The organism is Shinella sp. JR1-6 (assembly GCF_004284735.1).
GTDB lineage: Bacteria > Pseudomonadota > Alphaproteobacteria > Rhizobiales > Rhizobiaceae > Shinella.
The window spans coordinates 1-57,552 of record NZ_SHMI01000004.1; the positions used below are offsets into that span (position 1 = coordinate 1).

47 protein-coding genes (1 of these 47 only partly in view) are annotated in these 57,552 nt (G+C 64.8%); 28 read left to right on the forward strand and 19 right to left on the reverse strand.

What is annotated here, in order from left to right:
• The first annotated feature begins 201 nt into the window (after positions 1 to 201).
• Positions 202 to 1,236, forward strand: coding sequence for an L-threonine 3-dehydrogenase (gene tdh / locus EXZ48_RS07755; protein WP_024270495.1), 1,035 nt, complete (start codon positions 202 to 204; stop codon positions 1,234 to 1,236).
• A gap of 161 nt (positions 1,237 to 1,397) precedes the next feature.
• Complete coding sequence (locus tag EXZ48_RS07760) at positions 1,398 to 2,672, forward strand: MATE family efflux transporter (RefSeq protein WP_207900374.1); 1,275 nt, start codon at positions 1,398 to 1,400, stop codon at positions 2,670 to 2,672.
• Positions 2,673 to 2,791: 119 nt separating this feature from the next.
• On the opposite strand, the gene EXZ48_RS07765 is transcribed toward EXZ48_RS07760, so the two are convergent.
• From EXZ48_RS07765 to EXZ48_RS07790, 6 genes are all read right to left on the reverse strand, one after another.
• The gene (locus tag EXZ48_RS07765; RefSeq protein ID WP_130515175.1) at positions 2,792 to 4,066 is read right to left on the reverse strand and encodes an FAD-binding oxidoreductase; all 1,275 of its coding nucleotides are present in this window, start codon (positions 4,064 to 4,066) and stop codon (positions 2,792 to 2,794) included.
• Between the two features lie 34 nt (positions 4,067 to 4,100).
• Positions 4,101 to 4,829 (reverse strand): amino acid ABC transporter ATP-binding protein, encoded by a 729-nt coding sequence (locus EXZ48_RS07770; protein ID WP_130515177.1) that lies wholly within the window; start codon positions 4,827 to 4,829, stop codon positions 4,101 to 4,103.
• A 48-nt stretch (positions 4,830 to 4,877) separates the two neighbouring features.
• Positions 4,878 to 5,540 (reverse strand): amino acid ABC transporter permease, encoded by a 663-nt coding sequence (locus EXZ48_RS07775; protein WP_130515179.1) that lies wholly within the window; start codon positions 5,538 to 5,540, stop codon positions 4,878 to 4,880.
• Positions 5,541 to 5,553: 13 nt separating this feature from the next.
• Positions 5,554 to 6,270, reverse strand: coding sequence for an amino acid ABC transporter permease (locus EXZ48_RS07780; protein WP_245461971.1), 717 nt, complete (start codon positions 6,268 to 6,270; stop codon positions 5,554 to 5,556).
• 125 nt (positions 6,271 to 6,395) lie between these two features.
• Positions 6,396 to 7,199 (reverse strand): ABC transporter substrate-binding protein, encoded by an 804-nt coding sequence (locus EXZ48_RS07785; protein WP_050744444.1) that lies wholly within the window; start codon positions 7,197 to 7,199, stop codon positions 6,396 to 6,398.
• Between the two features lie 62 nt (positions 7,200 to 7,261).
• Positions 7,262 to 7,786 (reverse strand): Lrp/AsnC family transcriptional regulator, encoded by a 525-nt coding sequence (locus EXZ48_RS07790; RefSeq protein ID WP_023516600.1) that lies wholly within the window; start codon positions 7,784 to 7,786, stop codon positions 7,262 to 7,264.
• Between the two features lie 735 nt (positions 7,787 to 8,521).
• On the opposite strand from EXZ48_RS07790, the gene EXZ48_RS35880 reads away from it, so the two are divergent.
• Entirely contained in the window at positions 8,522 to 11,755 is a 3,234-nt protein-coding gene (locus tag EXZ48_RS35880; RefSeq protein WP_130515181.1) for a putative Ig domain-containing protein, read from the forward strand.
• Positions 11,756 to 12,004: 249 nt separating this feature from the next.
• Here EXZ48_RS35880 and EXZ48_RS07800 read toward each other — a convergent pair whose 3' ends face one another.
• The 4 genes from EXZ48_RS07800 to EXZ48_RS07815 form a co-directional block, all read right to left on the reverse strand.
• Complete coding sequence (locus EXZ48_RS07800; protein ID WP_130515183.1) at positions 12,005 to 14,191, reverse strand: caspase family protein; 2,187 nt, start codon at positions 14,189 to 14,191, stop codon at positions 12,005 to 12,007.
• Between the two features lie 246 nt (positions 14,192 to 14,437).
• Positions 14,438 to 14,764: a cupredoxin domain-containing protein gene (locus EXZ48_RS07805; RefSeq protein ID WP_130515185.1), complete on the reverse strand. Its 327-nt coding sequence runs from the start codon at positions 14,762 to 14,764 to the stop codon at positions 14,438 to 14,440.
• 2 nt (positions 14,765 to 14,766) lie between these two features.
• Positions 14,767 to 15,288 (reverse strand): DUF4142 domain-containing protein, encoded by a 522-nt coding sequence (locus tag EXZ48_RS07810; RefSeq protein WP_023513153.1) that lies wholly within the window; start codon positions 15,286 to 15,288, stop codon positions 14,767 to 14,769.
• A 79-nt stretch (positions 15,289 to 15,367) separates the two neighbouring features.
• A complete protein-coding gene (locus EXZ48_RS07815; RefSeq protein ID WP_130515187.1) occupies positions 15,368 to 16,057 on the reverse strand; it encodes an RNA polymerase sigma factor in 690 nt (229 codons plus the stop codon).
• 183 nt (positions 16,058 to 16,240) lie between these two features.
• Between EXZ48_RS07815 and EXZ48_RS07820 the strand changes: the two genes are divergently transcribed.
• Positions 16,241 to 17,101: a DUF1989 domain-containing protein gene (locus EXZ48_RS07820; protein WP_050744450.1), complete on the forward strand. Its 861-nt coding sequence runs from the start codon at positions 16,241 to 16,243 to the stop codon at positions 17,099 to 17,101.
• A gap of 80 nt (positions 17,102 to 17,181) precedes the next feature.
• Here EXZ48_RS07820 and EXZ48_RS07825 read toward each other — a convergent pair whose 3' ends face one another.
• The 3 genes from EXZ48_RS07825 to EXZ48_RS07835 form a co-directional block, all read right to left on the reverse strand.
• Positions 17,182 to 19,524, reverse strand: coding sequence for a calcium-binding protein (locus EXZ48_RS07825; protein WP_130515189.1), 2,343 nt, complete (start codon positions 19,522 to 19,524; stop codon positions 17,182 to 17,184).
• 208 nt (positions 19,525 to 19,732) lie between these two features.
• The gene (locus EXZ48_RS07830) at positions 19,733 to 20,365 is read right to left on the reverse strand and encodes a PQQ-binding-like beta-propeller repeat protein (RefSeq protein ID WP_130515191.1); all 633 of its coding nucleotides are present in this window, start codon (positions 20,363 to 20,365) and stop codon (positions 19,733 to 19,735) included.
• A 139-nt stretch (positions 20,366 to 20,504) separates the two neighbouring features.
• Entirely contained in the window at positions 20,505 to 21,725 is a 1,221-nt protein-coding gene (locus EXZ48_RS07835) for a helix-turn-helix domain-containing protein (RefSeq protein ID WP_130515193.1), read from the reverse strand.
• 86 nt (positions 21,726 to 21,811) lie between these two features.
• Here EXZ48_RS07835 and EXZ48_RS07840 point away from each other — a divergent pair, with 86 nt between their 5' ends.
• Positions 21,812 to 22,510 carry a DUF899 domain-containing protein gene (locus EXZ48_RS07840; protein ID WP_130515195.1) on the forward strand — a complete coding sequence of 233 codons (699 nt, stop codon included), beginning with the start codon at positions 21,812 to 21,814 and terminating at the stop codon, positions 22,508 to 22,510.
• 48 nt (positions 22,511 to 22,558) lie between these two features.
• Positions 22,559 to 23,773: an MFS transporter gene (locus tag EXZ48_RS07845; RefSeq protein ID WP_130515197.1), complete on the forward strand. Its 1,215-nt coding sequence runs from the start codon at positions 22,559 to 22,561 to the stop codon at positions 23,771 to 23,773.
• Between the two features lie 63 nt (positions 23,774 to 23,836).
• On the opposite strand, the gene EXZ48_RS07850 is transcribed toward EXZ48_RS07845, so the two are convergent.
• Together EXZ48_RS07850 and EXZ48_RS07855 are read right to left on the reverse strand one after the other, a co-directional pair.
• A complete protein-coding gene (locus EXZ48_RS07850; protein WP_130515199.1) occupies positions 23,837 to 24,019 on the reverse strand; it encodes a hypothetical protein in 183 nt (60 codons plus the stop codon).
• Positions 24,020 to 24,029: 10 nt separating this feature from the next.
• Complete coding sequence (locus tag EXZ48_RS07855) at positions 24,030 to 24,227, reverse strand: hypothetical protein (protein ID WP_023516174.1); 198 nt, start codon at positions 24,225 to 24,227, stop codon at positions 24,030 to 24,032.
• A gap of 611 nt (positions 24,228 to 24,838) precedes the next feature.
• On the opposite strand from EXZ48_RS07855, the gene EXZ48_RS07860 reads away from it, so the two are divergent.
• The 12 genes from EXZ48_RS07860 to EXZ48_RS07915 all read left to right on the forward strand — a co-directional run bounded on the left by EXZ48_RS07860 (position 24,839) and on the right by EXZ48_RS07915 (position 41,041).
• Entirely contained in the window at positions 24,839 to 25,858 is a 1,020-nt protein-coding gene (locus EXZ48_RS07860; protein WP_130515201.1) for an amino acid ABC transporter substrate-binding protein, read from the forward strand.
• Positions 25,859 to 25,937: 79 nt separating this feature from the next.
• Positions 25,938 to 27,086 carry an amino acid ABC transporter permease gene (locus EXZ48_RS07865; protein WP_130515203.1) on the forward strand — a complete coding sequence of 383 codons (1,149 nt, stop codon included), beginning with the start codon at positions 25,938 to 25,940 and terminating at the stop codon, positions 27,084 to 27,086.
• A 1-nt stretch (position 27,087) separates the two neighbouring features.
• Entirely contained in the window at positions 27,088 to 28,182 is a 1,095-nt protein-coding gene (locus EXZ48_RS07870; protein ID WP_130515205.1) for an amino acid ABC transporter permease, read from the forward strand.
• A complete protein-coding gene (locus EXZ48_RS07875; RefSeq protein WP_130515206.1) occupies positions 28,175 to 29,617 on the forward strand; it encodes an amidohydrolase family protein in 1,443 nt (480 codons plus the stop codon). The genes EXZ48_RS07870 and EXZ48_RS07875 overlap by 8 nt, the downstream gene beginning before the upstream one ends.
• A 120-nt stretch (positions 29,618 to 29,737) precedes the next feature.
• Positions 29,738 to 31,327: a sensor histidine kinase gene (locus EXZ48_RS07880; RefSeq protein ID WP_130515208.1), complete on the forward strand. Its 1,590-nt coding sequence runs from the start codon at positions 29,738 to 29,740 to the stop codon at positions 31,325 to 31,327.
• Positions 31,324 to 31,920, forward strand: a complete 597-nt coding sequence (locus EXZ48_RS07885) for a response regulator transcription factor (RefSeq protein WP_050744460.1) — start codon at positions 31,324 to 31,326, stop codon at positions 31,918 to 31,920. The genes EXZ48_RS07880 and EXZ48_RS07885 overlap by 4 nt, the downstream gene beginning before the upstream one ends.
• Before the next feature lie 107 nt (positions 31,921 to 32,027).
• Positions 32,028 to 32,513: a heme-binding protein gene (locus EXZ48_RS07890; protein ID WP_023514348.1), complete on the forward strand. Its 486-nt coding sequence runs from the start codon at positions 32,028 to 32,030 to the stop codon at positions 32,511 to 32,513.
• A 155-nt stretch (positions 32,514 to 32,668) separates the two neighbouring features.
• Positions 32,669 to 33,640, forward strand: coding sequence for a cellulose biosynthesis protein BcsN (gene bcsN / locus EXZ48_RS07895; protein WP_165909309.1), 972 nt, complete (start codon positions 32,669 to 32,671; stop codon positions 33,638 to 33,640).
• Between the two features lie 89 nt (positions 33,641 to 33,729).
• Positions 33,730 to 35,901: a UDP-forming cellulose synthase catalytic subunit gene (gene bcsA / locus EXZ48_RS07900; protein ID WP_024270485.1), complete on the forward strand. Its 2,172-nt coding sequence runs from the start codon at positions 33,730 to 33,732 to the stop codon at positions 35,899 to 35,901.
• A complete protein-coding gene (locus EXZ48_RS07905; RefSeq protein ID WP_130515213.1) occupies positions 35,898 to 38,249 on the forward strand; it encodes a cellulose biosynthesis cyclic di-GMP-binding regulatory protein BcsB in 2,352 nt (783 codons plus the stop codon). The genes bcsA and EXZ48_RS07905 overlap by 4 nt, the downstream gene beginning before the upstream one ends.
• 207 nt (positions 38,250 to 38,456) lie before the next feature.
• The gene (locus EXZ48_RS07910; RefSeq protein WP_130515215.1) at positions 38,457 to 40,628 is read left to right on the forward strand and encodes a cellulose synthase; all 2,172 of its coding nucleotides are present in this window, start codon (positions 38,457 to 38,459) and stop codon (positions 40,626 to 40,628) included.
• A 35-nt stretch (positions 40,629 to 40,663) separates the two neighbouring features.
• Positions 40,664 to 41,041, forward strand: coding sequence for a hypothetical protein (locus tag EXZ48_RS07915; RefSeq protein ID WP_130515217.1), 378 nt, complete (start codon positions 40,664 to 40,666; stop codon positions 41,039 to 41,041).
• Between the two features lie 28 nt (positions 41,042 to 41,069).
• Here EXZ48_RS07915 and EXZ48_RS07920 read toward each other — a convergent pair whose 3' ends face one another.
• Both EXZ48_RS07920 and EXZ48_RS34815 read right to left on the reverse strand, forming a co-directional pair.
• Positions 41,070 to 41,729 (reverse strand): glutathione S-transferase family protein, encoded by a 660-nt coding sequence (locus EXZ48_RS07920; protein ID WP_130515219.1) that lies wholly within the window; start codon positions 41,727 to 41,729, stop codon positions 41,070 to 41,072.
• Positions 41,730 to 41,792: 63 nt separating this feature from the next.
• Complete coding sequence (locus tag EXZ48_RS34815; RefSeq protein WP_023513321.1) at positions 41,793 to 41,936, reverse strand: hypothetical protein; 144 nt, start codon at positions 41,934 to 41,936, stop codon at positions 41,793 to 41,795.
• A 161-nt stretch (positions 41,937 to 42,097) separates the two neighbouring features.
• On the opposite strand from EXZ48_RS34815, the gene EXZ48_RS07925 reads away from it, so the two are divergent.
• The 8 genes from EXZ48_RS07925 to EXZ48_RS07960 all read left to right on the forward strand — a co-directional run bounded on the left by EXZ48_RS07925 (position 42,098) and on the right by EXZ48_RS07960 (position 52,608).
• Positions 42,098 to 43,744 (forward strand): phosphoethanolamine transferase, encoded by a 1,647-nt coding sequence (locus EXZ48_RS07925; protein WP_130515221.1) that lies wholly within the window; start codon positions 42,098 to 42,100, stop codon positions 43,742 to 43,744.
• Between the two features lie 108 nt (positions 43,745 to 43,852).
• Positions 43,853 to 44,509 carry a response regulator transcription factor gene (locus tag EXZ48_RS07930; protein WP_050744466.1) on the forward strand — a complete coding sequence of 219 codons (657 nt, stop codon included), beginning with the start codon at positions 43,853 to 43,855 and terminating at the stop codon, positions 44,507 to 44,509.
• Entirely contained in the window at positions 44,506 to 45,879 is a 1,374-nt protein-coding gene (locus EXZ48_RS07935; RefSeq protein ID WP_130515222.1) for a histidine kinase dimerization/phospho-acceptor domain-containing protein, read from the forward strand. Before EXZ48_RS07930 ends, EXZ48_RS07935 begins: the two co-directional genes overlap by 4 nt.
• A 173-nt stretch (positions 45,880 to 46,052) precedes the next feature.
• A complete protein-coding gene (locus EXZ48_RS07940; protein WP_024270484.1) occupies positions 46,053 to 46,274 on the forward strand; it encodes a hypothetical protein in 222 nt (73 codons plus the stop codon).
• 149 nt (positions 46,275 to 46,423) lie between these two features.
• The gene (locus EXZ48_RS07945) at positions 46,424 to 47,818 is read left to right on the forward strand and encodes a sigma-54 dependent transcriptional regulator (RefSeq protein WP_130515223.1); all 1,395 of its coding nucleotides are present in this window, start codon (positions 46,424 to 46,426) and stop codon (positions 47,816 to 47,818) included.
• A complete protein-coding gene (locus EXZ48_RS07950) occupies positions 47,811 to 49,823 on the forward strand; it encodes a cache domain-containing protein (protein WP_130515224.1) in 2,013 nt (670 codons plus the stop codon). The genes EXZ48_RS07945 and EXZ48_RS07950 overlap by 8 nt, the downstream gene beginning before the upstream one ends.
• A gap of 239 nt (positions 49,824 to 50,062) precedes the next feature.
• Positions 50,063 to 51,712 (forward strand): OFA family MFS transporter, encoded by a 1,650-nt coding sequence (locus EXZ48_RS07955; protein ID WP_130515226.1) that lies wholly within the window; start codon positions 50,063 to 50,065, stop codon positions 51,710 to 51,712.
• A 119-nt stretch (positions 51,713 to 51,831) separates the two neighbouring features.
• Entirely contained in the window at positions 51,832 to 52,608 is a 777-nt protein-coding gene (locus tag EXZ48_RS07960; protein WP_130515228.1) for an SDR family oxidoreductase, read from the forward strand.
• A 35-nt stretch (positions 52,609 to 52,643) separates the two neighbouring features.
• On the opposite strand, the gene EXZ48_RS07965 is transcribed toward EXZ48_RS07960, so the two are convergent.
• Both EXZ48_RS07965 and EXZ48_RS07970 read right to left on the reverse strand, forming a co-directional pair.
• On the reverse strand, positions 52,644 to 52,898 hold the full coding sequence (locus tag EXZ48_RS07965; RefSeq protein WP_023512348.1) for a hypothetical protein: 255 nt from the start codon (positions 52,896 to 52,898) through the stop codon (positions 52,644 to 52,646).
• Between the two features lie 15 nt (positions 52,899 to 52,913).
• Positions 52,914 to 53,798 (reverse strand): LysR family transcriptional regulator, encoded by an 885-nt coding sequence (locus EXZ48_RS07970; protein WP_023512349.1) that lies wholly within the window; start codon positions 53,796 to 53,798, stop codon positions 52,914 to 52,916.
• Between the two features lie 128 nt (positions 53,799 to 53,926).
• Here EXZ48_RS07970 and EXZ48_RS07975 point away from each other — a divergent pair, with 128 nt between their 5' ends.
• Complete coding sequence (locus EXZ48_RS07975) at positions 53,927 to 56,377, forward strand: FAD-dependent oxidoreductase (RefSeq protein WP_130515230.1); 2,451 nt, start codon at positions 53,927 to 53,929, stop codon at positions 56,375 to 56,377.
• Positions 56,374 to 57,552 carry the start of an FAD-dependent oxidoreductase gene (locus EXZ48_RS07980; RefSeq protein ID WP_130515232.1) on the forward strand. Its footprint extends 1,269 nt past the window's final position, so the window shows 1,179 of its 2,448 coding nt (coding positions 1–1,179); it begins with the start codon at positions 56,374 to 56,376; its stop codon lies beyond the right edge, outside the window. Before EXZ48_RS07975 ends, EXZ48_RS07980 begins: the two co-directional genes overlap by 4 nt.

Consider the following 57,552-nt stretch of genomic DNA (forward strand, 5'->3'; position numbering starts at 1 on the left):
ATGTCGGCGGCGCACGGCGAGGCGGATGTCCGCAAGGCCATCGACGTCTTCGCAGAGGTCGGGCGTGAGCTCGGCGTGATCGGATAAACGGCAGGTTGCCGGCAGCCGCCTTCCGGAAGCGGCGGTGCTGCCGGCCCATTCTGAAACAGATACGGCCCCGTTTGCGGGGCGGCGTGAGCCACGAAGGGCTGAGACGAACACATGTCGAACACAATGCGAGCGCTGGTGAAGGCGAAGTCCGAGCCGGGAATCTGGATGGAGGAGGTTCCCGTTCCGGACATCGGCCCGAACGACGTCCTGATCAAGATCCGGAAGACCGCGATCTGCGGGACCGATGTCCACATCTACAACTGGGACCAGTGGGCGCAGAAGACCGTTCCGGTCCAGATGGTGACGGGCCACGAATTCGTCGGCACGATCGCGGATTTCGGGTCGGCTGTCACGCAGTACAAGGTCGGGCAACGGGTTTCGGGCGAGGGGCACATCGTCTGCGGCCATTGCCGCAACTGCCGTGCGGGCCGCGGGCACCTGTGCCGCAACACGCTGGGCGTCGGCGTCAACCGGCCGGGCGCCTTTGCCGAATATCTTGCGATACCGCAGGAGAATGTCGTGCCGATCCCGGATGACGTTCCGGATGAGATCGCCGCGATCTTCGATCCGCTCGGCAATGCCGTGCACACCGCGCTGTCCTTCGATCTCGTCGGCGAGGATGTGCTCGTCACCGGTGCCGGGCCGATCGGCATCATGGGGGCGTTGGTCGCCCAATGTGCCGGTGCGCGGAAGGTCGTCATCACCGATATCAATCCGGTCCGCCTGGAACTCGCCCGCAAGATGGGCGTGCGCTACGTCGTCGATGCGTCGCGGGAAAAGCTCAAGGACGTGATGCCGACCATCGGCATGACGGAAGGTTTCGACGTCGGCCTCGAGATGTCGGGCGCGGCACCGGCCTTCCGCGACATGATCGACACGATGAACAATGGCGGCAAGATCGCCATTCTCGGCATCGCCCCGACCGGATTCGAGATCGACTGGAACAAGGTCATCTTCAAGATGCTGCACCTCAAGGGCATCTACGGCCGCGAGATGTACGAGACCTGGTACAAGATGATCGCCCTGGTTCAGGGTCCCCTGGATGTTTCCGGCCTGATCACCCACCGGATTGCCATCGATGACTATCAGGCAGGGTTCGAGGCGATGCGCACGGGCAGTTCGGGCAAGGTCGTCATGGATTGGTAAGCGCGGAAAACCGTGCCGGCGGGCCGGATCGGAAACGCCGGCACACGAAATTGCGATGACATCAGGTCAGGCGGACGCGGCCGCTGTTTGGTTTCCGCCGGGGCCTTCGAACAATGAACATTCCGTTACCTGTCGACCAACACGAAAACTGGGACCGCCGGATGCTCACCCTGGCGCTTCCCATCATTCTGGCCAATCTGGCGCAGCCGGTATTGTCGCTGGTCGATACGATGGTGGCGGGGCATCTTCCCGGGCCGTGGTTCCTGGGCGGCGTGGCGCTGGGCGGGGTGCTGTTCAATTTCCTCTTCTGGAGCTTCAGCTTCCTGCGGATGGCGACGACCGGTCTGGTCGCCCAGGCCTGGGGCGCGGATGATAGCGCCCTCGTGCGCAAGCACCTGCTGCGGGCCCTTCTCGTCGCCGCGGCCGGTGGCGGGGCCATCGTCCTGTTGCAGAAGCCGATCATCGAGACCGGGCTTGCCCTTCTTGGTGGAAGCGAGGCGGTCTACGAGAGTGCCGCCGCATATGCCTTTGCCCGAATCTGGTCGGCGCCTGCATCTCTTGGGAACTTCGTCCTGCTCGGTTATCTCCTCGGTCGCCAGCGCGTGATGATTTCGCTTGCCCTTCAGATCGCCCTCAACGTGATCAACCTGGCCGCGACGCTGGCGCTCGTCCTCGTCTTCGACTGGGGCGTTGCCGGTATCGGCGCCGGCACCGCTCTTGCAGAGTGGGCAGCCTTCATCATCGGTCTGGCCATCGTTCGGCCATTCAGGGCAAATCCTGCGCTGGCGTGGCGGGACCTGCTGGATGGAGCCGCCTTTCGCCGGCTGGTCGCGGTCAACCGCGACATATTCCTGCGCAGCCTGCTTCTCCTGATCTGCTTCGGCTGGTTCGCCCGCAGCGGCGCTGCGGAAGGCGATGCCATCCTGGCCGCCAACGCGGTTCTCCTGAACCTCCACGGCATCACGTCCTACGGTCTCGACGGTTTCGCGCATGCCACGGAAACGCTCGTCGGCTCGGCGATCGGCGCTCGCCGCCGGGAAGCGCTGCGCCGGGTGATCAGGGCCGCATTCCTTTGGTCGGGGCTGGTCGCCCTCCTGTTTTCGCTTTGTTATGCCGTGGCGGGCTCGCAGATCATCGCGCTTCTGACCAATCAGGAGGACGTGCGCGCCACAGCTACCCAGTTCCTGCCCTACGTCATCGCCCTGCCTCTCATCTCGGTTTTCGGCTACATGCTCGACGGCGTGTTCATCGGCGCGATCCGCACGCGGGACCTGCGCAACAGCATGTTCATTTCGACAGCCATCTTCCTCGTGTCGGCCTATGGTCTCCAGCAGATCTGGGGCAACCACGGTCTTTGGATGGGGATGATCGTGCTGATGGTCGCGCGGACCGTGACGCTGGGGCGGAACCTGAAGCACATTTTTTCCGAAATGTAGACGAAGGCAGTCGGCCTCCACCGGCGGCACCCTGCGAAATCCGTTTCCTGCTGCCGGCCGCGAGCGCAAACCCATGGAGGGAACTGGCCTGCGAACCGGCTCCGGGCACAAATCGGCACTCAGCCAAAGCGGTCGATCAGATAGGGCGCCAGTTGCGGCTTCGAACGATGGTCCGTCATGCCGTCGCGCACCAGTTCCGCCGTGCGTGCGGCCATCGTCAATCCGAGATGGCCATGGCCGAATGCATAGAAAACATCGGGGTTGCGAGGTGACGGGCCGATCACGGGCAGCGAGTCCGGTGTGGATGGCCGGAAGCCCATCCACTCGGTTACGGGCATTCTGTCTTTCAAGGCGGGAAGAGCGCTTCTGGCCGACGGGATGAGTGCCCGTATCCGGGAATAGTTCGGCGGCGCCTTCAGCCCGGCGAGTTCATCGCCGCTTACCAGGCGAACCCCGTCGTGCATCGGCGAAAGCACCAGCGACAAGCGTGGGATGACCACCGGACCGCGCAGCAGCCGGCCCGTCTCTTCTCCGAATGCGATGTGGTATCCGCGCTCGGTATCCAGGCTTACGCGGTCGCCGACCTGCCGCACCAAATTGGCCGACCAGGCCCCTGCCGCAATGACCAAACGATCGAAACTGCGCACCCCGTCCTCGGCATGGACTGTGGCGCCCGCTTGAGGCCCGCGTGCAACGCCTTTGACATGCCGGCGCAAATGCACGGCACCCAATCGCGACGCGCCTTCAAGATAGGCGTTGGCCAAGGCCCCGGGGTTGCGCACGAAGCCGCTCTCGAATTGATGAAGCCCGAAAAGGCAAAGGGAAGGGTCGAGGTTTGGCTCCAGATCGGTCAGGGCCTTGCGGTCGAGGATCGTGTAGCGAACCCCAAAACGATCCATCAGACGGCGATCCAGCGCGGTGGCCTCGAACTCCTGTTGCGAGCCATAGACCTTCAACCAACCCTCCTGGCCAATCAACGACTGGGCACCGCATCGCGACGCGAGGGTTTGATGCGCGGCAAGGGACTGCGAGACGAGCGGATGGAGTGCCGCCGAGATCCGATCGACCTCGGCCGGCCTGGCGGCGCGGATGAAGCGCACAAGCCAAGGCAGCACGCGAATTGAATGGCGCATGCGAAGGACCGCGGGGGAAGACCGATCCAGCAGATAGGACGGAAGGGCACGCAGGACATCCGGCGTCGCAGTCGGCGTCACGGAGCCGGTAACAATGCCGCCTGCATTGCCGGAGGAGGTGCCGGCTCCCGGCAGGTCAGGATCGAACACTGTCACCCTGTGGCCGTCGAGGGCCAGGGCGAAAGCGGTCGCGCATCCCACGATGCCCGCGCCAACGATGGCAATCGCCAAAGGCGCAGTTTCATTCACACGCGTTTGCATGGAACATCCCACCCGAATTGACAGGGTTTCGACCCTAGTGCTGCAGGATCTTGCCGAGGAAATCCCGCGTCCGGTCGTTTTGCGGCGCGGTGAAGAATATCTCTGGTTTTGCAGCTTCGACGATGGCGCCGCGATCCATGAAGATGACCCGATCGGCCACCCGCCGGGCGAAACCCATTTCGTGAGTCACGACCATCATCGTCATGCCTTCCCGCGCGAGCGACACCATCACATCCAGCACTTCATTGATCATCTCGGGGTCCAGCGCAGAGGTCGGCTCATCGAACAGCATGATTTTGGGTTGCATCGCCAGCGACCTGACGATAGCGACCCGTTGCTGCTGGCCGCCGGAGAGCTGATGGGGATAGTTGCCCATCTTATCGCCGAGGCCGACCTTTTCCAGCAGGGCCCGGCCGCGCGCCTCAGCCTCGGCTCTGGGAAGCTTGCGCACGTGGACCGGCGCGAGGACCACATTCTCCAGGGCAGTTTTGTGCGGATACAGGTTGAACTGCTGGAACACGAAACCAACCTCCATCCGCAGATTGCGCAACCGCGTTTCAGGGGTGCCGAGCCTTGCGCCATCGACGGTCAGGCCGCCTTTTTGAAACGTCTCCAGGCCATTGACACATCTGATCAGCGTGCTTTTACCCGACCCGGACGGGCCACAGACCACGACGACCTCCCCCTTGCCAACGCTGAGATTGACATCGTTCAGGACGTGCAGGGGGCCATACCATTTGTTGAGAGATTGAAACTCGATCATGGGGTGATATCCAGTGGGAACAAGGTCGTGACAGTCATGGCATTCCCGTCACAGGGCCGTGGGCTGGCCCTGGCCTTCCATACGGCGCGCCAGATAGATCAGCGGGTAGCAGATCACGAAGTACGACAGGCCCACGATCGCGAAGACGAGAAGGCCGTTGGGGATCGACTGCACCATCACCCAGCCCGCCCGCGTCAGATCCAGCAGGCCGATGGCGGAGACGACGGACGAATCCTTGATCAACAGCACGAACTGCCCGACGAGGGACGGGGTCACGATCCGGGTGGCCTGCGGCAGGATGACGTGGCGCATCTGCTGGGTGCGGGTCAGACCCGAGGCCGCCGCCGCTTCCGATTGCCCCGGCGGTACGGCTTTGATGCCTGATGCGACGATCTCTCCGATGAAGCAGGCGGCGGCATTCGACAGGGCGACCACGCCCGCCCAGAAGGCGCTCAATTCTATTCCCGTTTCGGGCAAAATGAAAAAGACGAGGAACACCTGGACGAGGAACGGCGTGCCTCTAAAGAAATCCACATAGAGACCCACCAGCTGCGAAAGCCAGCGTTGCGATCCCGCGCGAACGATGCCGAATGCGAAGCCGACGGCAACGCCTATGACAAGGCTCAGCGCGGATAGCGACACCGTCATGCCGATGCCCTTCAGCAAAACGGGCCAGTAGCCGATTGCCTGGTCAATCTGGAACCATACCATCTCCGCCCCTCCCTCAGGCCTTGCCGGGATGCTGGCTCTGGTGTGCCCAAAGGCCCGCCAGTGCTTTCAGGGTGTAGTACAAAACGAGATAGGCAAGTGCCGTTGCAACGAGGCCTTCGACCGGCATGAAACGATCGATGGCGATCATCTGCCCGGCGCGCGTCAGCTCCACCACCGAGATGAGCGACAGCAGGGACGAGTCCTTGACCAGCACGATGGCCTGGCCGATCAGTGGCGACACCGTGGGCCGCACGGCTTGCGGAAGGACAATCAACCGCATGCGCTGCAGATAGGTCAGCCCGGTGCTCATCGCCGCCTCGATCTGCCCGCGCTGGATCGAGAGAATCCCCGAGCGGACAATTTCGGCGACGTAGGCACCGGAGTTCAAGGACAGCGCGATGACCCCGATCACGATTTCCGGCACCAGAATGCCGAGGCGGGGCAATCCGAAATACAGAAAGTAGAGTTGCGCCAACAACGGTGTCGCGCGAATTGCATCGACATAGGCCACGGCAGGCCATTTGAGCCAGCGCAGCGGCTGGATGCTGAGAGCGCAGGCAATGATGCCGAGAACAATGGCCCCGGCAAAACCGGCAGCCGACAACAGGAGCGTCGCGAGAAAACCCTGCCAGATGTCCGGCAGGTATTCCAGCATCACACGCGTATTCAGGTTTCCAAACATGGCACCGATTTTCAAGGCAGGATGCGGCGCGCGATCACGGGCAGTCATCCGCCCGTGATGTCGGCGCTCGGAACGAGAGTTTGTCAGGGAAAAGTGGAATCCGGCTTGCCCGAGAAGACAAACGAAAACAAAGAACGCTGAAGCTGTCAGATTCAGTACGACGCTGACGGACTCTAGTGCTCGGCTTTCCACTTGTCCGAGTTTACCCAATAGTTGAGGTTTTCCTGAAGCCGCCCGTCGAGCGTGGTGTTGTCGATGAACAGGTTTGCCCAGGTAAGGAGATCCATCGAGTCATACCGCACAGCATAGGCCAGCGGTTCCTTGGAAAGGAGGTCCGGAAAAACCGTGAACGTGCCGGCACCGTATGTGGCCGTTTGCGCCGCGACGGCCGAGCTGTCGTTCAGTCCGCAATCAGCCTGGCCTGAAGCGACCGCGTCCAGGAGCAGGGTACCCGAGCCCTTGAACGATTTGACCTGACCTTGCGGGAATGCCACCGGAGCGAGTTTCTCGCCGGTCGAACCGAGGAGCACCGCGATCGTCGTGCCGGGCGCCCTGCAATCCTCGACGGTCTTGAACGCACCGTCGCCCTTGCTGAAGGCGACAGCGCCAACATACATGAAAGGCTTGGTAAAACCGACTTTGGTTGCACGCGCCAGCGTCGGCGTCATGTCTGCAGCGAGAATGTCTGCCTTGCCGGACATCAGCGCCGGCAGCAGGCCGTCCCAGTCGAAGTCGAGATAGACGACCTTGACGCCCATCTCCTTTGCCATCAGCGTTGTCAGATCGATGGCGCTGCCGGTCCTGTTGCCGCTCTTGTCCATGAACGAGAAGGGAGGCCCCTGGGTTTGCACTGCGACGCGCAATTCGCCGCGTGCAATGATGTCGTCCAGCGTGCCGGCATTGACCGAAGTTGCACCTGCGGCCTGTGTCATGACGGCAAGCGTCGCCGTCAGAACAAACGCATTGAGTTTGCTCATTCATCCTCTCCCATTTATTGAAATACCGGACCTCCCGGCCTTTGCTTCCTACAGGCCGCCCATCACTCCCGGCCCGGATCTGCAGCGAGGTCGTCTCTGCCGATTTCGTCGTCCCAGACGCCTTTCGGCAAGCTGAGCCATTTGTTGTGTGATTTCATCACCACGAAGGTTTCGCTGCTGCGGATCACGCCTGGTTCCTCCAGGCCGGGCAGCAGCTCGCTGGTAACCCGGTAGAGTTCGTCCATGTCCCCTTCGAACAGCACTTCGGCAATGATGTCGTAGCGGCCGGTCACGAGGCTGACGGAGGCCACATAGGGCAATTCGGAAATCTTTTTGGCAATCTCGTTCAGCCGGCCATGGCCATTTGCGCGGATGCCAACCATCGCGCACACGAGTTCGGGCCGCTCCGATATGTTCAGCACGCCGACGATCTTCAGCAGGTTCCGCTCGATCAAGGATTTCAGGCGCGCCCGCACGGTCGGGGGGCTGAGGCCCAGACGCTCCGCCAAATCATTGACCCCGTCACGACCGTCGTCCGACAGCAGTTTCGTGAGGTGCCTGTCTATCCGGTCCAATACAGCGCGCATTCTGTCCTTCTTGTATGGCTGGCTCGATGAGGGGAGAATAGGAATTAAGAAAAAAATAGCAACACATTTTTTCCTTTTAGAAAAATTAAGCGATGCTTTCTTTCTATTTATGCTGTCTTCGTGTGTGAAGAGGCCTGCGAGCACACCCAGTCCGATTATAACACTCCGCAAGCGAGTGCTCCCAGGGCCTCATCAAGACGCACCATGGCATTTGGATTGCGCACGGGGGTAGCCTTGCGCGCGCAACCGACGCATCGCCATCGCCGGGCTTACCGGCGCGGTGTTTGTCAGGAATGGCGCGGGCCGTGGCGAAATCCTGCCGGCCCGTTTGCTTGACGGAGGCAGCGGTCCGCCGCGCTGTAGCGCAAACAAAGAGAACCCGCCGTGGCCGCAAACCACCGAAGCGTGGCTCCGGAGGAGGGCACTTGCGGGACCAGTTCAGCGCTTCGCCTGTCGTTTCAGAAAAAATCAGAAAATTTCAGAAAGCTGGGGCGGCCGTATCAGGACCTTCGCTGGCGGCGGGATTATCTATGTCGCGCACGGGAATGGGGAACGGCATTCGTGCCTTGGCCGAGGGCGGCGGCCGACGAATGTCGATAGCGACAGCGTGGTTTCGAGCGCCCGCCCACGGGACGCTTTGGTTGCCAACACGACGCCACGGCAGCAGGGACACGATTTCCGGCATCGGGACTGGCGCCGCCCGTTGTGCAGGGGAATGACATTTTGGGGAACGTTATGTTTGGAAGTACGACGGAAAGCCGGATCAACACCACGACCGGCGGGAACCAGACCGCGCAGAGCGTCACGGCACTCTCCAATGGCGGCTGGGTGGTGACCTGGCAGCAGGGCCATGACATCTACCAGCAGGCCTATGACGCCCATGGTGAGCCGGCCGGGTCCGAGACGCGGGTCAGTCCGGATCTCGGGTCGGCCGTAAATTTCGAGGCGCCGCAGGTCGTTGCGCTCACCGACGGCGGCTGGGTGACGATGTGGGGTATCTCCCATCAAAGCCTCCAGGCGCAAATCTTTCAGGCTGATGGAACGGCAGGCGCCAGTCTGGTGATTGCCGTTCAATTCGGCAGGCCGCAGGATGCGCAGATCGTCGCCCTGCCGGATGGCGGCTGGGCGGCTATCTGGTCGACCGATTATTTTATCTCGGAAGGCGTTCACGTCGCGACATTCGACGCCGACGGCAACCCGGTCATGCCAGCAATGCGCGTCGATACCCAGACGTCGAGCCTTTTCTGGGAGAACGCCAAGGTCACACCATTCGCAAACGGCGGCTTCGTCGCGACATGGGTGGCAAGCGACTACAATCTCTACCAGCAGGTCTTTGACGAGCATGGTGCACTGGTCGGTTCCAACGAGGGCGTGAACACGGGCGGGTCGACACTCAACGGTCCGTACTATGAAGTCATCGTCCGCCCCGGCGGAGGCTGGATTGTCGCCTGGAGCGCGGGAAGCGGGCTCAACAGCGAGGTCTTTCAGCGGGTCTATGACGAAAATGGCAACGCTGGCACCGTCACGCAGATCAATCGCGGCAGTGACGGTCCGCAGAACTTCGTGCAGATAGCGCTTCTGGAAGGCGGCGGTTGGGTCGTGTCGTGGGTCGGCGACGACGACACCAGCGCGGGGATGAGCAACAGCCTTTTCCAGAGGGTCTACGACGCCAACGGCGATGCGCTTGGCCCGGAAACGATGGTCAACACGACCATCGAGGGCTGGCAATATGTTCACTCCGTCGTCGCGCTGACGGGCGGCGGCTGGGTCGTGACCTGGGAGTCGACCAATCAGGATGGCAGCGGCTTGGGTGTCTACCAGCAGGTCTATGGTGCCAACGGACAGCCGGTCGGCGGCGAGACGCGGGTCAACGGCGAAACGGAGGGCGACCAGAAGGTCATCAAGGTCACTGCCCTGCCGGACGGCGGCTGGGTCGTGACCTGGCAATCCGCCGGGCAGGACGGCGACGGGCTCGGCCTCTACCAGCGCACCTTCTGGGTCGGCAACGACGCGCCGACCGTCGGCAACACGATCGCGGCGCAGCAGGCGACGGAGGACAGCGCCTTCAGCTTCACCTTCGCCGCAAACACCTTCTCCGATGCCGACGCGCTCGATCGGCTGACCTTTACGGCAACACTCGCCAATGGCGACGACCTGCCGGCCTGGCTGGAATTCGATCCCGAGACCCGAACCTTCTCCGGCACGCCCGAGAACGGCGATGTCGGGGAGATCAGCATCCGCGTGATCGCGACCGATGGGGGCGGCGAAAGCGTTTCCGTCGATTTCACGCTGACGGTCGACAATGTCAACGATCCGCCGGAGCCGAACGGGACGATCGCTGCTCAGGTGGCGAGTGAGGATACGGCGTTCAGCCTCACCCTTCCCGCCAATACGTTCATCGATGTCGATGCCGGCGACACGATGACCTATGCCGCGTCTCTGACGAACCATGACCCGCTTCCGGCCTGGCTCACCTTCGATCCCGCGACACGGACCTTTTCCGGCACGCCCGACAATGACGATGTCGGGGAGGTCACCATTCGCCTGTTTGCGATCGACGAAGACCGGACGGTCGGTTTCATCGATTTCACCCTGACGGTGCAGAACGTCAACGATGCGCCGACGGCGGTGGGCACGATCGCGGCGCAGCAGGCGACGGAGGACCGGGCCTTCAGCTACACCGTGCCGGCCAACACCTTTGCGGATGCCGATGCCGGCGACACGCTCAGCTATTCGGCAAAGCTCTCCAACGGCAATGCCCTGCCGAGCTGGCTGGTGTTCAATCCGGCGACGCGGACCTTTTCCGGAACGCCGCCGACGGGCGATGCGAGCGGCATCACCGTGCGCGTGACCGCGACGGACGGGAGCGCCAGAACCGCCTTCGTCGATTTCACGCTTACCGTCACTGCCGTCAACGACGATCCGGAGCTGCCCTCCAACGGCACGGCCGCGACGGCCGAAGACAAGAAACTGACCGTCGATGTGCTGGCCGCCGCACGGGAGGAGGAGGGCGACGCGCTGAGCCTTGTTTCCGCCTCCGTGCGCTCGGGCTTCGGTTCCGTCTCGATCGAGAACGGCCGCCTGGTCTACGACCCGACGAGCGCGCCGAACCAGAACCTTGCCGAAGGGGAGAGCCGTACGGTCGTCATCCGCTACACCGTGTCTGACGGCCACGGCGGCACGGCCACGGCCGACCTCAAGGTCACCGTCCGTGGCGTCTCGCCCGATGTGGTCAAGGGCACGGACGGCAACGACAGGCTGGACGGCAGCAAGGGCGCCGATGTTCTCTATGGCTATGCCGGCAAGGACGTGCTTGACGGCAAGGGCGGTGCGGACCGCCTGGTCGGCGGCGAGGGCAACGACACCTATATCGTCGGAAAGGGCGATGTCGTCGTCGAGAAGGCGGATGAGGGTATCGACCTCGTCAAGTCCGTTGTCAGCCACGCGCTGTCCAGCCATATCGAGAACCTGACGCTGGAGGGCAGGGACAACATCAACGGAACCGGCAACAGCCTTGCCAACACGCTGACCGGCAATGCCGGCCGGAACACGCTCGATGGCGGGGCGGGCAACGACAACCTGAACGGCGGCGCTGGAAACGACAGGCTCTATGGCGGGCAGGGCGCGGACAAACTATCGGGGGGCTCCGGTGCGGATACGTTCATCTTCAAGTCCATCAAGGAAACAACGGTTGCCTCCTCGGGCCGCGACACGATCCTCGATTTCAGCCGTAGCCAGGGCGACAAGATCGACCTGAAGGCTATCGATGCCAGCACGAAGAGTTCTGCGAACCAGTCCTTCGATTTCATCGGCGATGAAAAATTCCAAAAGAAGGCCGGGGAACTGCGCTACGAGACGAAGGCGGGCAACACGTATATCCATGGTGACGTCAACGGAGACGGCAAGGCCGATTTCACCATCGTTCTCGATAGGGTGATCGACCTCAAAGCCAGCGATTTCATCCTCTAGACGTTGCGGTATCAGCTTTGACGGCATCGGCCGGGAAGCGACCACGGCGTGGAAGAGATGGTTGCCATGCCATGTGGTCGTCCAGTGGCTGCCCGGGCGGGGCGTGCTTACGGTCGTGGTATCCCCCCGTCGGCCGATGGGGATGTTGCCCGCCGGCAGGAACAAGCGATCCGAAAACGGTTCAGCCGCGGTCCCGATCGCCTGTTTTCGAAGAGGCGTTTTTGCCTCGGAATGTATGCGTGCGTGGCCTCATGGAATTTCGGTGTAGGCGAGGGCACCGGCTTTGGCCTCGTTCTTTTGTTCGGCCGTCAGCCGCGCGCGTGCGGCGTCCGCGACGGTAAGGCCATCCGGCGGCTGCCACCACACGTCATGCGTCAGCGTCGACATGTCGTTGTCGAGGAGGATGTAGTCGGCAAACTTCTCCCCATGTTCGCGAAACGCCGCCGGTACGGTGTAGGCATAGTCGGCCATCTCCTGGACGCGCCTGCCATCCTTTGCCGAAAAGATGGCGGCGCCTGTCTGGCCAACGACGGAATAGAGATCGCCCGCCGGCGAGAAGGAGGCGTAGAGACCCTTCTCCACCTTTCCGATCTGTTGTCCGGTCTGTGTATCGAACAGGAGGATTTCATAGGATCCGCCGTTGTCGAGTTGCGTGGCGACCATCCGCGTTCCGTCCGCACTGAAGCCGAAGGCTATCGGATAGAGTTCCTTTGAAACCGGAACGACCCCAGAACCGACCAGGCTGTTCTGCACGAGCGACCAGTGCCCGAAGACGAGCAGCTTGGGCACATTGGTAGAGGTGTTCGTGCAGACGAACGAAAGGGAGGCGCCGTCGGCACTCAGGACCGCAAAGCCCCGGGTCAATGCCCAACCCGCCGTATTGGCCAGTCCGTTGCATTTCGTTCCAAGGTCGAACTCAAACCGCTTGGCGCCGCTGTTCACGTCCCAGCCCTGCACCAGGGCGAGACCCTGTTTGTGGAGCGTTCCGACAAGAATGGCGCCATCCGGGCTGAACACCAGGACGGGAGGATTGAGGCCGCCATAGGCCGGGCCCAGATGGTCTGCGGAAAGCTTGATGGTGGAGATGGTCTTGCCCGTCGCCGCATCGGCGACCTTGGTGATCCCCTTGCCGAGATAGGCGGCAACGCGGGATCCGTCCGCCGAGAATTTTACGCTGGGGACCGCGGTTCCCACCTCGCCCAGAATGCCGATCACCGTCTTCGTGCCGGTGTCCCAGATCTCCAGCGTGCCTTTTCCGACGCCACGATATTCGCGGTCGACGGAGGCGACGACGGCCCGGTCGCCACCCACATTGGCGACCACGACGTGGATGTTGTTCGCGGGAACGGGAAGGACGATGCTGCTCGAGCGCGTGGCCGCCGTCAGCGCCTGATAGGCAAAGGGAAACTGTTCCGCGGTCCTGTCGTCGATGCTCTGCGGAAGGCCCCGGAAAGCCTCCACGATCGCGCCCTCGACATCGCCCCTCCCGAGAAGCCTTTTCGATGCTCCCGCGTGGTTTTCGGAGGCCGACTGCGCGTCCTCGAATGTCATCGTGCCGTTCAGCAGGATTTCGGCGGTGAGCGACGATTTTATCCATGGTGTCTGGGACCAGTCCGTCGCTTCGCCGACGCTTCGGGAGACCTCGCTGAGGGCGCGTTGGACGGAAAAACCGGGCGTCTTGACGGCCGTGACAAAGGCTGTTGTGAACGGGCTCAGGTCTCCCTCGCCATCCGAGGCCGTCGCGTTGGGCGACGTGGAGTAGGCGACGAAAATCCCGCGCGCCTCCTGTCTCGCGCCCGGCGTGTTGACATCCACCTTTGCCAGCCCCCGCGCGAGGCTGCGGCCGGTTGATGCCGACAGGCCCTGGGCGTCCTCGCGCGCGAACGGATTGTTGCGACAGGCGTCAAGGAAAACGAGGATGGAGGCGGACTTCGCCTTCACGCCATCGATGATCTCGTCGATATAGACGAAGGCATCGGAAAGGGCGCCGCCGGCCTCGGCATCCGTCGCGACGATGTAGTTGCGGTCATCGATCTGTATGCCGTGTCCGGAATAGTAGACCAGGGCGATATCGTCGGGCGACAGGGCGGATTGCATGCGCAACACACAGTCGCGGATGGTCGCGCCGCGGGCGTCCAGCGCCACGAAGACGGTGAAGTTCAGTTTTTGCAGCACATCCGTCACCGCGGCGGCATCCCGGGCCGGATTGCGCAGCGGTGCGATGCCGCCGCCATAAGCCGCGTTACCGATCACCAGCGCCAGCCTGCCGGCCTTGCCTTCCGGTGCGCTGTCGAGAGGTTGGGAGCCGCCGGCCGCCATCTCCTGACAGGTATCGGCGGGGATCGCCTGCGTCGTGGTGGATGCGCTGGCGGAGGCGCATGAAAGGCACAGGCCGAGCGCCAGCGTTGCGTACGCGAGCAAAGTTTTCACGAGCATGACCAGTTCCTCGAGGGAAAGACCAACGGTGAATGTGCTGCAGTGCCTGAAATGAAGGCGTCACAGTAGCAGCTTCATTAGGAGGCGTAAATATTATTGCCGTCTGAACACTGCATCGCGCGGACGGCTGAGGTTTGCAGGAGGCAGGCCGGATGATGGGGGGAAGCAACGCCTTCCGGGGAAAGCGTTGCCCTGCTGCAAATGTCGGCCGGGTATGCCTTGTGTTCGCACCCGGCGCGCAGGGTGTCAGGCAATGATGGTGATCGTTCCCTTCATGTTGGGGTGGAAGCGGCAGTAGTAGGCGACGCTGTCGTCAGCGGTGGCAACGTGCGTGATCGTCTTGCCGGGCGGGATCAGGATGTCCCAGCCGCCCTTGACGGTGGCGGTGTGGGAAAAGGGATCCCGGTTGGTCCATTCGATGGTCTCGCCGGCCTTGACCTTTATGTCGGCGGGCAGGAAGGCGAGTTTTTCGATGGCGACGTGCACGGTGCCGTTATGGGCGCGGGCAAGCGCATGGCTGGCGAGGACGGCTGCGCCTGTCGCAAGGAGCTGCCGCCGGCTGAGGGAGGGCATGGTCATTTCAGGGCGGCCGCGACATGTTCGGCGTGCTGCTGGTGGCCCTGGAAGAGTTTCAGGCCGGTTTCGAGCAGGCTCTTCAGCTCGGCATTTTCCGCGGAGGGGATGAGCAGGGCTTCCAGCGCCTTGTTGACCTCGCCGTGATAGGTGACCTCGTTGTTGATATAGGCCTTGTCGAAGGCCGCGCCGTCGAGCTTGGCGAGTTCGGCGCGCTTGTCCTCGGCGGCCCTGGCAAGGGCCTGGCTGGTGGCGTTGTCCTGCGGCGTCACGTTCAGCTTCTTGACGAGGGCAAGGGCCATGTCGTTGACGGCCTCGTGGTCCTTCTGCATCGACTGGGCGAAGGCGAGCACATCGGCATTCTTCGTCTTCGACAAAGCGAGCTTGGCGGCCTCCACGTCGATGAGCCCGGCGCTATAGGCGATATGGGCGATCTCGGGATCGGTCGGCTTGTCGGCGGCGCCGGCGAAGGAGGCGGCAAGGGCAAGGCAGGCGGCGCCGAGCGTGGTCATGAGGGTCTTCATCGGGTTTCTCCTTGGCCGGCGGTGCCGGCCCTGTTTCGGTAACGCAGCATTGGATGCCGCATCGCCGCCAGGGTTCCCGTCAGCCTGCAAGGCCGAGTTTTGCAATGACGGCCTCCGTCAACCGGTCGCAGCGCGCGCCGGCAAAGGGGAAGGCGTCGATCAGCACCGGGCCGATCTGCGCCTCGAGCCGTGCCCGGATCAGCTTGCGGGCGCGGTGAAGCCGTGTCTTGACGGTGGCCGGCGGCAGGTCGAGCAGCGCGGCAGCCTCTTCGACGCTGAGGCCCTCGATGACACGGGCGACGAAGACGAGGCGGAAAGCTTCGGGAAGCGCGTCGGTCGCCTCCTCGACGAGGTGCAGGAGTTGTCGCTGGGCCATGAGGCGCTCCGGGTCCTCGATGGAGGAGGCAAGCGGGAAGGGGATGATCTCGGCCTGTGTCGGGCCGGCCGGGGGCGCGGCGCGCTTCAGCCGTTTCTCGGCGCGAAGGCGCATCAGGGCGGTGTTGAGGGCGATGCGCGACAGCCAGGTCGACAGCGAGGCCTCGCCGTTGAAGCCCTGAAGATGGGCGAAGGCCCTCAGATAGGCCTCCTGCAGCACATCCTCCGCATCTGCATTGTTGCGGATGACGGCCCGCACGAGACGGTAGAGGCGCTGGTTGTGGTGCTTGATGATGCGGCGGACCGCATCGGCGTCGCCAGCGGCCGCGCGCGCGACGAGGCGAGCTTCGTCCTCGATGGCGGCGGCGGGGGTGGCATTGGACAAGACGGGCATGCTTGTTCTCCTTCCGGGACCATATTGGATGCCGGCGGTGCCGCAAGGTTCCCGGAAAAATCCGCCTGTATCGCGACGCGCGGGGTCGGCGAAGGACGGCTGACAGATGGCGGGAACCGGCTATAGTCGCCGGCGGCTCGCAATGCCTGTGGTGGCGGCGCGACACGACATGGAGACTGAAAGATGAAGCCCACCCCCATCACGGCGGCGCCCGGCGACGCCGCCGCCCGCAAGGCGATCAAGCCGGTGATCTGCTATCCGGTCGAGACCCTGCCGCGTCCCGACCTTGCGGCCTATCGCGCGCTCCGGGACGACCTGACGCTTGTCGAAACGGTTGTCATACCGCCGCGCGAGGCCGCCACCTGGTCGGTGCCGGCCGGACATTTCTGCCGTCTTGTCTGCAGCGAGGGGCCGCAGGTGGGCGACCTCAACCTCTTCAATGCGCAGGATCTGAAGGAACGGCTCTACACGGGCAAAACGCGCGCGCTCGCCGGCACCCATGTCGGCCTCGGCGACCAGCTCTTTTCCAATTTTCCCTATCTGCGCCCCATAGCGACGATCACGCACGACACGCTCGACTGGTACGGCTTCGACGCGTTCGGCGGCGCAGTGCATGACGTGATCGGCACGCGCTGCGACCCCTATACACACAACCTGCTCAGCCACGGCGGGCAGTACCACCATTGCTGCCACTCGAACCTCACCCGCGCCTTTGCGGCGAAGACCGGCATGGCGCTGCGCGAGGCGGAAACCTATGTGCACGACGTGCTGAACGTCTTCATGTGCACCGGCTTCACGCGCGATACCGGCCAGTATTTCATGAAGGCGAGCCCGGTGCGGCCGGACGACTATCTGGAGTTTTTCGCCGAGATCGATCTTCTCGGCTGCATGTCGGCCTGCCCGGGTGGGGATTGCTCTGCGCAGCACTCGTCCGACACGGCGGCGTGTTACCCCATGGTCGTCGAAATCTACAAGCCGAAAACCCTGCCGGCCGGCTGGGCGCCGCCGCCGGTCAACGGCTACGATGGTAGCCATGGTCTCTAGGGGATTTCCGAGCCGAAGCGGTGACGCTTCGGCTCGGGCGCTATCGTAGAACAATAGCTGCGCCGGCTGCCCGCTCGACCCTAGAGAATGAAGTCATCTCTGTTGAGGCTTTTCTGGCCTTCCAGCGTGACCTGGATTCCATTGATCGAGACGACCACGCCTGCCGTGGTCGTCTGGATATTGATGTCGTTGAAATCCAGCGGATTCGTGCGGGTCGAGAAGGCCGAGAGGTCGATCTTGTCCTGACCGCGGGTGAAGTCCATGATGCGGTCCTTGCCGGTCTTCTCCCGGAAGATGAAGATGTCGTTGCCGGCTCCACCCCAGAGCTCGTCGTTGCCGGGACCGCCATGAATCCGGTCATCGCCGGTGCCGCCATAAATCTGGTCGCTCCCCGCGCCGCCATAGAGGATGTCGTTGCCGCTGCCGCCGCCGAGAAGGTCGTCGCCGGCGCCACCGCCCAGGGTGTCGTCGTCGTCGCCCCCATACAGCTTGTCGTTGCCGCCGCCGCCCCAGAGCTTGTCCTTGCCGTCGCCGCCGTAGAGCCTGTCGGCGCCGCTATCCTTTCCGCCATAGAGCTTGTCGTCGCCACCACCGCCGAAAAGCGTGTCGGCGCCCGGGCCGCCGCCGAGAATGTCGTTGCCGCTGCCGCCCTTCAGCAGGTCGTCGTCTTCCCCGCCCCACAATGTATCGTTGCCAGCGCCACCGTCGAGATGGTCGTCTCCGCCCTTGCCGGAGAGCAGGTCCGCCCAGTTCGTTCCGGTGAACCGGTCGTCGCCATCGCCTCCGATGAGGATCTTGCCCTTGTCCGTGTCGGGTGTCGTCGGCGTCGGTGTCACGTTGAAGGTGATAACGCGCTCGGTCTGGTCGATATCCTTGCCGTTGTGATCGGTGCCCCCGTCGTCGATGACCTTGAAGCCGATCGTCGTCAGGGCGGTGCCGTCCTCACCCGCCGGGGGCTCCCAGGTCAATTTCCCGGCGGTGATATCCGCAACCGCGATCGTCTGCCCCGCCGTGATGGCAATGCCGTTCAGAAGGACAGTGCCCTTCGTCGGGAGCGTCGTTATTTTTACACCGGACAGGCTGTTGCCGTTGGTATCGGAAAAACCGAAATCGGCGACCTTGAAACTATAGGCCGTGTTTTCCTTCGCCGTGAGGGTTGCATTGGTCCCGGTGGGGGCTTCGTTGACGCCGAAGTAGATTTTCTGGACGATATTCGGGGATTCCGAAGGTACACCCATTATGAAACTCTGCCAGGTGACCACCCAGCCGCCATTCGGCAGCGCCGTTACGGACGGGAATTCCTGATCGCTGGCCGTTGTGTCGTTTACGAGGTCGTCGTTTCCGACCGCCGTGCCGCTCGAATTATAGTGGCGCTGGTAGATGTCGTTGGCGCTTTGCCAGGTGACGACCCATCCTCCGTCGGTCAGGGCCGTGATGGACGCATTTTTCTGATCGCCTGTCGAGGTCGTGTTGACCTGCGTTTCCCCTGACCCCCGGGGGTTGCCGTCCTTGTCGTATCTTTGCTGGTAGATGCCGGTTCCATTTGTATCGGGTGACTGCCAGGCGACGATCCAGCCGCCGTCCTTCAACCCTGTGACGATGGCATTGGCCTGTGCGCCCGCCGTAAGGCTGTTAACAGGCGTTTCCACGCCTTGCTGGGTGCCGTCGGCCTTAAAACGCTGCTGATAGATGCCGGTTCCGTCAGCATCGGGCGACTGCCAGGTGACGATCCATCCACCGTCCTTCAACACGGCGACGGAAGGCTTGGTTTGGTCTCCGGCGCGTGTGGTGTGGACACGAACCTCTCCGAGAGGGGTCGCATTGCCATTTGCATCATACTGCTGCTGGAAGATGCCACGGCCATTGCCGTTGCCATCGTTCCGAGATGCCCACACGACGACCCAGCCGCCATCGGGCAACGCAGTCACGGTAGGCATTTCCTGTACGTTGTCCGTCTCCGTATTGACGACTACTCCCAGGGGGTCCATCGGATAGCCGTCTGCATCGTAGCGCCGCTGGTAGATGTCCGCGCCTAATGATTCTTCACCGATCCACGTCACAACCCAGCCGCCGTCCTTGAGGGCGGTTACTGCGGGCTGATGCTGAGAATTTGTGGTCGTCGTGTTTACAAGCTTCTCGATGCCGTCGCGCGTTCCATCCGCCTTGTACTGTTGCTGGTAGATGCCTTCGGCTTCACCGTCCTGTCCCGTGGATTGCCATGTGACCACCCAGCCGCCATCCGTGAGCATCGCAACGGATGGATCCTCCTGCCGGCCCATATAGTGTGTGTTGACCTGGGTTTCTGGGCGTTCCAGGATAGTCATGGCGGTTCTTCCCTGTTTGTGGCGCATCTTGGACGATGGCCATTTTTGGTTGAATTCCCTTAAAAGTAGAGGGGTATGAGGTTGAGCTCGCGATGGCAAGTGTCGGATGGGTTGTAGCGAAAAGAATTCTCCGGTTTCACGGGGGCGGGAAATGCCGGCCGTGTTTTTTGGCCTCGTGAGGCGGCTGTCCGCTCGATCAACGGGCGTATCCTGTGCTTCACGCCGCGCCGGGCTATCGGTGCCGCCACGCCTTCAGAAGGATGGCGGCACCCGTGTTCGTTGCATTGCCAGCCGCGTCCGGCATCCGTCAGCGCGGGCGGCGGATGGCGCGGATCTTTCCGCTGTTGCCGCCGCCGCAGAAGAAGCGGTCGGCGCCGTCGGATTCGAGGCCGGAGACGCCGATGCCGGCGGGCATGGTGATGGTGTCGAGCACGGCGCCGGTTTTTGGGTCGAGGCGGCGCAGGTCGCTTTCCTCGCCCTCCCAGGTGCCGTGCCAGAGCTCGCCGTCCACCCAGGTGACGCCCGTCACCATGCGGTTGCTCTCGATGGTGCGTCGCACGGTGCCGGTTTCCGGGTCGATTTCGTGGATCTGCCGGCTGCGGTACTCGCCGACCCAGAGCGAGCCTTCCGCCCAGGTGAGGCCGGAATCGCCGCCGTTGCCGGGGGCGGGGATGGTGGAGACGATGGCGCCGGAGGCCGGGTCGATCTTGTGGATGCGGTCCTCGGCGATCTGGAAAAGGTGGCGGCCGTCATAGGCGGTGCCGGCATGGGCGGAAAGGTCGATCGTGCGCAGCACGCGGCCGTCGTCCGGATCGAGCGCGTTGACCTTGTCGCCCGAGGCGAACCAGACGGCCTTGCCGTCGAAGGTGACGCCGTGGACCTGGTCCACGCCGGGGAAGGGGCCGTATTCGCGCAGAATGTCTGCTTTGGACGTGGTCATGCTTGTCTCCTTTGAACCGTTGATGCGGTGGTCCCGTCGTGTCGGGGCGATTGCCGGGATCGGCGCCGTGTGCTTCAGCCCCCTGGTCTTGCGCATGTCGCCGCGGTAAGGCCGCCGCGGACTGGCGCGCGTTCCGTTTTTAGCTGCCGGGCAGCGGACCCGGGAGTAACAAGAGTGTCGAGAAAGCGCCGGGCACCGGCGTCAGCCAGCGCCGGCTTCGGCCGCGGCCGACAGCCTGCACCTTGCCGGCGGCGAAAAGCTCTTCGAGTGCGCGCTGCACGGTGCGGGCGCTCGTGCCGAGCGCGATGGCGAGTGCGGAACTCGACCAGGCCTCGCCATCGGCAAAGAGGGCCAGCACATCGGCATGCGGTTCGTCATGCGGCGGCGCCAGCACGGCAACGGCCCGCCCGCCACGGGGCAGCAGCCGGAAACCGTCCTTCGTGGCGGTGGCCCCGGCAAGCGGCTCGAGCTCGGCCCGCAGCCGGCCCATTTCGACGCGCAGGCGTACCCGGTGGGATTCGTCGGCATGCCGGGCCCGGAAGGCGCGGAGCAACAGGTGTTCCCGGCTGGCATCGGCGGGAAAGGCCTCGGCGAGCGTGCGCAGCAGCGCAAACAGGATCGGCCGCGTGGCCAGCGAGATGCGGGTCTCGCCGCAGCGCACGACATGGCGGCAGGCATCGACCACCAGTCTGTCGGTTGCCAGCAGCGCTTCGACCTCGGCGGGCAGCAGAAGGCGTTCCTCGCCATCCGCGATCACGCGGGCGGTCGGTCTTTGCAGGATCGCGGCCGCGTCCTCCACCTCCTGAACAAGCGCGGGAATGCCGGCGTGCCGGGCGGCCTCCGCGGCGCGTGCAAAGGCCTCGCGGGCCGCTGCCGTGCGCAGGCGGCGGGTCGCGATGCCGGCAGCGGCGAGGGCATGCGCGGCCCGAAGCGGCGGGGTCAATGCTGCGGGATCGAGCGTGGCGAGCTGCGCTGCGGCGTCGTCGAGCCGGCCGATCAGGAGCAGGCGGCGGATGGCGAGTGTCCGGGCATGGGCGGCGTTGGGCCGGTCGCCATGGGCCGCAAGCGTCGCCTCGGCAGCGGCGAGCGCCTTCACCGGCCAGGCAAGGTCGCGCGAGACGAGGGCGATCTCGGCTTGCGCGACGACACAGCGCGCCCGCGCTACCGGCTCGCGCGGACCGAAGGCGCGAGCGGCGTTCTTCAGCAGCGCCTTCGCGCGCTCGAGATCGCCGAGCTGCGCCATGGCGATGCCGCGCAGGGCCAGGGCCGGTGCGTCGTCACGCAGCGCGACGCGGCTCAACGCGCCGAGCGGATCGCCGGTTGCGAGCGCCCGGGCGGCGGCGATGATCATCGAGTCCATGCAATTCCCGTCACACTTGTAACTCCCGCTTCGCGGCGACCACCCCTTACGTTTGGTGCATCGCTAGAGAAGAAAGGCGTTTCACGATGCGCAATCAAGTCGTTTCACATGAGGACTGGCTGAAGGCCCGGCTGGCGCTGCTCGCCGCGGAAAAGGAATTTACCCGCCAGCGCGAGGCGCTGACCCGCCAACGGATGGCGATGCCCTGGGAGCGGGTGGGGAAGGCCTACCGCTTCGACGGGCCGGAGGGCGTCCTGACGCTGGAGGACCTTTTCGCCGCGCGCTCGCAGCTCCTCGTCTATCACTTCATGCTGGGGCCGGACTGGCAGGAGGGCTGCAAGTCCTGTTCCTTCTGGGCCGACAATTTCAACGGCATTCCGGTTCATCTCGCCCAGCGCGACGTGACCTTCACGGCGATCTCGCGCGCGCCGCTGGAAAAGATCGATGCCTACCGGCGGCGCATGGGCTGGAGCTTTCCGTGGGTCTCCTCGGGCGGCAGCGACTTCAACTTCGACTATCAGGCGTCCGCGACACCGCAGGAGCAGGCGGCGGGGCGCACCTATTACAATTTCGAGATTTGTTCGAACACCATGTCGGAAATGGTCGGCGTCAGCGTCTTTTACAGGAGCGGGCCGGGCGAGGTGTACCACACCTACTCCTGCTACGCGCGCGGCGTCGAGATGGTGAACGGTGCCTATCACTTCCTCGACCTCGTGCCGAAAGGCCGCGACGAGGACGGCCTTCGCTATCCGATGGAATGGGTAAGGCGGCACGATCAATACTGATTTGGGCGCGGCCCCGGCCAGAAGCTGGCGGCCGCAGAGGAGATGACAATGATCCATACGCATTATCGCTGGGTGATCGTCGCCGCAGGCGGCCTTCTCGGCTGTATCGCCATCGGCGCGATGTTCTCGCTGCCGGTCTTCCTGCTGCCGATCGCCAAGGACACCGGCTGGTCGGTGACCGGCATTTCCACCGCCATGACCATCGGCTTTCTCGCCATGGCCTTTGCGAGCATGTTTTGGGGCAGCCTTTCGGATCGCTGGGGGCCGCGGCCTGTCGTGCTGGCGGGCTCGGTGCTTCTGGCGGCAAGCCTGATGGCTGCGAGCGTCACCACCTCGCTTCTCGCCTTCCAGTTCGTCTTCGGGCTGGTCGTCGGTGTGGCTGTTGCCGCCGTCTTCGCGCCGATGATGGCCTGCGTCACCGGCTGGTTCGACACGCACAGGAGCCTTGCCGTCTCGCTCGTCTCGGCCGGCATGGGCATGGCGCCGATGACCATGTCGCCCTTTGCCGCCTGGCTGGTCACCTTCAACGACTGGCGCGCCTCGATGCATATTATCGCGCTTCTCGTCGCCGTCGTGATGATCCCGGCCGCCCTCCTGGTGCGGCGCGCGCCGGCGCTGGAGGCGGGCGGCGATGAGCTTGCGGCGGCCGACGAGCCGCAGGCCGGCATGACAACGCGCGATGTCCTGAAGACACCGCAGTTCATCATCCTGTGCCTGACGAACTTCTTCTGCTGCGCCACCCATTCCGGGCCGATCTTCCACACGGTGAGCTATGCCATCACCTGCGGCATTCCGATGATCGCCGCCGTCTCGATCTACAGCATCGAGGGCCTTGCCGGCATGGGCGGCCGGGTCGCCTTCGGCCTGCTCGGCGACCGGTTCGGCGCCAAGCATATCCTGGTGCTCGGCCTTTTTGCGCAGGCCTTCGGGGCGCTCGCCTATGTCTTTACCGGCGGGCTGGCCTCCTTCTATGTCGTGGCGGGCCTGTTCGGCTTCATCTATGCCGGCGTCATGCCGCTCTATGCGGTGATCGCCCGGGAAAACTTCCCGCTGCGCATGATGGGCACCGTCATCGGCGGAACGGCCATGGCCGGCAGCCTCGGCATGGCGCTGGGGCCGGTGGCGGGCGGGCTGATCTACGACACCTTCGCCAGCTATACCTGGCTCTATGTCGGCTCGTGGGGCATCGGCCTCGGCGCCTTCCTGATCGCCATGACCTTCCGACCGGTGCCGAAGGCGCGCGAGGCGCTGGCGGCGGCATAACCGCGAACAATCGACCCGCCGTCCATTCGGGCGGCGGGGTTTCTGGAGAGAAGGCAGCGGTCTTCAGGCCGCGCCTGCGGGATCGCCGATCGGCATCAGCGCCGGTTTCGTCGCCTGTTCGCGCCTGGTCTTCTCGGCTTCGGTCTCGGGCTCGGCGGTGGTATCGCCGGGCTCGAGATCGTTCCGGGGCTTGTGTTCGCCGGGGGAGGGGCGCTTCGGGGCGCCTTGTGCTTTCGGGCTCGTCATGTCCGTCTCCTTAGAAATTCAGGAACTGCGCCGGGTTCTGGCGGGCGCGCATCAACAGGTCCAGCTCCCGTTTGGACGGGCCGAACTTGTCGTAGAGGCGCTTGGCCTCTTGCGCCGGCAGATCGTAGGCCGTGCGAAAGGTTTCTATCGTGTAGCGTTCTCCCGACAGCCTTCGGTGGTCGGGAAAGAGCTTGGACTGGTCCGGCATCGAGCATCACGCCTCATTGTCAAGGGCATGACCTCAACCGGTAACCGTGCCGATTGTTCCCGCAGGCATACGGGAAAAATTCGGGTGCTTTGCAGCCAGCGGACAGGCCTGTGCCATGCCGGTGAAAACCCGCCGCGTGCGGTTGCCGATAGTCGTGGCAGATGTCCCGCCACGCCTGCGCGACGGAGGGCCGCGCATTTGCGATGCCAAGGGCGGGACAGCGACGAGGCCGGAGCATTCGCGTTCCAGCCTCGTCGCCTGGGAGAAATTCTGGCCGGAAACCTCACCTCGGCTGTCCGACGACAATTGTATAATCAAATATCCGGGAAACTGTATGGCCTGATAAATTTATCAATATGCATAAACCTTCCAGCGCATCAGTTGCGCCTTCGAAGGTGTGCGGAATAACAGTTAATGTCTAATATACATGGCTTCATGCCCATTGTACATGGCTGATTTTGTGGGATTGTCGACATTCCATATCTGGAACTGTTGATGATGCGCTTTTTGCATTGTACACAATAATTGCGATCTAAGAGATCGCGATGGAGCGGTGTCGCTGGAGGGCGGCGCGTCGGCTCTATCCAACAACACCCAATGGGAGGGGAAGCATGAAGCAGGCACTTCTTTCGATCTGCGCGGCCGCGCTCGGGCTCGCGATGGCCGGTCAGGCCTCGGCAGCCGGCACGCTCGAAACCGTCAAGGCGCGCGGCAAGCTGGTCTGCGGCGTCTCGCTGGCAACGCCGGGTTTTGCTGCGCCCGACGACAAGGGCCGCATGCAGGGCTTCGATGCCGACATCTGCCGGTCGATCGCCGCTGCGGTCTTCGGCGACGGCGACAAGGTCGATTTCGTTCCGACCAACATCAACACGCGCTTCCAGGCGCTGCAGTCCGGCGAGATCGACGTCCTGTCGCGCCAGACGACCCACACCTTCTCGCGGGATGCCTCGCTCGGCCTCGATTTCGGCCCGACGGTCTTTTACGACGGCCAGGGTCTCATGGTGGCGAAGTCGCTCGGCGTTTCCAGCGCCAAGGAGCTGACGGAAGCCGCGATCTGCACCCTGCCGGGCACCACGACGGCGCAGAACATCTCCGACTTCTTCCGCGCGATCAACGGCAAGTTCGAGCTCGTCGTCTTCGAAAGCCCGGACGAGAACCGCGCGGCCTTCTATTCCGGCCGCTGCGAGGCGATCACCTCCGACCGGTCCGACCTTGCCTCGATCCGCGCCGTCGCCAACAATCCGGACGACTATATCGTTCTGCCGGAGACCATCTCCAAGGAGCCGCTGGCGCCGGCCTTCCGCCAGAACGATTCCAACTGGGGTGACATCGTTTCCTGGTCGGTCTGGCTGCTGATGGCCGCCGAGGAGAAGGGCATCACCCAGGCGAATGTCGACGAGAAGCTGAAGAGCGAGGATCCGGACGTGCAGCGCATGCTCGGCGCCACGGAAGAGCTCGGCAAGATGCTCGGCCTCGACAACAAGTGGGGCTACAACATCATCAAGAGCGTCGGCAACTATGGCGAAGTGTTCGAGCGCAATCTCGGTGAGGGCACCAAGCTCGGCCTGACGCGCGGCCCCAACGCGCTGTGGAACGCCGGCGGCATGATCTACTCGCCGCCGATCCGCTGATCGCTTCCGAGCGATCGTCCGGGCGCGCGCATGGCGGTGCGCGCGCCCATCCCCTTTTGGTCTTTTGCGGTGGGGATACATGGCTTTCCTGCATGACATGCGCTTTCGCGCCTACTTTTACCAGGTCGTCGCGATCGGCGCCGTGATCCTCGTCGGCTGGACGATGTTTTCCACCGCGAGCGGCAATCTCGCCAAACAGAACATCGCGACCGGCTTCGATTTCCTGAACCGGCCCGCCGGCTTCGTCATCACCGAATCCGCCATCGCCTTCGAGGCGACCGATACGGTCGGCCGGGCCATCCTCGTCGGCATCGCCAACACCGTGAAGGTGTCGCTGCTGGCCGCCATTTTCGGCACGCTCATCGGCCTTGCCGTGGGCATTGCGCGCATGTCGCGCAATCCGCTGCTGGCGCGCCTTGCGCTCGTCTATGTCGAGCTTCTGCGCAATGTGCCGCTGCTGCTCTATCTCTTCCTTTGGTATTCGCTGATCATCCTCATCCTGCCGCCGGTCAAGCAGGCGCTGAACCTCCTGCCGGGCGTCTATCTCTCCAACAGCGGCCTCGTCGTGCCGGCGGCCCTCATCGAAAGCGGCGGTGCGGCGCTTCTCGCCTGTCTCCTCGGCGGCGCAGCGGCTGCATTCGTCATTCGCCGGGTCTCCACGCTGAAGCGCGTTGCGACCGGCCAGTCGAACCACGGTGGGCTCATCGCCACAGCTGCCTTCGTGCTGCCGGCCCTGCTGCTCTGGCTTTCCGGCGGCTTCAGCATCGACTGGGATTTCCCGACGGCCGGAAAGTTCCGCCTGACGGGCGGGTTGCATGTCCGGCCGGAATTCGTGGCGCTGCTCTTCGGCCTTGCGCTCAGCGTCTCGGCGACTGTCGCGGAGATCGTGCGTGCCGGCATCCAGGCGGTCGACAAGGGGCAGTGGGAGGCGGCCGCCGCGCTCGGCCTTGCGCGTGGCAAGACCATGCGGCTCGTCGTGCTGCCGCAGGCGCTACGCATCATCATCCCGCCGCTCACCAACACCTACCTTACCGTCTTCAAGAACAGCTCGCTCGCCATCGCCATCGGCTATCCGGACCTTGTCATGGTCTCCAACACGGTGATGAACCAGACGGGCCAGGCGATCGAGACGATAGCGATCTTCATGGGCGTCTACCTTGCCCTCTCGATCACCATTTCGCTCGTGATGAACTGGTACAATGCGCATGTCGCGCTGAAGGAGCGTTGATATGGCTGACGTCCAGACCCTTGTCCTCGCGCCGCCGCAGCCGGCGCCGAGCGCCCCGCGCCTCGGCAGGTTCTCCGCCTATTTCGGCACGCCCGGCAACACGCTCGTCAGCGTCTTGTCCATCGCCGCCATCCTCTTCGTCGCCAAGCTCGCCTTCGGCTGGCTGGTGGCCGATGCGGTGTTTTCCGGCGGTGGCGAGACCTGCAAGGCGGCAAGCGGCGCCTGCTGGCCATTCGTCGCGCAGAAACTGCGCTACATGCTGTTCGGCTTCTATCCCTATGACGAACAGTGGCGGCCGATGCTGGCGCTAGCGCTGCTCTTCGGCGCCTTCCTCTTTTCCGTGATGCCACGCTTCTGGAGCCGGGGTCTGCTTCTTGCCTGGATCCTCGTCGTCCTGCCGGTGCTCTACATCCTGATGGCAGGCGGCATTTTCGGTCTGACGCCCGTCGCGACGACGAGCTGGGGCGGCCTGCCGCTCTCCTTCATGCTCTCCTTCGTCGGGCTGACGCTCGCCATGCCGCTCGGCATCGTGCTGGCGCTGGCGCGTGCCTCCAACCTGCCGGCGATCCGCATTCTCGCCGTGGGCTTCATCGAGATCGTGCGCGGCGTGCCGCTGATCAGCATCCTCTTCATGGCGACGGTCATGCTGCCGCTGTTCATGCCCGAGGGCGTCACCATCGACAAACTGCTGCGCGCGCAGGTGGCGATCATCCTCTTCGCCTCCGCCTATATCGCCGAGATCGTGCGCGGCGGCCTGCAGGATGTGCCCGCGGGGCAATACGAGGCCGGATCCTCGCTCGGGCTGCACTACTGGCAGGTCATGCGCAAGATCGTGCTGCCGCAGGCGCTCAAGAAGGTCATTCCGCCGATGGTGAGCCTGTTCATCGGCTTCTTCCAGGATACGACGCTCGTCACCATCGTCGGCCTCGTCGACTTTCTCGATACGGTGCGTTCGGCCATCCGCGATCCGGAATGGCAGGGCATTGCCGTGCTCGAAGGCTATCTCGTCGCTGCCGCCGTCTATTTCACCTTCAGTGCCCTGATGGGCGCCTATAGCCGTTTCCTCGAAAAGCATTTCCGGACGACCCATGCCTGATACCGTCACCGTCATCCGCAACGCCCATACCGTTATCGCCTACGATGCGGCGAGCGGCGGCCATGCCTATCTCCACGATGCCGACGTCGCCTTCGACGCGGCCGGCTTCGTTCATGTCGGCGGGCGCTACGAAGGCCCGTTTGCGGAGGAGATTTCCGGCCGCGACCGCATGGTCATGCCGGGCCTCGTCAACGTGCACTGCCATTCCGGCGAGGAACCGGTCTCGAAAAGCCTGTTCGAGGACGCCGGCACGGCGGCCCTCTGGGGGCAGGCGATGTACGAATATTCGACGCTGATCGAGATTGGCGACGACGCGGTCGAGGCGGCGCTCACCGTCATGCTCGGCGATCTCCTGCGCAGCGGCGTCACCACTTTCGTCGACATTGCCGGCCCGCATGCCTGCTGGTTGCCGACGTTGGCCAAGAGCGGTGCGCGCGCCTATGTCGCCCCGGGCTTCCGCGAGGCGGCCTGGCATGTCGAGGACAGCCACAGGCTGGATTTCCGCTGGGATGGCGCGCGGGGCAGGGAGGCCTTCGCCCGGGCGCTGGAGACGGTCGATGCCGCCCGCGCGCATCCCTCGGGCCGGCTCGGCGGTATCGTCGCCCCGGCACAGGTCGAGACCTGCTCTGCGGCATTGCTGCAGGAGGCTGCGGAGGCAGCGCGCAGCCGCGGCGTGCCGATCACCATCCATGCCGCGCAGACCATGGCCGAGCACGAGGAACTGATGCGCCGCCACGGCCTCACCGCCGTCGCCTATCTCGAAAGCCTCGGCCTTCTCGGGCCGGACCTCATCCTCGGGCATTGCATCTTCGTCGACAGCCATGACTGGACGCGCCAGCGCACGGCGGCGGATCTTGAGCGGCTCGCTGCCAGCAGGACGAGCGTCGCCCATTGCCCAGTCACCTTCTCGCGCAGCGGCATGGTGCTGCAGTCGCTCGGCCGCTACCGGCAGGCGGGCGTCAACGTGGCGATCGGCACGGACAGCTATCCGTTCAACATGCTGGAAGAGATGCGCATGGCGATGATCTGCGCCCGCATCGCCGGCGGCTCGGTGTTCGACGTCGATACGGCCGCGGTCTTCGAGGCGGCCACGCTGTCGGGCGCCAAGGCCCTGGGACGCAGCGATATCGGCCGCATCACCCGCGGCGCGAAGGCGGATTTTTCGCTTGTGGACCTCAAGCATCCCGGCATGCAGCCGCTCTACGACCCCCTGCGCAACCTCCTGCACTGCGCCGCCGAGCGCGCCGTCGCCGGCGTCTATGTCGATGGCACCTGCGTCATGCGGGACGACCGCCCGACACTGGTGGATTACGATGGTGCGCTGGCGGAACTGCAGGCGGTGCAGGATTTTGCGGTGCGTCGCCTCCAGGCGAACGATCCGCGTGGCCGGCCCGCCGCGGTGCTTGCGCCGCTGTCGCTGCCGGTCCTGTCCTGACGCAAGCCGGGCCCGGATCGCCGGCAGGTTCCAGGCCGATATCCGTGGTGCTGCGGATCGCCAAGGCGTGGGGGAGGCCCTATGATGGTCTTCCCGATCCCTGACGCGGCTTCATTCCGGATGCGTGCACGCCTGACCTTTCTTCGTTCCTCGGCCGCCCTTGCCGGCGGCTGGTTGCTGTTGCTTGCCGCCTTCGGCCTCTATTCGGCCTGGAGCCACCGGCAGGCGCTGGAACTTGAAGTCTCCGAGAGCGGCCGCGCGCTGCAAAGGGTGATCTCGCAGCGCGTCGCGCAGCACGACGCACACCTGACGAGCCTCAGTGCCCTCGGGCTTGCGCAGGCGCAGCCGTCGGAAGATTTCGATCTCGTCGCAAAATCCATCCTGCGCTTTTATCCGCGCATCGTCGCGATCGACCTCGTCGATCTGAGGGCGGGTGAGGGGGCGGGCATCGTGAGTTCGGCGACATCCGCCGATGGCGCGACGGCAAGTCCGGAAGCGGTTTCGCAGGCCGTGGAGGCGCTTACCCCCGGGAAGGCTGCCTTTGGCGCGGATGCGCGGCCCGGCCACTATCGCCTGATGAAGCGCATGAACGACACCATGGCCGTCAGCCTCGATATCGACGGGGCAAAACTCGTCGAGGGCGAGGAGCTGCCGCGCTGGGCCACGCTCCGGCTGGCGATGGGCGAGGGCACGGTGCTGGAGACGGGGGTGGCGCAGCCCGCGGATTCGAGTTTCCTGGCTCGCACCATCCGTTTCGAGGCGCCGATCGCCAGTGCCACGCAGCCTCTCAGGCTTTCGCTGCAGCGGCATGTCACGCTGGCGGCGCTGCTTCCGCCGCTGCCGCTCGCGCTCTTCGCTGTCCTCTCGCTTGCCGGGCTCGTGCTCGTGCGCTCGCTTTTACGCCACCGGCAGGAGGCGGCGCTGGCACGGGAGGCGGCGGAGGCGGCTGCGCGGCGCGAAGCGCTGCGCCAGCACGAGACGAAGCTCGCCCATGCCCTGCGCATCAACAGCATGGGCGAAATGGCCTCGGGCATTGCCCATGAATTGACCCAGCCGCTGACGGCGCTGCTCAGCCAGAGCCAGGCAGGCCGGCGCATTGCCGCCGCCGCCGGTCTCGCGGATACACCAATCGACAGCGTGCTTGCCGCCAATGTGCTACAGGCCAAGCGTGCGGCCGATATTCTGGTGCGTCTGCGCGCCTATGTCGGCAAGAGTGCATTGGAGGCCGGCCTGCACGACCTTTCCCGACACGTCGCCGATATCGTTGCCCTGTCGCGCATCGACCTCGACCGGCGCGGCATCGCGCTCGATGTCGATCTGCCGGAAGCCCCGGCGCTGGCGCGGGTCGATCCGGTGGAGATCGAGCAGGTCATCCACAACCTCATCCGCAACGCGGCCGATGCGGTGGGCGAGGCAGGGCGGTCGGACGGACGGGTGCGTGTGGCGCTTATGCCGGAGGCGGCGGGTTACGCGATCCGCGTCTTCGACAACGGCACCGGCATCGCGCCGGATATCCAGCCCCGGCTGTTCGAACCGTTCTTCTCGAGCAAGCCTGACGGCATGGGGCTGGGGCTCAGCCTGTGCGAAAGCATCGTCGAGCGTTTCGACGGCAGCATTTCGGCGGAAAACGGGGCGGCTGGCGGCGCTGTCTTCACCGTAAGGCTCCCGGCGGCAGAGGACGTGCAGAAACGGGAAGAGGCAGCGGAATGACGATGGCGCCGGTCTATCTGGTCGATGACGACGAGGGCGTGCGCAGCGCACTCTCGCTTTTGCTCGGCACCTACGGCATCCGCATCGAGACCTTCGGAGATCCTACCGCCTTTCTCGCCCGCGCGCCGAAACTCAGGCCCGGCGTTCTGCTGCTCGACCTGCGCATGCCAGCGATCACGGGCCTGCAACTGCACGAGAAGCTTGCGGCCATCGGCTGCGACTGGCCGACGATCATCTGCACCGGCCATGGCGATGTGCATGCCTGCCGGCGCGCCTTCAAGGCCGGGGTCGTCGATTTCCTCACCAAGCCCATCGACGAGCAGGTGCTGGTCGAGGCGCTGCAACAGGCCTCCGGCGCGCTGGATGTGCATGCCGAGCGGGCCGAGGCGGCAAAACTGGTGGCGCAGCTCACCGACCGGGAGCGCGAGGTGCTGGACATGGTCGGGCGCGGCTGGTCGACAAAGGAGATCGCCGAAGCCCTGCAGCTGTCGCCCCGCACGGTCGATACGCATCGGGCCAACATCGCCCAGAAGCTCGGCACGACCTCGGTCGCGGAGTTCGCGCGCCTTTCCCTGATCGGGCAGGCTCCGTAGTCCTACGGACCCCGCTCCGTCCGTTCACCGATACCGTCTGGGCCGGAAATCTCCGACAAGAGGGTCGTCGCCGCCAGCAAGACCGAGCGGCCCAGATGGAGATAGACATGAAGACCTTCGTTGCTGCCGCTTTTGCCGCTCTCACGCTTGCCGGCGCTGCCCAGGCGGAAATCCTCACCGAGCGCAACATGCCGCTCGACATCGCCGTTGAGGCCGCCGATGCCGCTGTGAAGGCCTGCGCTGCCAAGAAATTCAACGTATCGGTTGCCGTCGTCGATCGCGCCGGCGTCACCCGCGCCGTCCTGCGTGCCGACCGTGCCGGCCCGCACACCCTCGACAGCGCCGTCCGCAAGGCTTTCACCGCCGCCTCGATGCGCACGCCGACCCAGAAGATCGCCGAAAATGTCGGCAAGAACCCGGCTGCTGCCCAGCTCGTTTCGATCGAGGGCCTGCTGGTGCTGGCCGGCGGCGTGCCGGTCAAGGCTGGTGAAGAGACGATCGGCGGCATCGGCGTCGGCGGCGCTCCGAGCGGCGACATCGACGACGAATGTGCCCGCGCCGGCATCGAGGCTGTCAGCGCCAAGCTGAAGTAAGATATTAAGTGACAGGAAAGCCCCGGCATCGTGCGGATGCCGGGGCTTTTTACCGTCTGGATGCCTCCAGGTTCCGCCTGCTTGAAGCGGATGCCGGGGGCATGTGGCGGGAAATGGGGATTCCTATTCGCGTCCGGGCGAAATATGAGTGCTGCATGGATGATTCGGCGGCGATTCGTTTTTCCGGTCGTGGCGGCGGGGTGTTCCAGGGGAGCGTCCTGCTTGCGACCTGCGCGGCAGCAGTGCTGGCCGCCGGCTGCGCAGCGCGGCCGGGTCCCGGTGTTGCGACCCTTTCCACGACCGTTCCGGCGTCGAGCGCTCTGGTGCTGCCGGCTCCCGGCACGCTTTCGATCGTCAGCGTGATCCAGCGGCAATATACCAATGCGATCGAACAGCAGATCGCGCTTTCCACCTCTGCGGCGACATCCGGCCAGAACTTCATCAGCATCCAGGCCTTCGGTCCGGCCGAGACGGTGGCGATGCCTGGTGGCACGCTCGCCTTCAAGCCGGTGCAGCATTCGGCGATCCGCGGCGAGATGCGCGCGGCACTGCCCGGCCGTGCTCTCGCGATCTCGTCGAATTTCGTGCGCAACGGCTATGGCCCGTTCGGCTACGCCTACGGGCGGGGTGCCGGCGACGATGGCTGCCTCTATGGCTGGCAGCAGATCCGAGCGGACGAGACGGATCGCAGCAAGCTCAACAGCAACGGTTCGATCCAGATCCGCCTGCGCGTCTGCCAGTCCGGCGCCGGCGAGAAGGAGCTGGTCGAGATGATGTACGGCTATACCGTCGTCGGCGGCTTTTCCGGGGCGACCTGGAACCCTTACGGCACACCGCCTTCTGTCGACAGCGGGATCGGCGGCGGGGAGCCGCTGCGGGTTGCGATCGAGGAGCGCAAGGCGCCGGCAAAGGTTGTCGTGGAGAGCGATGCGCGCGTGCCGGCGGTCCGCCGCCTGACGACGGAAAGGAAGCCCGTGCTGCGGCGTACGGATACGCTCGACAGGGGCGATACCGTCATCGTGCCGTCGCCAACGGGTGGTGCCGTCTCGGAAACCGAGGGAGAGGCCGTGGTGGTGCCGTCGCCCGTTTGTGTTACGTCGGCTTCAGGATCTGCAACTTGTAATTGATGGAAGGGTTGTGCTGCCTAATTTCTCCTTAACAAAATGGTGCGTAAGGTTTTCTCGAATGAGCGCGCTATGATGGCGAAGGACGGCGTATGAGACATATCGGCACGATTCTCCTGTGGGCGCTGGTCTCTGCCCTGGTGATGCTCGTTATCACCCTGCCCATCAATCTGCAGACGCAACTTATCGCCAGCATCGCTGTCGTCACCTTCATGGCGGTTATCAAGGTGCTGCGCGCCGAGGGCATCTGGCGGCTGATCGCGCTCGCCTTCGGCACGGCCGTGGTGCTGCGCTACGTCTACTGGCGCACCACAAGCACGCTGCCGCCCCTGAACCAGCTGGAAAACTTCATTCCGGGCTTCCTGCTCTATCTGGCGGAAATGTACAGCGTGATGATGCTGGCGCTCAGCCTCTTCGTCGTGGCGATGCCCCTGCCGCCGCGCAAGAGCCGGCTGGCGGAGGAGGGCAGGCTGCCCTCCGTCGACGTCTTCGTGCCGAGTTATAACGAGGATATCGGCCTTCTCGCCAACACGCTCGCCGCCGCCAAGGCGATGGACTATCCGGCGGACAAGCTCACCGTGTGGCTGCTCGACGATGGCGGCACGGAGCAGAAGCGCAATGCCGCGGCGGTGATCGAGGCGCAGACGGCCGAGGCCCGCCACCGCGAGCTTCAGACGCTCTGCCGCGATCTCGGCGTCAACTATCTGACCCGCGCCCGCAACGAGCATGCCAAGGCCGGCAACATGAACAACGGCATGCAGCACTCGACCGGCGAGCTGATCGCCGTTTTCGATGCGGACCACGCACCCGCCCGCGATTTTCTGCGCGAGACCGTCGGCTATTTTGCGGACGACCCGAAACTCTTCCTCGTCCAGACCCCGCACTTCTTCCTCAATCCGGATCCGCTGGAGCGGAACCTGCGCACCTTCGAGACGATGCCGAGCGAGAACGAGATGTTCTACGGCATCATCCAGCGCGGCCTCGACAAGTGGAACGCCGCCTTCTTCTGCGGCTCGGCCGCCGTGCTGCGGCGCACAGCGCTCAACGAGGCGGGCGGTTTTTCCGGCCTCTCGATCACCGAGGACTGCGAGACGGCGCTGGCGCTGCATTCGCGCGGCTGGAACAGCGTCTATGTCGACAAGCCGCTGATCGCCGGGCTGCAGCCCGCCACCTTCGCCAGCTTCATCGGCCAGCGCAGCCGCTGGGCGCAGGGCATGATGCAGATCCTGCGCTTCCGTTTCCCGCTGTTCAAGCGCGGGCTCTCGCTGGCGCAGCGGCTCTGCTACATGTCGTCCATGCTGTTCTGGCTGTTCCCGTTCCCGCGAACCATCTTCCTCTTTGCGCCGCTCTTCTACCTGTTCTTCGATCTGGAAATCTTCACGGCCTCCGGCGGCGAATTCCTCGGCTACACGCTCGCCTACATGCTCGTGAACCTGATGATGCAGAACTACCTCTACGGTTCGTTCCGCTGGCCCTGGATTTCCGAGCTCTACGAATATGTGCAGAGCGTGCATCTCCTGCCCGCCGTCGTCTCGGTCATGCTCAACCCGACCAAGCCGACCTTCAAGGTGACGGCAAAGGACGAGTCGATCCGCGAATCGCGGCTTTCGGAGATCAGCCGGCCGTTCTTCGTCATCTTCGCGGTGCTGTTCGTCGCCTTCCTCATGAGCATCTACCGCTTCTATTCGGAGCCCTACAAGGCGGACGTTACCTTCGTCGTCGGCGGGTGGAACCTGCTTAACCTCATCATCGCGGGCTGCGCGCTCGGCGTCGTGTCGGAACGCAGCGAGCGGGCGGCGAGCCGGCGTGTGACGGTCAAGCGGCGCTGCACGTTCATCATCGACGGCCGCGAATATCCCTCGACGCTGGAAAATGTCTCGGCCAACGGCGCGCGGGTGCAGGTCTTCGGGCTGGAGCCGGATCTGGCGACGGGGGCGCGCTGCCAGCTGCGTTTCACGCCTTACGGCGCGCACTACGAGGAGGCCCTGCCGGTCGACGTGCGCAATGTCGAAAACCTCGGCAGCGTGAGCGCCGTCGGCTGCCGCTTCATGCCGGAAGTGGCGCGGCACCATTCGCTCGTCGCCGACCTGATCTTCGCCAATTCCAACCAGTGGAGCGACTTCCAGGTCTCGCGCCGCTACAATCCCGGCCTCTTCCGCGGGACCCTCTGGTTCCTCGGCATCGCCCTTTACCAAACGAGCCGCGGGCTTCTCTATTTCGCGCGCAGCCTTGGCGGCGCTCGCAAGGGGGAGACGACATCGTGAGCGTCCTCACCGTCAAGGCCGTCTTTGCCGGCCTCGCCTTCGCCCTGTCCGCATCCGTCGCCCTGGCGCAGGATACGTCCGTTCCTTTCGACATGTCCGGCGAACGCGGTCCGACCATCGAAAGGACGCCCACGGTGGAGGGCAGCACGCCCACCGCGCGGGAAACGAAGCAGCCGGAGAAGAAGGCCGCGACGCCGGATCTCGGTCTCCGGCGCTACATCATTTCCGCGAAATCGCTGCTTCTGGAAGGGGAGGTCGCAAGCCATTCCTTCCCGCTTTTCCTGACCCCGCAGCAAGCGGGCAGCGCGACGACGATCAATCTCGGCTACTCCAATGCCGTCGTGGTGGCCCCGGAAATCTCGCGGCTCAGCGTTATCGTCAACGATGCGGTCGTCGGCGAGGTTCCGGTCCAGTCGGCGGAGGGCGTCAAGGACGTGCGCTTCGACCTGCCGGCGGGCCTGCTTCGCCCCGGCATCAACCGGGTGACCTTCAACGCCGTGCACCGGCACCGGACGGATTGCACGATCCGCTCGACCTATGACCTTTGGACGTCGCTCGACCCGTCCCGCACCTATCTGACGGTGCCGCGCGATACGAGTGGCCGCCTGCTGACGACCGACGACATCGCTGCCATCGGCCTCGGGCCGACGGGGCAGACGAAGTTCGTCATGGTCGTGCCGGAAATGGGCCAGCCCGTTGCCACCAATGCGTTGATGCGACTTAGCCAGGGCCTTGCGCTGATGGCGAAGATGCCCAATCAGACATTCGATCTGACGGACACGCTGCCGGCGACGGCAGGTGCCGGTGAGCTGACGGTGCTGGTCGGCACGGCCGGCGATCTCGCGCCGCTGTTGCCGGGCCTGCCGGCGACGGCGCGCTCCTCGGCTGTCGCCACCTTCGTCGATGCGCCGGCCGGCGATCGCAAGGTCTTCGTCGTCAGCGGTCCGGACTGGCCGTCGATCGAGGGGGCCGTGGAAGGCATGGTCTCGCCCATCGACCGGCCGCTCGGCGTGACGCGCGAGGCGCTCAGCGTGCGTCAGCGCAACGGCACCGACATGCCGCTCCTGTCCGGCGAGACGTCTCTCAGCTTTTCCGCGCTCGGCGTGCGCACCGGCGAGTTCAGCGGCCGGCGCTATCGTACCGGCTTCGACATCGGCATCCCCCCGGATTTCTACGCGGATGCCTACGGCGAGGCGACGTTGCTGCTCGATGCCGCCTATTCGCCGGAAGTGCTGCCCGGCAGCCATATCGACATCTATGTGAACGGCAACATCGCAACGACCGTGCCGATCACCAACCGCAACGGCGGTATCTTCCGCCACCTGCCGATCCGCGTCACCATGCGGCATTTCCGGCCGGGACCGAACCGCATCGACATCGAGACCGCGCTCCTGACGGAGGCGGACAAGATCTGCGCCCCGGGCGCGAGCGCCAGTGACGAGCCGCGCTTTGCGTTGTTCGATTCCTCGGAGTTCCGCATGCCGCGTTTTGCCCGCGTCGCGCAGTTGCCCAATCTTGCCGCGCTCTCGGGCACGGGGTTCCCCTATAACGGTCAGGTCGACCCGATGGCGCTCTACCTTGATCGCCTGGATGCGGACACGCTGTCGACGAGTGCCACCTTCCTCGGCAAGATGGCAGTCTCGAGCGGGCGGGCGCTGCAGGTGCGACCGGAATCCTCGGCGCTCGCCATCGGTGAGCGCAATGCCATCCTCGTCGGCACGATCTCGCAGCTTCCCCCGCTCGTGCTCGGACAGACGCATATCGCAGCCGAAAGCGCCTCCGCCTGGGGTGGGCCGGTCGATGGCGGCGGACAGCACGGCGCGACGCAGGAAGCCTTCGACGAATGGCAATCACGCGTGCGCGGCGGTTCGTGGCGCGGCCAGATTTCCGCGTTCGAGGCCTGGCTGCAGGAGACCTTCGACATCCCGCTCTCCTCGCTTCGCCTGCTGCCGGGAGCGGAGTCGCTCGTGGCGCCCGGCGATACGGCGCGCTTCCTGGTGGCGCAGGGCAACAGCCCCGATGAAAGCGCGACCTGGACCGTGCTTTCCGCACCGACGGGGACCGATCTCAAGGCGGGTATGGTGGCAGTCGCGCAGAACGATCGCTGGCAGCAGCTTGACGGCTATGTCAGCCTGGACAGCAAGGATGTGGACGCGCTCGACACGCGCCCGGTCAGCCGAACGCGCTTCGTGGCGACGCAGCCCTGGACTTTCTCCAACATGCGGCTGGTCGCGGCGAACTGGCTGTCCTCTAATATCCTCGCCTATGCGGTGGTGTTCTGCGTGCTGTCGATCCTGCTCGGCATTGCCACATCCGGCCTCCTGCGCCGCTTCGGTAGGGAAGTCTGAGGGCGCGTGTTTACCGTCGGTTAACCCTATCGGGGTTTTATCACGATTGGTTGGCTCATCCGGGGGACAGAACGACATGTCCCATCGTTCATGGCGCATGGTGTCGCTGTGGACCGTCCGGGCCGACTGAAGTGTTGCAGCGTCCCTCGTGCGTCATGACTGATGCTTGGCGCTGTGGTGGCAGTGATGGACCGAAGGAAATTCGGGATGAAGTCGATCCTCGTGGCGTTCGTCCTCGTCTCCGCCGGCGCAGCCAGCGTCGCAGGCGTATCCTTTGGCGTGCCCGCCGGTCTGGTGAAGGGCCTGCCGCACCTCGGCGCGGGCACCGACGAGGTTACCACGAACAGCCTGGATGAAGCGTCCTCCGCCCTGACCAAGCAGTCGCGCGTGGAAATCGCGCAGGCGCAGCAGGCCGGGCAGACGGCCGGGACCGGTACGGAGCCGACGGCCGTCGTGGAGCCCGTCGAGAACAAGCCGGTGGTCGACGAAAGCGCGCTGCGCTATTTCGCGGCGCGCGGCGATACGGCCCGGCTGAATGCGGAAATCGCCCGTCTGCGCACGCTCTATCCGACCTGGATACCGCCGGAAAATCCGCTTGCCGTGCCGGTCAACGAAGACCGCCAGCTCGAGGCGATGTGGGCGCTCTACGCCCAGTCGCGGTATGCCGACGTGCGCGCGGCGATCGCCAAGCGCCAGCAGGACGACCCGCAATGGACGCCGCCCGCCGATCTTGTCGATCGTCTCGACGTGGCGGAAAAGCGTGCCGAACTGGTGGCGGCTTCCAATGCCGGGCGCAGCGAGGATGTCGTGCGTCTTGGGGCGGAAACACCCAGCCTGCTCACCTGCTCGGATGCCGATGTGCTCTGGCGCGTTGCCGAAGCCTTCGTGAAGACCGAGCGCGTGCAGCGCGCCAAGGATGCCTACGGCTACATGCTCGACAATTGCTCTGACGGGCCGATCCGTATCGCGACCGTGCAGAAGGCCTCGACCCTGCTCGGCTATGCGGACATGCAGGACCTCGTCGCCCGTGAGCGGACCGGCGCCGATGGCGTCAAGGAATTCGACGTGATCCGCAACGATCTTGCCCGTCGCTTCGTCGGCGAGGGCGACGAGGATGCGACGATCACCGTGGCGCCGGCCTATCTGAAGCTCGTCGAAAAGCTGGTGACGGATGAGGGGCTGGCCTCCGACGCGCTGCTCCTCGGCTGGTATCATCTGCGGCGCGATCAGAATGCGCAGGCCGAACCCTTCTTCCGCAAGGCACGCGCCGTCGAGGATTCCGCCTCGGCTTCCCAGGGCCTCGCCCTCATCCTCCTGGCGCGCAAGATGCCCGTCGAGGCGGAGGACGTGATGTATGCCTGGCGCACGACCTCCGACCAGGCAATGCAGACCTATCTCGCGGCCACCGCCAACCTGCTGGCGCTCGATCCGCCGCCGAAGCTCGACGCCAAGGTGCTCGGTCGCATCGCGCAGGTGACGTTGGAGGAAAAACATCCCGAGACCGGCGAACAGTTCGGCTGGTATGCGCTCGCCATGGATCAGCCGGAAACGGCAGAGGAATGGTTTTCGCAGGTGCTGAAATGGAAGGCCGACTATGAGCCTGCCGCCTACGGCCTTGGCGTCGCACGGCTGAGATTGGAGGACCGCGCCGGTCTTGCCGCCGTCAAGCAGGCCTGGGCCGAGCGGTCCGAGCGCATCGCGCTGCTTGGCGAGCGCGACACGAGCGAAGAGGCTGCTCCGGTGCTGCGCGACCGGCAGGCACGGATCGCCCGCACCGAGCGCCGGGTGCCGCTGCGCGAAGTGGTCGAGGAGGTTGCGCTGAAGCCGCAGCGCGGCGCCCGCACGGTGCGCCGGACGGAGGGCGCCGTGGATTGCCGCAGCACGCGCGATCCCAGCGGTCTTTCGGCAGCAGGCGCGCTTTCGCTCGGCTGGTGCCTGATGGAAGTCAACCGGCCGCTGGAGGCCGCGCAGGCCTTCGAAGCGGCGCTGGCGGGCGAGGGGCGCACGCGCAGCGACGCCGCCTATGGCCAGAGCCTTGCCTATCTGCGGGCCGGACTGACGAGTGATGCCGCGGTCTCCGCCACCAAGGCCAGGCTCGAACAGGGCCGGGTTGCCGAATTGCAGACGGCGATCCTCGGCGATCGAGCCGTCAGCAGCTTTCGTGCGCAGCGCTATCGCGAAACGCTGGTGTTCCTGGACCAGCGCCGCCAGTACCATGCGGAGCCGGCGGACCTGATGGTGCTGCGTGCCTATGCCTACAAGAACCTCGGCATGCGCGTGGATGCCATGCGGCTGTTCGAAGCGCTGGGCGAGACCGGGCGGCAGGATGCCATTCGTGCGCTGGCCGAAATGCGCCGCGAGCGGGATGGCCGCAAGTAACGCGCTTTGGCCGTAATTCCGAGGGAGGATGATGCATGCGCCTTCGTGCCCTTGTGGTGGTTGCCTTTCCGCTGTTCGCCTCTCCGCTCGCTGCCGCCGAGGGGCGTTATGTCGTCTGCGACAACGGCCTTCGCTGCGTGAAGGCGCCTTGCCCGTCCTCGACCGCCCGCAATGTCGACAGCGGCGAGGAGCTTCGCGGTGCCTCCCCTGATATCGGCGGGCTTGCCGAGGTGGACCAGCGGCGCATCCGCGAGACGGACGCGCTTTACTACGGCCGGCTTGTGCTGCGCGGCCATGTCGAGGGCCGCGACCACGAGATTGCCGGCAGGCGCCAGACCCTGCCGATCCTCGTCATCACCGGCATCGAGGGCGAGGCCACGGCCGATGAGCGGCGGCATTGCCGGGCGGGCTAGCCGCTGGGCGGAAGCCCATGAATTTTCCCTAGTCGCGATCGGGTGCCCCGAGCGGAAAGAATTTCCGGAAGGGGCGGGCTTCGTCCACGGCGCGGGCGAAGGAGGGGCGGGCGAGCAGGCGCCGGCGATAGGCGTGTACACGGGCGAAGGCCGGGTCGATGGCGTGTGTCCAGTCCGCATAGAACAGGAAGGGGGCGGCGGCGCAGTCGGCCAGCGTGAAGCGGTCGCCCGAAGCCCAGATCCGGCCGTCCATATGTGTGTCGAGCCAGGCATAGGCGCGTTCCAGCATGTCGCGTGCCTGCGCTACGCCGTGGGGATCGCGCTCGTCCTCCGGCCGGATGGCGTTGAAGACGATCGTCTGCTGCGGTGTCGAGACGTAGTTGTCGAAGAAGCGGTCGAGCATGCGCACGTCGATCGCCGCTTTCGGATCGTCCGGGATGAGCTTGACCGGGCCAGGGTGATGGAGCCCGAGATATTCGATGATGATGCTCGCTTCGAGGATCGTGCGGTCGCCGTCAACGAGGATCGGGAACCGTTTTATCGGCCAGCGCCTCTCGAAATCGGCCAGCGTATCGGGATCGGTGTGGTCGAGCAGGCGGTAGTCGAAGTCGGTGCCGTTTTCATAAAGCGCCGTCAGCGCCTTCTGGCAGTAGCTGGAAAAGGGATGGGCATAGAGAACGGGTTTCATGGCAACCTCCGCAGCTGCGGATGTTGTCGCAAATCCGATTGCAAAGCACAATCGGTTTCTCCTTCAGCCTGCGCGCAGCAGCAGCACCTGACGCACGTCCTGGCCGTGCGGCCTTGAAAATTGCATCTGGGCGAGGGGGATCGCCAGAACCATGAAAACCAGGGCTGTCACGAACAGCATGCCCGGGTGCAGCAGTCTCGATTTCACGCATCACCTCATACACGACTGTGCGTCTTATCCGCTGCCAAGCTGACGCTGCGCTGAACGCGGTCGCCGGCGTCGTTCAGGCGGCTGTCAGTTTCGCGGGGCAGGGAGGGCGCGGGATGGCGGCCCGCGGGCTGCCGGAGACGCTTTCGAAAGGACATCCGATGCGCGAAACAACCGGCAAGGCCGGCTTCCCCGCCTTCTGGCGGCCGCAACTCGGCAGCATCGCCGTCAGCATCCTGACGGCGCTCTACTTGCTCGCTTTGACCAACCGCAGCTTCTGGTCGAAAGGCTGGCTCTACCTCGACGGCCGGCCGACCACGTTCTTCTCCATCGCCGTCGGCATCGCCTGCCTCTACATTGCGCTCTGTGTCGCGGTCTCCGTGAAATATGTGATGAAGCCGATCTTCATCCTGCTCATCCTGGCAAGCGCCGCGGGCGCCTGGTTCATGGACCGGTATGGCGTGATCATCGACATGGAGATGATCCGCAATGCGGCCGAGACGAACAGCGCGGAGGCCGGGCACCTCATCACCCCAGGTTTCGTTCTGCACATGCTGGTCTATGGCGTGCTGCCCTCGGCGCTCCTCATGTGGGTCAAGGTCCGCCACAACACCTTCTTCTGGAAGCTGCGGGCCAATCTCGCGATCATCCTGCCTGCGCTGGTCATCGCGCTGGTCGCCGGCCTTTCCCATGCCCGCGTCTATGCCGCCACCGTCCGATCGCATCACGACTGGTTCGAGACGCTGAACCCCATCGTGCCGCTCGTCACTGCCGTGCAGTTCGCCGCCGGCCAATCGGCGGATCGCAACGTGGTGGCCGCTCCGCTGGGGACGGATGCCCGCGTCGTCGATGGTCCCTTCACCGAGCGCAAGCCGCGGCTGATGGTCGTCGTTGCCGGCGAGACGGCGCGTGCCGCCAATTTCTCGCTCGGCGGCTATGAACGTGAGACCAATCCCGAGCTGAAGACGAAGGACATCCGCTACTTCGGCGATACGGCGAGCTGCGGCACGGCGACCGCGGTCTCGCTGCCCTGCATGTTCTCCGTCTACACCCGCGCCGACTATTCGCACCGCAAAGGGCTGGAGACCGAGAACCTGCTCGACGTGCTCTCCCGTGCCGGCGTCGATGTCGAATGGTGGGACAACAATACCGGCAGCAAGAAGATCGCCGCGCGCGTGAAGGAGCGTTCGCTGATCGCGGGCGGCAACCCGCGTTATTGTTCGGGCGGCGAGTGCCAGGACCAGGTGCTGCTCGACAATCTCGACGCCTGGATCGGCTCGGTGAAGAAGGACACAGTGCTCGTGCTGCATCAGATCGGCAGTCACGGCCCGTCCTATTGGCTGCGGTATCCCGAGGAATACCGCCGCTTCAAGCCGGATTGCCGCAGCGCCGAGTTTTCCGATTGCACACGCGAGGAGATCGTCAACGCCTATGACAACACCATCGCCTATACCGACCATGTCCTTGCCGGCGTGATCGACCGGCTGCAGAAGGCGGAGGGCAGCCTCGACGTCTCCATGCTCTACATGTCCGATCACGGCGAATCGCTCGGCGAGCTCGGCCTCTATCTGCATGGTGCGCCTTACATGATCGCGCCGGGTGAGCAGACCCATGTGCCCTTCGTGCTCTGGCTCGGCAAGGATGCCAAGGCCGCCTATTCCGAAGCCTGTCTCGATGCGGAAACGCTGAAGCCGCAATCGCATGACAAGCTCTTCCATACCGTTCTGGGCACGATGCGCGTGGAAACGAAGGTGCGCGACCCCGCGCTCGACCTCATGTCGTCCTGCCGGCTCGGCGCCGTTTCCTGACCGGGATGGGCGATGGCAAGCCCGGCTTCTCCCGTGTATTCTCCGGATTCGGAAGGTGGCGTGCAGGCCTGTCGGCGTGCTGCTGCCGGTATGCGGAGAGACGGGCACTTGCGGGTTCTGCTGATCGAGGATGATGCCGTTCTGGGCGAGGCGGTGCGCGACTATGTGGCCGGGCTCGGCCATGCGGTCGATTGGATGCAGACGCTCGAGGACGGCCGCATGGCGGCCGAGGCGGTCGGCTACGAGCTGGTTCTCCTGGACCTGCGCCTGCCCGACGGCAGCGGCCTCTCGCTGCTGAAGAACCTTCGCCGTGCCGGTGCTACTGTGCCCGTCATCATCCTCACCGCGCATGACCAGATTTCCGACCGCATCGAGGGCCTGAATAGCGGCGCGGATGACTATCTCGTCAAACCGTTCAACCTCGGTGAACTCGGCGCCCGCATGCTCGCCGTCGCGCGGCGCTATTCGGCGTCGCCCCTGCCGGTGCTGGAATCCGGCTCGCTGGCGATCGAGCTGGCCGACCGCCGGGTCCTGCGCGATGGCGCGCCGATCGACCTGTCCGGCCGCGAATGGGCGGTGCTGGCGCGCCTTGCCACGCGGCCCAACGCCGTCGTCTCCAAGGGGGAGATCGAGGAGGCGCTCTATGCCTTCGGGGCGGAGATCGAGAGCAACACGGTCGAGGTCTATGTCAGCCGGTTGCGCAAGAAGCTCGGCAAGGATTGCGTCGAGACCCTGCGCGGTATCGGCTACAGGCTTGGCCGATGACGGAGAGCAGGGAACCGCGTGCAAGCGCCTTCCGGCCGAAGAGCCTTGCCGGCCAGCTCATGCTGTGGATCACCGTGATCACCACCTGCCTGTGGCTCGTCGCGGTGGGGTTCGGCGCGCTCGTCATGCAAGACGAGTTCGGCGAGATCTTCGACAGTTCCCTGCAGGAGACCGCCGAGCGCCTCGTGCCGCTCGTCATCGACGACCTCAACCGCAGCGACGACCTGAATGTCCCCCGGCGCATCGAGCGCTCGCCCTCGCAGCCCGGCGAGGAGTACCTGACCTATCAGGTGCGCGACCGCGAAGGCCGGGTGCTGCTGCATTCGCACACCGCTTCGGCGGAGCCGTTCGACGGGCCGTTGAAGGTGGGTTTTAGGGATGGTGAGCGGGGCCGGATCTACACCGCCGCGACGGCGGACGGCTCCATCTTCGTACAGGTGCAGGATTCGGCCGAGGAGCGACGGGAGGCCATGGTCGAGGGCTCGCTGGCGCTGCTGCTGCCGGTCCTGCTCATCGTGCCGGTCACGGTGCTGGCCGTCTGGATCGTCGTGCGCCGCGTGCTCCTGCCGGTCGAGACGCTCCGGGCGGCGATCGGTGAGAAGGATGGCGGCAATCTTGCGGCAATCGCGGCGGTGGATCTGCCGCAGGAGCTGCAGCCGATCCTGCGCTCCGTCAACCTCCTGCTTGCGCGGCTGCGCGCCGTGCTGGCGGCGGAACGGGAATTCACCTCCAACAGCGCCCACGAACTGCGCACGCCGATCGCCGGTGCGCTGGCGCAGACGCAGCTGCTCATGGCCGAGTTGAAGGATGCCCCGACCCGCGCGCGCGCCCAGCAGATCGAAGCTTCCCTGCAGAAGCTGACGAAGCTCACCGAAAAGCTGCTCCAGCTTGCCCGCGCCGAAGCGGGGATCGGCGTCAGCGAGACCACCTTCGACCTCGTTGATGTGCTCGGTGTCGTCGTCACGGATTTCCAGCGCGCATCGGATGAGGCCAGCCGCATCCGCTTCCGGAACGATCTTGCAGGACCGGCCCAGCGCGAAGGCACGGCCGACGCCTTCGCCATCGTGCTGCGCAACCTCGTCGAAAACGCGTTGCTGCATGGGCGGGCGGACGAGCCGATCGAGATCCTCCTCACCGAAACGGGCGCGGTCAGCATCCGCAACGGCGCTCCGGCCATGAGCGAGGCGGAGCTCGTCGCAGTGCGCAAGCGCTTTTCCCGTGGCAGAACGCTTGCCGCGGGCTCCGGTCTCGGGCTTTCCATTGCGGACCGGTTGCTGGCGCAGATGCGTGCCAGCCTCGTTCTCACATCGCCCATTGCCGGGCGTGTTGACGGTTTCCAGGCAGACATCGTGTTTCCGCCCGCACGCTGACGCCCGCCCGGCACTTTCCCTGCCTCATTTCTGAACAGTCTCGTTTTCCGGCGTTTCTACGTGGAGGGCCGCGCGGATATGCCCACAATTTTTTCCATTAGCATGTGAGAAAACTGTGGCTTTTTGCCTCATTGTGTGGTTTTCTGTGGCTCTAATCAGAAAAGGTGGGGAACATGGGTCGCAAACCGGAAGACTATGCGCGGCTGCTCGCCAGCGCGCTTTGCAAACTGCATGCAGCGGAGTGCCAGGGGGCATCGCCGCTCATCTCTGAAGACAGTGTGCGTGTGATCAGCGAAACCATCGCCGCGGCGATGGAGGATGCCCGGAAAATTCATATCGAACAGGAACTTGCGGCGATGCGTGAGCGCCGTGAGCGCATTCATCTCCATTCCTGACAATTCCTCCCGGCCCGCCGCCGCGCTCGCCTTGTGCTCGCGGCGGCGGCTTTCTATGGTAGGTGTTCAAGCCGTCCGGGCAAAAGCGTGCAGTGCTGCTGCATTCGGGCGGGCAAAGCTGAAGCGCCTGACCATCGGGAGGAGATGCGGTGCCGACTGAAGCCGTGCGCGTGCTGCGCGACACGTCCGCCGACCCGGAATTCGGGCCGTGGCTGGCGCAGGCCTCGATCCTCGTCGTCGACGACGAGCCGGGCATGCGCAACTTCCTGATGCGCACGCTCGGGCCGCGCTGCCGTCAGCTGGAACTGGCGGCCGATACGGACGAGGCCACGCGCAAGCTCGACCAGAATCATTTCGACGTGGTCATTCTTGACAACATCATGCCGAAGAAGAACGGCGTGGAATGGCTTGCCGAACAGCGCGCCATTGGCTTCTTCGCCGATGCCATTCTGATGACCGCCTATGCCGATCTCGAAACCGCCATCCAGGCGCTGCGGGCCGGCGCGGTCGATTTCATCCTGAAACCCTTCCGCTCCAACCAGTTGCTCAACGCCGTCGCACGCTGCCTCGACCGCATCCGCCTGCAGCGCGAAAACTACGTGCTGCGCTACGAGTTGAAGGCGACCTCCGACCATATCCTCCTGCGCGACCGGCTGATCGGCGAATCCTCGGCCATCGCCCGCGTGCGCGATACCATCGCCCGCGTCGCGCCGCTGCCGACCTCCGTTCTGCTCACCGGCCAGTCCGGCACCGGCAAGGAGGTGGCGGCGCGCTCGCTGCACACGCTGTCCGACCGCGCGGCCAAACCCTTCGTGCCGGTCAATTGCGGGGCGATCCCGCCCGACATGATCGAAAGCGAGCTGTTCGGCCACCTGAAGGGCGCTTTCACCGGTGCTGAGCGGGCGCGCGAAGGCCTGTTCCTGCATGCGCAGGGTGGCACGCTGTTTCTCGACGAGATCAGCGAGATGCCGCCGGCCACGCAAAGCAAGCTGTTGCGCGTGCTGGAGGACCGCAAGGTGCGGCCCGTCGGCTCCGAGCGTGAGGTGCCGGTCGACCTGCGCTTCGTCTTCGCCACCAATGCGGAACTGGAAAAGGAGGTGCAGGCGGGGCGCTTCCGGGCCGATCTGTTCTTCCGTATCAATGTCATGCAGATCCATCTTCCGCCGCTGAAGGACCGCGACGGCGATGCGGTGGAACTGGCCGCTCTCTTCATGAAGAAGCTTTCGGCGCAGCTGGCCATGCCCGCCGTGCCGATCGACGAAGCGACCCGGCGGGCATTGTCGGCCTACGGCTGGCCGGGCAATGTCCGCGAGCTGCGCAACCTCATCGAGCGCACGCTGATCCTCGGCCGTTTCCCGGATGGGTTCGGGCAGGGGCCGGTGCTGGCGCCGGCCGGCGGAGAGGGCGGGTCGCTTGCCGATGTCGAGCGGCGCCATATCCTCTCGGTGCTTGCCGCCTGCCATGGCGGGCGCGACGAGGCGGCGCGTCAGCTCGGCATTTCCCGCAAGACGATCGACCGCAAGCTGGCGGCCTGGGATGGCTGACGGCAGGCAGGGCGTCATCCGGCCGGCGCGCTCGGTGCGCTACCGGCTGCTGGCCATCGCGCTTCTGCCGATGCTGGTGATCCTGCCGCTGCTGCTCGGCATCACCGTCTACCGCTGGAACGAGAAGTTCGACGCGACGCTGATCTCCAAGGTCAACGGCGACCTCACCATCGCGCACCAGTATCTCGCCCATATCCTCGACAATACCGGCGAGCATGTCACCGCGCTCGGCGGCTCCGTGCGGTTTCGCGACAGCGCCGGCGACAACGGCGCGCTGAAGACGTTGCTTGACGAGGCGCGGGCGCGGCTGGAGCTCGATTTCCTCTATGTCGTCACGCCGGACGGCAGGCTCGTCGTCTCCGTGACCGCGACCACCGCCGAGACGCTGCGCACCGACTGGCCGGTCATCCGCGACGCGCTGGCCGGCAAACCGGCGACGGGCGTGGACATTTTCGAGAACGCCGACCTCGAGCGGCTCTCGCCCGATCTTGCCGCCCGCGCGCGCCTGCCGCTCGTCTCGACGACGAATGCGGTGCCGACCGAACGCACGGAGGAGACGCGCGGCATGGTCGTGCAGAGCGCGAGCCCCGTCACGCTCGGCGACGGGCGCAAGGCGGTACTCGTCGGCGGCATCCTGCTCAACCAGAACCTCGTCTTCATCGATACGATCAACGACCTCGTCTACCGCGAGGCGAGCCTGCCGGAGGGCAGCCAGGGGACGGCAACGCTGTTCCTGGACGATGTGCGCATCAGCACCAATGTGCGCCTGTTCGAAGGGCGCCGCGCGCTCGGCACGCGCGTTTCGGCTGCCGTGCGCTCGGCCGTGCTCGGCGAGGGGCGCACCTGGCTCGACAGCGCCTTCGTCGTCAATGACTGGTACATTTCCGCCTATGAACCGATCACCGACAGTCACGGCCAGCGCGTCGGCATGCTCTATGTCGGTTTCCTCGAGGCGCCGTTCACGGCGGCAAAGTACCAGACGGTTCTCACCATCGTCGCCGCCTTCTTCGCCATCACGGCGGCCAGCGTGCCGATCTTCCTGCGCTGGGCGCGCGGCATCTTCGAGCCTCTGGAGCGGGTGGACGCCACCATCGCGCGGGTGGAAAGCGGCGATCTTGGCGCGCGCACCGGCCCGGTCGACAGCCAGGACGAGATCGGCCGCGTCGCCGTACATCTCGATGATCTCTTGAACAAGCTCGAACAGAACGACCTGGAGCTGCGCCGCTGGAACGAGGAGCTGAACGCGCGCGTCGACGAGCGGACCCGGGAGCTGCAGCTCGCCAATCGCCGGCTGGAGGCGACGACCAAGCAGCTCATCCTGTCGGAAAAGCTTGCCGCGATCGGCGAAATCACTGCCGGTGTCGCCCATGAGATCAACAATCCCATCGCCGTCATGCAGGGCAACCTGGAGGTCATCCGCTCCGTGGTCGGCGACCGGGCGGAGCTGGCGAAGGTGGAGTTCCAGCTTCTCGACGAGCAGATCCAGCGCGTCAGCCAGATCGTCACGAAGCTCCTGCAGTTCGCCAAGCCCGAGGAATTCGCCGGTTTCGTCGATCGCCACGCGCCGGGCATGGCGGTGGCCGATTGCCTGCCGCTCGTCCAGCACCTGCTTGCCAAGGCGGCGATCGAGGTTCGGCTGGAGGACACGGCCGAACGGCTGGTGCTGATGAACCGCACCGAGCTCCAGCAGGTCGTCGTCAATCTCGTCGTCAATGCCATTCACGCCATGCCCGATGGCGGCAGGCTGAGCATCGTCACCCGGGACAGCGACCGTGGCGGGCGCCCGGGCGTGGAGATCGTCGTCAGCGATACCGGCGTCGGCATGGCGCCCGATCTCGTCGCAAAGGTCTTCGACCCGTTCTTCACCACCAAGCGGCAGGAGGGTACGGGCCTTGGCCTTTCCATCAGCCAGACGCTGGTGACGCGGCAGGGCGGCGCCATCGCGGTCACGAGCCGCCCGGGCGAGGGTGCCACCTTCACCATATGGCTGCCCGAGGCGGCCTGACCGGACAGTTTGTCCGGCGTTTACGGACAAACTGTCCATTTTGATTCCGCTCTCTTCTCCAAGCTGTTGATTTAAAACGAAATCCGCTTTGGCATGCACCTTGCAGAGCTCCGCGCGGGAGGTTCGGCTTCCGGCCGTCTGCAAGAGGGATGCAGGCATCCGGGCGTCGAAGGGCGGCGTTCGCCGGCTCCCCATCACGAAAATCTTCGCACCGAGGGGTGCGTCGCGGAGGAGACCCAATGACTGCATCGACCGAGACCTATGCCGGCGACTATTCCGGCAGCATCCTCGACCGGGAGCGTATCATCGCCAAACCCGGCTTCAACCGCTGGCTCGTTCCGCCGGCTGCGCTTGCCATTCACCTTTGCATCGGCATGGCCTACGGTTTCAGCGTGTTCTGGCTGCCTTTGTCCAAGGCCATTCCGGCAACGGATCCGGCTTGCGCCGATCTCAACCTCGTCTCTGCGCTCTTTACCACGAGCTGCAACTGGCGCGTCGCCGATCTCGGCTGGATCTATACGCTGTTCTTCGTGCTGCTCGGCTGTTCGGCGGCCATCTGGGGCGGCTGGCTGGAGCGCGTCGGCCCGCGCAAGGCGGGCTTCGTTTCGGCCTGCTGCTGGTGCGGCGGCATCGTCGTTGCGGCGCTCGGCGTGATGAGCCATCAATTGTGGCTGATGTGGCTCGGGGCGGGCGTCATCGGCGGCATCGGCCTCGGCCTTGGCTACATCTCCCCGGTCTCTACCCTGATCAAATGGTTCCCGGACCGGCGCGGCATGGCGACCGGCATGGCGATCATGGGTTTCGGCGGCGGCGCGATGATCGGCGCTCCTCTGGCGAACCTCCTGATGAACACCTTCAAGACCGATGTGACGGCCGGGGTCTGGCAGACCTTTCTCGTGATGGCCGCTATCTACTTCTGCTTCATGATGGGTGGGGCTTTCGGCTACCGCATTCCGCCGGCCGGCTGGCGCCCGGAAGGCTGGACACCACCGGCTTCCAAGTCGACGATGATCACCACGAAACACGTACACCTGCGTGATGCGCACAAGACGACGCAGTTCTGGCTGATCTGGCTGGTGCTCTGCCTCAACGTCTCGGCCGGCATCGGCGTCATCGGCATGGCCTCGCCCATGCTGCAGGAGATCTTCGGCGGGCGCCTCATCGGCCAGCCGGAGCTGAGCTTCGGTCAGCTCGACACCGAGCAGAAGGCGGCCATCGCGGCGATTGCCGCCGGCTTTACCGGCCTGCTCTCGCTGTTCAACATCGGCGGGCGCTTCGTCTGGGCCTCGCTCTCCGACAAGATCGGCCGCAAGAACACCTACTACACCTTCTTCATCCTCGGCATCGTGCTCTACGCGCTCGCCCCGACCCTGGCGGATATGGGCAGCAAGGCGCTCTTCGTGCTCGCCTTCGGCATCATCCTGTCGATGTATGGCGGGGGCTTTGCCACCGTCCCGGCCTATCTTGCGGATATTTTCGGCACGCAGTTCGTGGGCGCGATCCATGGCCGCCTGCTGACGGCCTGGGCGACCGCCGGCATCGTCGGCCCTGTCGTGGTCAACTATATCCGGGAGGCGCAGATCGCAGCGGGTGTCGAGCCGGGGCCGGCGCTCTATACCGGCACGATGTACATCCTTGCCGGCATGCTGGCCCTCGGCCTCATCGCCAACCTGTTCGTCCGGCCGCTCGCCGACAAGTGGTTCATGTCGGACGAGGAAGTCGCCTCCCTGCAGGCGAAGACGGCAGCGGCCAATGCCGGCCCGACCGGGTCCTTCGGCATCGGCAAGGGCGGGCTCGATACCAGGGCGGTGCTCGCCTGGGCGATCGTCGGCCTTCCGCTCCTCTGGGGAATCTGGGTGACGCTGAAGAGCACCGCCGCGCTGTTCTGAGATCCTCCGTAGACGACGCGGCGAAGTCCCCGGCTGATGCCGGGGACTTTTTCATGATCCCTTGCAGCGGGTGTCCTTTTCGCGCAAACCGGAGGGACACGTCAAAGGAGGAGGACGACATGACCGAATGGGGACGGACCGGCACAGGCAAGATCGCACTGGTGACGGGCGGCGGCACGGGCATCGGCCTTGCCATCGCCAGGAGCCTCAGCGCCGAGGGCTATGCGGTCGTCATCACCGGGCGCCGGGCCGCAGTGCTGGAGGAGGCTGCCGCCCTCATTACCGGCGAAACGGGCAACCCGGTGCGTGCCATCCCCTGCAATGTCGGCGATCCCGCCGAGGTCGCTGCAGCTTTTGCGGCGGTCAGGCGTGATTTCGGCCGGCTCGACGTGCTCGTCAACAATGCCGGCTCCAACGTCTCCCCGGCGCTGCTGGAGGACATTCCCTTCGAGGAGTGGAGCAGCATTCTCGCCGCGAACCTGACGGGTGCCTTCCTCTGCACCCAGCAGGCCTTCAAACTGATGAAGGACCAGACCCCGCGCGGCGGGCGCATCATCAACAACGGCTCGATTTCCGCCACCACGCCGCGTCCGAATTCCGCGCCCTATACGGCGACGAAACACGCCATCACCGGCCTCACCAAGTCGACGGCGCTCGACGGGCGCAAATACGACATCGCCTGCGGCCAGATCGATATCGGCAATGCCGCGACCGATATGACGAAGCGCATGAGTGCCGGCATCCTCCAGCCGAACGGCGAGATTGTCAGCGAGCCGACCATGTCGGTCAAACACGTCGCCGATGCCGTGGTCTACATGGCCAGCCTGCCGCTCGACGCCAATGTGCTGAACATGACGGTCATGGCGACGGCGATGCCGTTCGTCGGGCGGGGATAATTCGGTCCGAGAGGCGGCGGCGCGAGGGTAGGCCCCTAACGCCGCGGCTCGCCGCCTTCGGCATAGGCGGTCTTCTGCCGGAACTTGAAGACATGGCCGCAACGGCAGCGGATCATGTGTTTGTCGGGATGTTTCGAGGCGCGCTCCGTGGCAAAGCCGTGCGGCAGCGAATCAACGGTGAAATCGGGATGCGCCCGGCTCGGCATGTCGTCTTCGGAAACCTCGGCATAGCCGGAATGGCCGCACATGGCGCATTCGAGTTTGCGCGAATAGCGGTCGCGGGCGGCCATGAACGATTCCCTTCGTCAGATGCGGTCCGGCCGTTCATAGGCATGTGACCGCCCGGTTTCAAGCAGCGCCTGAAGGGTGGCGATGATCCGCCGGTGCTGGTGGGCATGGCGCGTGCGCACGTTGACGGCGGCATAGACCGCTTGCGCGATCGGCTCTGCCCCCGCCACGCGGCTGACCGCGCCGGTGCGCAGCAGCCGCTTGGCATCGGCTTCCGTCACGAAGGCCGAGCCGCCGAGTTTCTGCATCAGCGCGAGGATGGCGGTCGTCTCGCCGCTGGCGATCGGCGCGGTCGAAAGCTCGGGATGGGCCTGCCGGTGCAGCCGGTCGAAGGCGGGGGAATAGACGGCCTGGATATAGTCTTCGGCCTTCACGTCCTCGATGCGGCTGACCTTGTTGCTCACCATCTCGTAATGCACTTCGCCGATGCGCTCGTAGTGCAGGTCCGGCAGATAATGCGGCGTGAAGAGGATGGCGAGGTCGAGGTCGCCGGCGCCGAGGTCGCGGTTCATCTGGCCGGAATAATCGACCTCCAGATAGATCGAGGTGGCCGGCAACTCCCTGCGCACCGCCGCCAGCCAGTCGCCGGCATAGTGGGCGGCAAGATCGTGTTGCAGGCCGATGCGCATGGAGCGCTCGTAGGCGCCGGCCGTCTCCACCGCGCGCGTCGCCTCATGCCATTGATGTTGCAAAGCTTTTGCATGATCGAGGAAGCGCAGGCCGGCGGCCGTCGGCTGCGTGCCGCCCTTGTTCCGCGCAAAGAGTTTTCGCGCGAACATCGCCTCGAGCGCGTTGATGCGGTGCGTCACCGTCGATTGCGTGATGTTCAGCCGCTCCGCCGTGCGGTTGAAATTGCGGGTTTCCATCAGGTCCAGAAATGTCTCGATCAGGATGATTTGCATGAATGCGCCGCATTTCCCAAATGTTTTGCGGCAGTCTAATCGAAATTATCGATTAATAAACCCACTTCATCCGCTTGCCGCCCGGCGCTTTGGTTGCCACAAATCCCGGGCAAACGAGGGGAACGAGAATGTCCGCACTGCCAAGCCATGCCCGGGTCGTCATCATCGGCGGAGGCGCCGTCGGGGCGTCGGCGCTTTACCACCTGGCGAAGGCCGGGTGGACGGATTGCGTGCTGCTCGAAAAGAACGAGCTGACCGCCGGCTCCACCTGGCACGCCGCCGGCAACGTGCCGACCTTTTCCTCCTCCTGGTCGATCATGAACATGCAGCGCTATTCCGCCTCGCTCTACCGCGAGCTGGGCGCGCTGGTCGATTACCCCATGAACTACCATGTGACGGGCTCGATCCGTCTCGGCCATTCGAAGGAGCGCTTGCAAGAGTTCAAGCGCGTCGTCGGCATGGGGCGCTACCAGGGCATGGACCTCGACATCCTCTCGCCCGACGAGATGCGCTCGAAATATCCCTTCCTCGAAACGCACGAGCTTTCCGGTGCGCTCTACGACCCCTATGACGGCGACATCGATCCCGCGCAGTTGACGCAGGCCTTGGCAAAAGGCGCGCGCGACATGGGCGCAAAAATCTTCCGCTTCTGTCCGGCGACCGGCGCGCGCCGCGAGGGCGACGAATGGGTGATCTCGACGCCGCAGGGCGAGATCCGCTGCGAGAAGGTCGTCAACGCCGCCGGTTACTATGCCCGCGAAGTCGGAAAATGGTTCGGCCGCGATGTGCCGATGATGGTGATGAGCCATCAATACATGCTGTTCGAGGAAATCCCGGAACTGGCCGCATGGTCGCGCGAAGCCGGGCACAAGCTGCCGCTGCTGCGCGACGTCGACAGTTCCTATTATCTGCGTCAGGAAAAGACCGGCATGAACCTCGGCCCCTACGAGCGCAATTGCAAGGCGCATTGGGTGACGCCTGACGATCCGATGCCGGACGATTTTTCCTTCCAGCTCTTTCCGGACGATCTCGACCGCCTCGAATGGTATCTCAACGACGCCGTCGAGCGCGTGCCGATCCTCGGCACCGCCGGCCTGTCGCGCATGATCAACGGTCCGATCCCTTACGCGCCGGATGGCAACCCGCTGCTCGGCCCGATGCCCGGCGTGCCGAACGCCTTTGAGGCCTGCGTCTTCACCTTCGGCATCTGCCAGGCTGGCGGCGCCGGCAAGGTTCTTGCCGAATGGGTGACGGAAGGCGAGACGGAGTGGGACATGTGGTCCTGCGATCCGCGCCGCTACACCGCTTTTGCCGCCGACAAGGACTATTGCGTCGCCAAGGGCATGGAAATTTACGGCCACGAATATGCCATGCACTTCCCCAAACACGCCTGGCCGGCGGGGCGGAACCAAAAGCTCTCGCCGATCCACGACCGTATCGCGGCGCTCGGCGCGCAGTTCAAGCCCTACAACGGCTGGGAGCGCGCCAACTGGTATGCCGGGGACGGTGACGACACATCGGAAGCCTCGACCCAGACCTGGAACCGCGAAGGGCCGTGGCGGGCGCGCATCGAGGCGGAATGCCGCGCCGTCACCGAGGCCGCCGGCATCCTCGACCTTCCCGGCTTCTCGCGCTTCCGCGTGAAGGGCGAGGGCGCGACGGCGTGGCTCACATCGCTCATCACCGGCCGCGTGCCGAAACCCGGCCGTATCGGCCTTGCCTATTTCTCCGACGACAAGGGCCGCATCGTCACGGAAATGTCGGTCATGATGCTGGCGGAGGACTTTTTCTTCCTCATCACCGCCGCGACCGCGCAGTGGCACGATTTCGAGTGGCTGCAAAAGCACCTGCCAAAGAATCCGGTCTTCACGCTGGATGACGTCACGGAAAACTTCTCGTGCCAGATTCTCTCCGGCCCGAACTCCCGCGCCATCCTCGCCGATGTCTGCAAGGCGGACCTCACCATGCCGTGGCTCACCCACCAGCCGGTGGAGATCGCCGGCCGCTGGTGCCAGCTCGTGCGCGTCTCCTTCGCCGGCGAACTCGGCTGGGAAATCCACACCAAGGTCGAGGATACCGCCGTCATCTTCGACGCCGTCTGGGCGGCGGGGCAGAAGCATGGGCTAAAACCCTTCGGCATGGAGGCGCTCGACAGCCTGCGCATCGAAAAGGGCTATCGCGCGTGGAAGGGCGATCTTTCGACCGACTACACCATCCTGCAAGGCGGCCTCGAGCGCTTCGTCGACTGGACGAAGCCGGCCTTCAAGGGCAAGGCCGCGCTGGAGCGCGAGAAGCTTGAGGGCGTGACGAAACGTTTCGTGACGCTGACCGTGGACGCCGGCGACTGCGATGCGCCCTACATGTCGACGCTCTGGCACGACGGCAAGGTCGTCGGCGAGACGACCTCCGGCAACTGGGGCTATCGCACCGGCAAATCGATCGCGCTCGGCATGCTGAAGGCCGATCTCGCGACACCCGGCACGGAAATCGAGGTGGAAATCTACGGCGAGCGTTTCAAGGCGGTTGTTCAGCCGGACGGGCCGCTCTTCGACCCCAACAATGAAAGACTGCGCGCATGAGCAAACCCATTCCTCAGAAGGCGAGAGCCGTCATCATCGGCGGCGGCGTTTCCGGCTGCTCGGTCGCCTATCACCTCGCAAAACTCGGCTGGACAGATGTGGTGCTGCTGGAGCGCAAGCAGCTCACGTGCGGCACCACATGGCATGCCGCGGGCCTGATCGGCCAGCTCCGCGCCTCGCAGAACATGACGCGCCTCGCAAAGTATTCCGCCGACCTTTACGTCAAGCTTGAAGCCGAGACGGGCATCGGCACCGGCATGCGCCAGTGCGGCTCGATGACGGTGGCGCTGACGGAGGAGCGCAAGGAAGAGATTTACCGCCAGGCCTCGCTCGCCCGCGCCTTCGATATCGACGTGCGCGAAATCACCGTCGACGAGGTGAAGGCGATGTATCCGCACCTCAACACGGCGGATGTGAAGGCCGCCGTGCACCTGCCGCTCGATGGCCAGTGCGACCCGGCGAACATCGCGATGGCCCTGGCGAAGGGCGCGCGGCAGAACGGCGCGACGGTGATCGAGGGCGTAAAAGTCACCTCCGTCCTCACCAGGGATGGACGCGTGACGGGCATCACCTGCGAGCAGAACGGCGAAACCTTCACCATCGAAACGGAAAACGTCGTCAACGCCGCCGGCATGTGGGGGCGCACGCTCGCCGATATGTCGGGCGTGACGTTGCCGCTGCATGCCTGCGAGCATTTCTACATCGTGACCGAGCCGATCCCGAACCTGCAACGGCTCCCCGTGCTGCGCGTGCCGGATGAATGCACCTACTACAAGGAAGACGCCGGCAAGATGCTGATCGGGGCCTTCGAGCTGAAGGCCAAGCCGTGGGGCATGGACGGCATCTCGGAAGATTTTTGCTTCGACCAGCTTCCGGAGGATTTCGACCACTTCCAGCCGATCCTCGAAAACGCCATCAACCGTATGCCGATGCTGGAGACGGCCGGCATCCACACCTTCTTCAACGGCCCGGAAAGCTTTACGCCCGACGACCGCTACTATCTCGGCGAAGCCACGCAACTGAAGGGCTACTGGGTCGCCGCCGGCTACAATTCCATCGGCATCGTCTCCTCCGGCGGGGCGGGCATGGCGCTTGCCCAGTGGATGAACGACGGCGAAGCGCCTTTCGATCTCTGGGAGGTGGATATTCGCCGCGCCCAGCCCTTCCAGCGCAAT

Bases quoted from the DNA above. Each gene is read 5' to 3' on its own strand.
- EXZ48_RS07920 (WP_130515219.1), bottom strand. From the start codon at position 41,729: ATGAAACCCGTTCTCTATGCCCATCCCTTTTCCAGCTACTGCCAGAAG.
- EXZ48_RS07885 (WP_050744460.1), top strand. From the start codon at position 31,324: ATGACGATGGCGCCGGTCTATCTGGTCGATGACGACGAGGGCGTGCGC.
- EXZ48_RS07785 (WP_050744444.1), bottom strand. From the start codon at position 7,199: ATGAGCAAACTCAATGCGTTTGTTCTGACGGCGACGCTTGCCGTCATG.
- EXZ48_RS07955 (WP_130515226.1), top strand. From the start codon at position 50,063: ATGACTGCATCGACCGAGACCTATGCCGGCGACTATTCCGGCAGCATC.
- EXZ48_RS07770 (WP_130515177.1), bottom strand. From the start codon at position 4,829: ATGATCGAGTTTCAATCTCTCAACAAATGGTATGGCCCCCTGCACGTC.
- EXZ48_RS07850 (WP_130515199.1), bottom strand. From the start codon at position 24,019: ATGACGAGCCCGAAAGCACAAGGCGCCCCGAAGCGCCCCTCCCCCGGC.
- EXZ48_RS07935 (WP_130515222.1), top strand. From the start codon at position 44,506: ATGACGGAGAGCAGGGAACCGCGTGCAAGCGCCTTCCGGCCGAAGAGC.
- EXZ48_RS07925 (WP_130515221.1), top strand. From the start codon at position 42,098: ATGCGCGAAACAACCGGCAAGGCCGGCTTCCCCGCCTTCTGGCGGCCG.
- EXZ48_RS07970 (WP_023512349.1), bottom strand. From the start codon at position 53,798: ATGCAAATCATCCTGATCGAGACATTTCTGGACCTGATGGAAACCCGC.
- EXZ48_RS07860 (WP_130515201.1), top strand. From the start codon at position 24,839: ATGAAGCAGGCACTTCTTTCGATCTGCGCGGCCGCGCTCGGGCTCGCG.
- EXZ48_RS07910 (WP_130515215.1), top strand. From the start codon at position 38,457: ATGAAGTCGATCCTCGTGGCGTTCGTCCTCGTCTCCGCCGGCGCAGCC.
- bcsN (WP_165909309.1), top strand. From the start codon at position 32,669: ATGGATGATTCGGCGGCGATTCGTTTTTCCGGTCGTGGCGGCGGGGTG.
- EXZ48_RS07960 (WP_130515228.1), top strand. From the start codon at position 51,832: ATGACCGAATGGGGACGGACCGGCACAGGCAAGATCGCACTGGTGACG.
- EXZ48_RS07865 (WP_130515203.1), top strand. From the start codon at position 25,938: ATGGCTTTCCTGCATGACATGCGCTTTCGCGCCTACTTTTACCAGGTC.
- EXZ48_RS07765 (WP_130515175.1), bottom strand. From the start codon at position 4,066: ATGCAAACGCGTGTGAATGAAACTGCGCCTTTGGCGATTGCCATCGTT.
- tdh (WP_024270495.1), top strand. From the start codon at position 202: ATGTCGAACACAATGCGAGCGCTGGTGAAGGCGAAGTCCGAGCCGGGA.
- EXZ48_RS07790 (WP_023516600.1), bottom strand. From the start codon at position 7,786: ATGCGCGCTGTATTGGACCGGATAGACAGGCACCTCACGAAACTGCTG.
- EXZ48_RS07855 (WP_023516174.1), bottom strand. From the start codon at position 24,227: ATGCCGGACCAGTCCAAGCTCTTTCCCGACCACCGAAGGCTGTCGGGA.
- EXZ48_RS07950 (WP_130515224.1), top strand. From the start codon at position 47,811: ATGGCTGACGGCAGGCAGGGCGTCATCCGGCCGGCGCGCTCGGTGCGC.
- EXZ48_RS07845 (WP_130515197.1), top strand. From the start codon at position 22,559: ATGATCCATACGCATTATCGCTGGGTGATCGTCGCCGCAGGCGGCCTT.
- EXZ48_RS07975 (WP_130515230.1), top strand. From the start codon at position 53,927: ATGTCCGCACTGCCAAGCCATGCCCGGGTCGTCATCATCGGCGGAGGC.
- EXZ48_RS07890 (WP_023514348.1), top strand. From the start codon at position 32,028: ATGAAGACCTTCGTTGCTGCCGCTTTTGCCGCTCTCACGCTTGCCGGC.
- EXZ48_RS07915 (WP_130515217.1), top strand. From the start codon at position 40,664: ATGCGCCTTCGTGCCCTTGTGGTGGTTGCCTTTCCGCTGTTCGCCTCT.
- bcsA (WP_024270485.1), top strand. From the start codon at position 33,730: ATGAGACATATCGGCACGATTCTCCTGTGGGCGCTGGTCTCTGCCCTG.
- EXZ48_RS07880 (WP_130515208.1), top strand. From the start codon at position 29,738: ATGCGTGCACGCCTGACCTTTCTTCGTTCCTCGGCCGCCCTTGCCGGC.
- EXZ48_RS07870 (WP_130515205.1), top strand. From the start codon at position 27,088: ATGGCTGACGTCCAGACCCTTGTCCTCGCGCCGCCGCAGCCGGCGCCG.
- EXZ48_RS07820 (WP_050744450.1), top strand. From the start codon at position 16,241: ATGAAGCCCACCCCCATCACGGCGGCGCCCGGCGACGCCGCCGCCCGC.
- EXZ48_RS07800 (WP_130515183.1), bottom strand. From the start codon at position 14,191: ATGCTCGTGAAAACTTTGCTCGCGTACGCAACGCTGGCGCTCGGCCTG.
- EXZ48_RS07840 (WP_130515195.1), top strand. From the start codon at position 21,812: ATGCGCAATCAAGTCGTTTCACATGAGGACTGGCTGAAGGCCCGGCTG.
- EXZ48_RS07875 (WP_130515206.1), top strand. From the start codon at position 28,175: ATGCCTGATACCGTCACCGTCATCCGCAACGCCCATACCGTTATCGCC.
- EXZ48_RS07810 (WP_023513153.1), bottom strand. From the start codon at position 15,288: ATGAAGACCCTCATGACCACGCTCGGCGCCGCCTGCCTTGCCCTTGCC.
- EXZ48_RS07815 (WP_130515187.1), bottom strand. From the start codon at position 16,057: ATGCCCGTCTTGTCCAATGCCACCCCCGCCGCCGCCATCGAGGACGAA.
- EXZ48_RS07780 (WP_245461971.1), bottom strand. From the start codon at position 6,270: ATGACTGCCCGTGATCGCGCGCCGCATCCTGCCTTGAAAATCGGTGCC.
- EXZ48_RS07805 (WP_130515185.1), bottom strand. From the start codon at position 14,764: ATGCCCTCCCTCAGCCGGCGGCAGCTCCTTGCGACAGGCGCAGCCGTC.
- EXZ48_RS07940 (WP_024270484.1), top strand. From the start codon at position 46,053: ATGGGTCGCAAACCGGAAGACTATGCGCGGCTGCTCGCCAGCGCGCTT.
- EXZ48_RS07835 (WP_130515193.1), bottom strand. From the start codon at position 21,725: ATGGACTCGATGATCATCGCCGCCGCCCGGGCGCTCGCAACCGGCGAT.
- EXZ48_RS07965 (WP_023512348.1), bottom strand. From the start codon at position 52,898: ATGGCCGCCCGCGACCGCTATTCGCGCAAACTCGAATGCGCCATGTGC.
- EXZ48_RS07830 (WP_130515191.1), bottom strand. From the start codon at position 20,365: ATGACCACGTCCAAAGCAGACATTCTGCGCGAATACGGCCCCTTCCCC.
- EXZ48_RS35880 (WP_130515181.1), top strand. From the start codon at position 8,522: ATGTTTGGAAGTACGACGGAAAGCCGGATCAACACCACGACCGGCGGG.
- EXZ48_RS07775 (WP_130515179.1), bottom strand. From the start codon at position 5,540: ATGGTATGGTTCCAGATTGACCAGGCAATCGGCTACTGGCCCGTTTTG.
- EXZ48_RS07760 (WP_207900374.1), top strand. From the start codon at position 1,398: ATGCTCACCCTGGCGCTTCCCATCATTCTGGCCAATCTGGCGCAGCCG.